The 57671-nt window shown below is 54.0% G+C and carries 42 protein-coding genes (2 of these 42 running past the window's edge); 9 read left to right on the plus strand and 33 right to left on the minus strand.

Annotated elements, in window-relative coordinates; translation table 11 throughout:
* Nucleotides 1–2517 carry the 3' portion of a beta strand repeat-containing protein gene (locus OHL19_RS03390; RefSeq protein ID WP_263356176.1) on the plus strand. The gene continues 2469 nt to the left of window position 1, outside the view, so the window shows 2517 of its 4986 coding nt (coding positions 2470–4986); the start codon falls outside the window, past its left edge; the stop codon is at nt 2515–2517.
* 203 nt (nt 2518–2720) lie between these two features.
* Nucleotides 2721–3587 (plus strand): alpha/beta fold hydrolase, encoded by an 867-nt coding sequence (locus OHL19_RS03395; protein ID WP_263356177.1) that lies wholly within the window; start codon nt 2721–2723, stop codon nt 3585–3587.
* On the opposite strand, the gene OHL19_RS03400 is transcribed toward OHL19_RS03395, so the two are convergent.
* Together OHL19_RS03400 and OHL19_RS03405 are read right to left on the minus strand one after the other, a co-directional pair.
* Nucleotides 3546–4052 (minus strand): methylated-DNA--[protein]-cysteine S-methyltransferase, encoded by a 507-nt coding sequence (locus OHL19_RS03400; RefSeq protein ID WP_263356178.1) that lies wholly within the window; start codon nt 4050–4052, stop codon nt 3546–3548. The two genes, OHL19_RS03395 and OHL19_RS03400, sit on opposite strands and share 42 nt — an antisense overlap.
* Nucleotides 4053–4101: 49 nt before the next feature.
* Nucleotides 4102–5592, minus strand: a complete 1491-nt coding sequence (locus OHL19_RS03405; RefSeq protein ID WP_263356179.1) for an AlkA N-terminal domain-containing protein — start codon at nt 5590–5592, stop codon at nt 4102–4104.
* Between the two features lie 282 nt (nt 5593–5874).
* Here OHL19_RS03405 and OHL19_RS03410 point away from each other — a divergent pair, with 282 nt between their 5' ends.
* Nucleotides 5875–6444, plus strand: a complete 570-nt coding sequence (locus OHL19_RS03410; RefSeq protein ID WP_263356180.1) for a pyridoxamine 5'-phosphate oxidase family protein — start codon at nt 5875–5877, stop codon at nt 6442–6444.
* A gap of 41 nt (nt 6445–6485) precedes the next feature.
* Here the strand turns inward: OHL19_RS03410 and OHL19_RS03415 are convergent, their stop codons facing one another.
* The 18 genes from OHL19_RS03415 to OHL19_RS03500 form a co-directional block, all read right to left on the minus strand.
* The gene (locus OHL19_RS03415; protein ID WP_263356181.1) at nt 6486–6869 is read right to left on the minus strand and encodes an MGMT family protein; all 384 of its coding nucleotides are present in this window, start codon (nt 6867–6869) and stop codon (nt 6486–6488) included.
* Between the two features lie 73 nt (nt 6870–6942).
* Complete coding sequence (locus tag OHL19_RS03420; RefSeq protein ID WP_263356182.1) at nt 6943–7677, minus strand: hypothetical protein; 735 nt, start codon at nt 7675–7677, stop codon at nt 6943–6945.
* Nucleotides 7674–9242, minus strand: coding sequence for a hypothetical protein (locus OHL19_RS03425; protein WP_263356183.1), 1569 nt, complete (start codon nt 9240–9242; stop codon nt 7674–7676). Before OHL19_RS03425 ends, OHL19_RS03420 begins: the two co-directional genes overlap by 4 nt.
* Nucleotides 9243–9282: 40 nt before the next feature.
* The gene (locus OHL19_RS03430) at nt 9283–11097 is read right to left on the minus strand and encodes an ATP-binding protein (RefSeq protein ID WP_263356184.1); all 1815 of its coding nucleotides are present in this window, start codon (nt 11095–11097) and stop codon (nt 9283–9285) included.
* Nucleotides 11098–11146: 49 nt separating this feature from the next.
* On the minus strand, nt 11147–11887 hold the full coding sequence (locus tag OHL19_RS03435) for a response regulator transcription factor (RefSeq protein ID WP_317890537.1): 741 nt from the start codon (nt 11885–11887) through the stop codon (nt 11147–11149).
* Nucleotides 11888–12036: 149 nt separating this feature from the next.
* Nucleotides 12037–12507: a c-type cytochrome gene (locus OHL19_RS03440; RefSeq protein ID WP_263356185.1), complete on the minus strand. Its 471-nt coding sequence runs from the start codon at nt 12505–12507 to the stop codon at nt 12037–12039.
* A 2-nt stretch (nt 12508–12509) separates the two neighbouring features.
* Entirely contained in the window at nt 12510–12872 is a 363-nt protein-coding gene (locus OHL19_RS03445; protein ID WP_263356186.1) for a cupredoxin domain-containing protein, read from the minus strand.
* Nucleotides 12873–13157: 285 nt separating this feature from the next.
* Nucleotides 13158–13613 carry a DUF2147 domain-containing protein gene (locus OHL19_RS03450; RefSeq protein WP_263356187.1) on the minus strand — a complete coding sequence of 152 codons (456 nt, stop codon included), beginning with the start codon at nt 13611–13613 and terminating at the stop codon, nt 13158–13160.
* A gap of 29 nt (nt 13614–13642) precedes the next feature.
* Nucleotides 13643–14827: an NAD(P)/FAD-dependent oxidoreductase gene (locus tag OHL19_RS03455; RefSeq protein ID WP_263356188.1), complete on the minus strand. Its 1185-nt coding sequence runs from the start codon at nt 14825–14827 to the stop codon at nt 13643–13645.
* Complete coding sequence (locus tag OHL19_RS03460) at nt 14824–15588, minus strand: methyltransferase domain-containing protein (RefSeq protein WP_263356189.1); 765 nt, start codon at nt 15586–15588, stop codon at nt 14824–14826. The genes OHL19_RS03455 and OHL19_RS03460 overlap by 4 nt, the downstream gene beginning before the upstream one ends.
* On the minus strand, nt 15578–16639 hold the full coding sequence (locus tag OHL19_RS03465) for a type III polyketide synthase (RefSeq protein ID WP_263356190.1): 1062 nt from the start codon (nt 16637–16639) through the stop codon (nt 15578–15580). Before OHL19_RS03465 ends, OHL19_RS03460 begins: the two co-directional genes overlap by 11 nt.
* Nucleotides 16636–17463, minus strand: a complete 828-nt coding sequence (locus OHL19_RS03470; RefSeq protein WP_263356191.1) for a WecB/TagA/CpsF family glycosyltransferase — start codon at nt 17461–17463, stop codon at nt 16636–16638. The genes OHL19_RS03465 and OHL19_RS03470 overlap by 4 nt, the downstream gene beginning before the upstream one ends.
* On the minus strand, nt 17460–18677 hold the full coding sequence (locus tag OHL19_RS03475) for a glycosyltransferase family 4 protein (protein ID WP_263356192.1): 1218 nt from the start codon (nt 18675–18677) through the stop codon (nt 17460–17462). Before OHL19_RS03475 ends, OHL19_RS03470 begins: the two co-directional genes overlap by 4 nt.
* A 17-nt stretch (nt 18678–18694) precedes the next feature.
* Nucleotides 18695–19534 carry a glycosyltransferase family 2 protein gene (locus OHL19_RS03480; RefSeq protein WP_263356193.1) on the minus strand — a complete coding sequence of 280 codons (840 nt, stop codon included), beginning with the start codon at nt 19532–19534 and terminating at the stop codon, nt 18695–18697.
* Nucleotides 19531–20781: an O-antigen ligase family protein gene (locus OHL19_RS03485; protein ID WP_263356194.1), complete on the minus strand. Its 1251-nt coding sequence runs from the start codon at nt 20779–20781 to the stop codon at nt 19531–19533. Before OHL19_RS03485 ends, OHL19_RS03480 begins: the two co-directional genes overlap by 4 nt.
* Nucleotides 20778–22112 (minus strand): oligosaccharide flippase family protein, encoded by a 1335-nt coding sequence (locus OHL19_RS03490; RefSeq protein ID WP_263356195.1) that lies wholly within the window; start codon nt 22110–22112, stop codon nt 20778–20780. Before OHL19_RS03490 ends, OHL19_RS03485 begins: the two co-directional genes overlap by 4 nt.
* The gene (locus tag OHL19_RS03495) at nt 22109–23386 is read right to left on the minus strand and encodes a GumC family protein (protein WP_263356196.1); all 1278 of its coding nucleotides are present in this window, start codon (nt 23384–23386) and stop codon (nt 22109–22111) included. Before OHL19_RS03495 ends, OHL19_RS03490 begins: the two co-directional genes overlap by 4 nt.
* A gap of 75 nt (nt 23387–23461) precedes the next feature.
* A complete protein-coding gene (locus OHL19_RS03500; protein WP_263356197.1) occupies nt 23462–26539 on the minus strand; it encodes an SLBB domain-containing protein in 3078 nt (1025 codons plus the stop codon).
* Nucleotides 26540–26864: 325 nt separating this feature from the next.
* On the opposite strand from OHL19_RS03500, the gene OHL19_RS03505 reads away from it, so the two are divergent.
* On the plus strand, nt 26865–27512 hold the full coding sequence (locus OHL19_RS03505) for a class I SAM-dependent methyltransferase (RefSeq protein WP_263356198.1): 648 nt from the start codon (nt 26865–26867) through the stop codon (nt 27510–27512).
* Between the two features lie 7 nt (nt 27513–27519).
* Here the strand turns inward: OHL19_RS03505 and OHL19_RS03510 are convergent, their stop codons facing one another.
* A complete protein-coding gene (locus OHL19_RS03510) occupies nt 27520–28830 on the minus strand; it encodes a nucleotidyltransferase family protein (protein WP_263356199.1) in 1311 nt (436 codons plus the stop codon).
* A gap of 135 nt (nt 28831–28965) precedes the next feature.
* Here OHL19_RS03510 and OHL19_RS03515 point away from each other — a divergent pair, with 135 nt between their 5' ends.
* Nucleotides 28966–30027, plus strand: a complete 1062-nt coding sequence (locus OHL19_RS03515) for a hypothetical protein (protein ID WP_263356200.1) — start codon at nt 28966–28968, stop codon at nt 30025–30027.
* Between the two features lie 2 nt (nt 30028–30029).
* On the plus strand, nt 30030–30350 hold the full coding sequence (locus tag OHL19_RS03520) for a c-type cytochrome (protein ID WP_263356201.1): 321 nt from the start codon (nt 30030–30032) through the stop codon (nt 30348–30350).
* 249 nt (nt 30351–30599) lie between these two features.
* Here the strand turns inward: OHL19_RS03520 and OHL19_RS03525 are convergent, their stop codons facing one another.
* The 7 genes from OHL19_RS03525 to OHL19_RS03555 all read right to left on the minus strand — a co-directional run bounded on the left by OHL19_RS03525 (nt 30600) and on the right by OHL19_RS03555 (nt 45063).
* Nucleotides 30600–32360, minus strand: a complete 1761-nt coding sequence (locus OHL19_RS03525) for a glycerophosphodiester phosphodiesterase family protein (RefSeq protein WP_263356202.1) — start codon at nt 32358–32360, stop codon at nt 30600–30602.
* Between the two features lie 16 nt (nt 32361–32376).
* The gene (locus tag OHL19_RS03530) at nt 32377–33699 is read right to left on the minus strand and encodes an MFS transporter (protein WP_263356203.1); all 1323 of its coding nucleotides are present in this window, start codon (nt 33697–33699) and stop codon (nt 32377–32379) included.
* Nucleotides 33699–34706, minus strand: coding sequence for an aldolase (locus OHL19_RS03535; protein ID WP_263356204.1), 1008 nt, complete (start codon nt 34704–34706; stop codon nt 33699–33701). The genes OHL19_RS03530 and OHL19_RS03535 overlap by 1 nt, the downstream gene beginning before the upstream one ends.
* An 84-nt stretch (nt 34707–34790) precedes the next feature.
* A complete protein-coding gene (locus tag OHL19_RS03540) occupies nt 34791–38336 on the minus strand; it encodes a carboxypeptidase-like regulatory domain-containing protein (RefSeq protein ID WP_263356205.1) in 3546 nt (1181 codons plus the stop codon).
* Nucleotides 38337–38424: 88 nt separating this feature from the next.
* Complete coding sequence (locus tag OHL19_RS03545; RefSeq protein WP_263356206.1) at nt 38425–40209, minus strand: ABC transporter ATP-binding protein; 1785 nt, start codon at nt 40207–40209, stop codon at nt 38425–38427.
* 108 nt (nt 40210–40317) lie between these two features.
* Nucleotides 40318–41463, minus strand: a complete 1146-nt coding sequence (locus OHL19_RS03550; RefSeq protein WP_263356207.1) for a pyridoxal phosphate-dependent aminotransferase — start codon at nt 41461–41463, stop codon at nt 40318–40320.
* Nucleotides 41464–41553: 90 nt separating this feature from the next.
* Nucleotides 41554–45063, minus strand: coding sequence for a carboxypeptidase regulatory-like domain-containing protein (locus OHL19_RS03555; RefSeq protein ID WP_263356208.1), 3510 nt, complete (start codon nt 45061–45063; stop codon nt 41554–41556).
* A 547-nt stretch (nt 45064–45610) separates the two neighbouring features.
* Between OHL19_RS03555 and OHL19_RS23215 the strand changes: the two genes are divergently transcribed.
* The 3 genes from OHL19_RS23215 (at nt 45611) to OHL19_RS03565 (ending at nt 51912) form a co-directional block, all read left to right on the plus strand.
* Entirely contained in the window at nt 45611–46087 is a 477-nt protein-coding gene (locus OHL19_RS23215) for a hypothetical protein (RefSeq protein WP_449701827.1), read from the plus strand.
* A gap of 146 nt (nt 46088–46233) precedes the next feature.
* Nucleotides 46234–50616: a glycoside hydrolase family 38 N-terminal domain-containing protein gene (locus OHL19_RS03560; RefSeq protein WP_263356209.1), complete on the plus strand. Its 4383-nt coding sequence runs from the start codon at nt 46234–46236 to the stop codon at nt 50614–50616.
* Between the two features lie 129 nt (nt 50617–50745).
* On the plus strand, nt 50746–51912 hold the full coding sequence (locus OHL19_RS03565; protein ID WP_263356210.1) for a glycoside hydrolase family 76 protein: 1167 nt from the start codon (nt 50746–50748) through the stop codon (nt 51910–51912).
* 110 nt (nt 51913–52022) lie between these two features.
* Here OHL19_RS03565 and OHL19_RS03570 read toward each other — a convergent pair whose 3' ends face one another.
* The 5 genes from OHL19_RS03570 to OHL19_RS03590 all read right to left on the minus strand — a co-directional run.
* Entirely contained in the window at nt 52023–52202 is a 180-nt protein-coding gene (locus tag OHL19_RS03570; protein ID WP_263356211.1) for a CsbD family protein, read from the minus strand.
* Between the two features lie 249 nt (nt 52203–52451).
* On the minus strand, nt 52452–54722 hold the full coding sequence (locus tag OHL19_RS03575) for a PKD domain-containing protein (RefSeq protein ID WP_263356212.1): 2271 nt from the start codon (nt 54720–54722) through the stop codon (nt 52452–52454).
* Between the two features lie 186 nt (nt 54723–54908).
* Nucleotides 54909–55682 carry a serine O-acetyltransferase gene (cysE, locus tag OHL19_RS03580; RefSeq protein WP_396126620.1) on the minus strand — a complete coding sequence of 258 codons (774 nt, stop codon included), beginning with the start codon at nt 55680–55682 and terminating at the stop codon, nt 54909–54911.
* Nucleotides 55683–55754: 72 nt separating this feature from the next.
* A complete protein-coding gene (cysK, locus tag OHL19_RS03585) occupies nt 55755–56726 on the minus strand; it encodes a cysteine synthase A (RefSeq protein ID WP_263356213.1) in 972 nt (323 codons plus the stop codon).
* 249 nt (nt 56727–56975) lie between these two features.
* A protein-coding gene (locus OHL19_RS03590) for a transglutaminase-like domain-containing protein (RefSeq protein WP_263356214.1) crosses the window boundary here: on the minus strand, nt 56976–57671 show its 3' portion. The gene runs 165 nt beyond the window's last position; the window shows 696 of its 861 coding nt (coding positions 166–861); its start codon lies off the right edge, out of view; it ends in the stop codon at nt 56976–56978.

A 57671-nucleotide genomic window follows, 5' to 3' on the forward strand; every position in this document is an offset into this window, starting at 1 on the left:
TATGACGACGAGGATTTCTCGATCAACATTCTTTTGGGAAAAGGGGATGGAACGTTCACCGTTGGCCCGACGTCCCAGGTGCCGGCATCCACATTTGTGGTGTACATGATGGCCGGGGATTTTAATAGCGATGGTAAGACAGACATTCTCTTGCTGACCAGTTTTGATTTGCCCTCCCCCGCAAGTTCCACGATCATTCCACTTCTGGGTAAGGGGGATGGAACATTTACGGCATCGACTGCGAGTGCCGTCGTCCTTCCTCAGCAAAACGGAGGTGATGTGATTGAGCCCTCCATAGCCGTCGCTGATTTTAATGGGGACGGTAAGCTCGATTTGGGCATCGTCGGCAACTATATTTACGGCGGGGTTTCCATCCTTTTAGGAAACGGGGATGGTATGTTTACTGCCACTGCGACAAATCCTGAAGTGAATCGAGGGCTAGGCATGATAGCCGTCGGAGACTTCAATGGCGATAACATCCCTGATCTCATAGTGTCGGATTACTTCGATCCTTCCGCGACCACTGTACTTTTTGGTAAAGGGGACGGAACATTTACCGTCGCAGAAGCGCCCATTTCGACCGACTCTTTTGCAAAATCCGCCGTGGTGAGCGATCTCAACGGAGACGGCATACTCGACTTGGCAGCCGGATCAGATGGGGGCGTGTCCGTGTACCTTGGGAATGGCGACGGAACATTCAACCAGGCAGCGGGCAGCCCATTGTTGGGAGCAGGCTCGCAGCTTCACATCGGGGACTTTAATCATGATGGCAAGCTCGATCTGGCAGGGGTGGCCAGCATTGACCCTACCGTCACATTTTTTCTTGGTGCAGGAGATGGTACATTTACCGTCACTCAGGGCAACGCAGATTCATCAAGCCCTCCATCCTTCTATCTGACTGGCCTCGTAAGCGGGGACTTCAATCAGGATGGCTTCGCAGATTTATCGGTGACGGTTGATAGCGAAAACACTGCGTCCATCTTTTTGACAGAACAATCCGCGATGGCAACTGCAACTGTGAATGGTGTGGCGCCCGTGGGTGCAGGGACGCACAATGTGGATGCACGCTATTCGGGCGACAGCAACTATCCTGCCAGCGTATCCAGTACCGTCGCACTCATTACAGGACTTGACCCGCTGACGTTCTCCCCCGCTGTGGGCTCGTATTCTTCCGCACAGGAAATCACAATTACCGAGTCGGTTCCCGGTGCCACGATCTATTACAGTGCATACGGAGTTGTTAACGCTGGCTTGACGCAGTATACCGGCCCCATTCCACTCAATAAGAACGGCAGTGAAACCATTCAGGCTTATGCCACTAAAGCCGGATATCAACCCTCCGATACCGCACAGGTAACCTATACCCTGAACCTTCAGGGTTCAAATATTACGCCCACCGTTAAAGTTACGCCCTCCGCTTCAACCATCACCACCGCACAGGCACTCACTGTAGCCGTAAGCGTGTCTGCGTTCGCTCCCAGCGGCAATACCACTCCCGCCGGATCGGTTGTCCTTACCAGTGGCACCTATAGCTCTGCCGCCACCATACTCAATGCAGGCGCGGCTACCATCTCGATTCCTGCTAACACGCTGCCTGCCGGAACGGACACCCTCGTTGCCACCTATACGCCCAACAGTACCGATGCGAATATCTACAACGGTGCATCGCAATCGTCGACCGTTGTCGTTACTGTGCCCATAGGTGCATCGAAAGCGGCTGTAACAGTCACTCCCTCCGCAACGACGATCATCAACACGCAAGTGGTTACCATTGCTGTTTCCGTTGCGGGTCCGAGTGGCCAACCTGAGCCGACCGGTACCGTTTCCCTCGCGGTTGCCAATTACACAGCCAATAAAGCCCTGGCCAGTGGAACCGCCACCTTCACCATTTCCGCGAATACGCTCAGCGCAGGAAATAACAACGTCACGGTTTCGTATTCCGGTGACGCGATCTACGCTGCCGCTTCCGGTACGGCCAGCATCGCCGTTCAACAGATGGCGGTCTCGGCGACGCAGCCAGCATCTGTCGCGCCGGGGGGATCTACCTCTTCCACCATCAATTTCAGTGCCAGCAGCACATATACGGGAACCTTGAACCTTGCTTGTGCTCTCACCGCTTCGCCGTCGGGAGCTCGAAGTCTGCCTACCTGCAGCATTAATCCTGCGAGCGTGACTTTGGCTTCCGGCGGCAAAGCCACCGCTACACTCTCCGTGACAACGACGGCTGCAAGTGCGATTGCCCTTTTACACTCAGCCGGAACGCTACGCTGGCTTGGTGGTGGAGGGGCTGCACTCGCCGCGATCTTTGTATGGGGCATCCCAGCACGGCGGCGCAGGTGGATGTCCATGCTTGCCGTGCTGTTGCTCCTGTCTGCTGCTGGAGTCATTGGTTGCGGCGGAGGCGGGCAAACAACGCCAGCCACAACGGCAGGCACTTACACTTTCACCGTAACTGGAACCGATTCGGTGAATTCGCAGATTACAGCCTCAATCAACATGACGGTCGCGGTGCAATAACACTTAGCCCATTACGACTCTGCAACCGGAGCGTACTGGGCTTGCAGATAATTTTGTCGGCACTTCTTACTTTCTCGATCATGGGCTGTTCTGTTACAAAAGCACAGTTCGCTGTAGTCTCTGTTCGGAGTACTTCGTTTCTCTCTTCGCGATGACTGTGGGGAAAGGCTTTTAGCGAGCGAAGTCAATTGATGGAGATAAGAATGAATGTACAGGATGACGAGCTTAGAAGATTTGAGGTTGATGGCGCTGCTCCGTTGCCTGTTGCAAAGGAGCAGGGGTATGTCGAACAGGATGGAGCCAGGATCTGGTATGCGTCTTACGGCTCCGGCGCTCCTGTGATTCTGCTGCATGGTGGTCTCGGCCACAGTGGCAATTGGGGTTATCAGGTTACAGCGCTGATTGAGAATGGCTATCGTGCCATCCTGATAGATAGCCGCGGGCATGGTCGCAGTACGCGGGATGCGCGGCCGTTTTCGTATGAATTGATGGCATCCGATATGCTGGCTGTGATGGATGCGTTGCATCTTGAACGGGCAGTCCTGGTGGGCTGGAGCGATGGAGCGTGTACCGCGTTAGTTCTTGCGGATAAGGCTCCTTCGCGCGTTGCGGGCGTGTTCTTTTTTGCATGCAACATGGACCCGAGTGGCGTTAAGCCGTTTGAAGCTACTCCGACTTTGGACCGATGCTTCGCGCGACATACGAAGGATTATGCCGAGTTATCAGCAACACCGGAGCGCTTCAAAGACTTCGTCGCGGACCTTACCCTGATGCAGCGGACGCAGCCTGATTTTTCTGCGCATGATCTCGCGAAGATCAGTGTGCCGGTCGCGATCGTACAGAGTGAGTTCGATGAATTTATCGAGCGTGGACATGCGGAGTATCTCGCGCGAAATATTCCAAATGCGGAGTTTGTCTTTCTAAGCGGCGTGAGTCATTTCGCGCCGCTGCAAAGGCCAGAGCAGTTCAATATCGAGATGGTTGCGTTTGTCAGAAAGCTCCGCACAAGTGCGGATGGTGGCGCGTTCTCATCGAGGCATCTTCAGCAAGCTGCTGTTTCCGGCCTCTAACTCTAGTAGATGTGCCTTGGTGTCGAGGCCGCCTGCGAATCCTGTTAGTTTGCCCGTGGCTCCGATTACGCGATGGCATGGGACTATGATCGAAATCGGATTTCTGCCATTGGCTGCGCCTACAGCTCGCGAGGCATTGGGAGTTCCCAACTGCTTTGCCAGTTGTCCATAGCTTCTCGTTTCACCGAATGGAATGGCCAGAAGAGCTTCCCAGACGTTGTTTTGAAATGGAGTTCCTCGCATGTCGAGTGAGAGCGAAAACGTCTTTCGTTTTCCTGCGAAGTACTCCTCAAGCTGACGTTCTGTTTCGCGAAGAACGGAATGCTTCTCGTCCTCGACAAGTTCCCCGAGCCGCACTCGGCGCGGGTTGTCATCCTGCCAGAGAATGGCAACGAGACCCTTGTCGCTTGCTACAAGTTTTAGCTTTCCTACGGGAGAGTTCATGAATTTATAGACCAGTTTCATAGTCTTTCCTTTCAGGGGCGATTTTGTTGCTCCGTTGCTGACGGCATTCTCAGATTTGCCGGGGCTGCTTCGCCGGGTCCGCGGCCCAGAGATGTTGTGCTGCGTAAGCGCGCCAGGGACGCCAGGAGCGCGCACGATCCAATAGGTGAGCTGCGGTAAGCTTCTCTCCTTTGATGGCCTCTGCGCTGCGGAGCAGGCCGATGTCCGATGCGGGGAAGGCATCCGATTCGCGAATGGCGCGCAGGGCGATGTACTGTGCTGTCCAATCACCGATTCCGCGAATCATGCGCAGCCTTTCTACTGTTTCTTCGATACTGCCGAGTGGGCGAAATAGATTCGGATCCGCGACTGTAGCTTCGGCTACTGCTTTCAGTGAGGATTGACGGGCTGCAGGCATTCCCAGGCCGAGTGATGCGGCGGAGGCCAGCCGTTGCGGAGTGGGGAAGGCATAGATCAGTTCTGGATGATGCCTTTGCTCCATCGGCAACTCTTTGCCATGCAGTGCAACGAGTTGTCCGGCGAGCCGGCGTGCTGCGGCAACGTTGATCTGCTGGCCGAGCACGGCACGCACCGCGATTTCAAAACCGTCCCATGCGCCGGGGGCGCGTAGTCCGGGGCGCTGCGCTACAAGCGGGGCCAGAAACTGATCGCTCGCGAGGTGAGCGTCAATCGTCTCAATGTCTGCTCCTACATCGAAGAGACGCCGCACCCGCGCGACAATGGCGGGCAGCGATTTCACATTGGGGAAGCGAATCGTGGCGCAGAGACTCTGCCACTTCGGCTGATGTGCAATCTCAACGCTTCCACATAGGCCATCGATGTCGACGGTGCGCAGATAGCGTCCGTTCTCGACTAATTCGACGCCTGGAATTGCCCGCGCCTGGAGAAAGGCGAGGATCGAATCCCAGTCATAGGGAGGGCGATATTGAATCCGCAACGTCACCCCGGTTTCGTTGCCGGTGCGACTTGCGGATGTCTTTCGACGCAGTGCGCCTGGAGGACGATGGTAGAGTTCCTGGAAGGTTTCATTGAACCGTCGCAGGCTGCTGAATCCGGCTGCGGCTGCGACTTCTGTCATGGGCAGTTGCGTTTCGTGGATCAGCTGCTTGGCGAACAGCACTCGGCGCGTTTGGGCCACTGAGATGGGTGCGGCTCCCAGGTGTTGCAGGAAGAGGCGCCGAAGCTGCCGCTCGCCTAGTCCGAGACGCGCTGCAAGTTTTTCAACGCTTGCTCCTGCGCCGTCAAGAGCACCTTCGGCAATGAGAGCGAGTGCGCGTGAAACCGTATTCGAAGTGCCGCGCCAGGAGGCGAGATCCGGGGCGCTTTCGGGACGGCAGCGAAGGCACGGGCGAAAGCCTGCTTCCTGAGCTGCAGCGGCAGAACTGTAAAAATTGCAGTTCTCAAACTTCGGTGTTCGCGCGGGGCAGATGGGGCGGCAATAGATGCCCGTGGATTGAACGCCTACATAGATCAAGCCGTCAAAGCGGGCGTCCCTGCTCTGCAATGCTCGATAACAGACGCTGTTCTCAGGCAATCTCATGGGATGATTGTCCCACCGATCGGCGTACAAAACTCGCGCTTTTCGGACATCATCGTGGAATCGATGAATAAGAGGCAGACTGGCAGGAAGACAGGGTTGATCCATCGTAAATGAGTATTCGAGGTGGGGCGTATAACCTTTTCGCAGGAAAAGGAGTATTACTGAAGGGAAGCTGGTTTCAGTCGATATTGACCACGTCGTGCATAGTCGAATTAGCGGAATAGCCGTTGCTGGAAGGTTCTTTTCGATCTGTAACTAGTCTCTTGCTCTACAGGAGTGGATATGGGACGTCGCTTTGCAGAAGTCGCATTCACGCCGCATGTGAAGAAGCTGCAGGAGCTTCACGGGAGTCGCCGGCAATATCACCGAGTCGAGGAGTTTGGTGAGCCTGGAGATCGTCTTGGGCCATACGAGCGAACTTTTATCAGTGGCAGAGATGGTTTTTACATGGCTACGGTGAGTGAGACGGGCTGGCCTTATATCCAGTTTCGCGGCGGCCCGAAAGGGTTTCTACGTGTGCTGGATGACAAGACGATTGGGTTCGCAGATCTTCGCGGGAATAAGCAGTACATCAGTGTTGGCAACCTCCTGCACGATGATCGGGTTTGTCTTTTTCTGATGGACTACGTGGAGCAGCAGCGCCTCAAGATCTATGGCAGAGCCAGGATTTCCGAGGGAGACGAGGAATCTCAAGCGCTGATTCGCAAGCTGCAGACAGAGGAAAAGAACTCGTTGCCGGAGCGAGCGATGGTGATTCAGATTGAGGCGTTCGATTGGAATTGTCCGCAACATATCACGCCGCGTTTCACGCTGGAAGAGTTGGATGCGCTGGAAAAAGAGGATGCCGGATGACTATTCGCAGTCATCCTACGGGTCTTAGCTATCCCAGGTTCCTAGCTATCCCACGGTCTTAACGCGTGTTCGTACTCTTCCATGTCGACACGTCGGCCGCGAAATTTGACACCCTCCATTTGCAGACGCAGGCGTTGCTCGGCTGCAGCCTCACCGCGTAATTTAATCTCTCCGCCTATGCCTACTACGCGTTGCCACGGCAGGGAGAGAGGCTCGACCCGCAGCAGGCGCGCTACGGCTCGATGATAGAGCGGATAACCTGCTGCCGCGGCAACTCTGCCGTACGTGCTCACCCTGCCTTTAGGAATAGAGCGTATGACTCGACGAAACGCAGCGTCGCGATCGTCGTTCGGCTTTATTCCATCTCTGATGAGCTGCCGCTTCAGCCTGGACCTGGCGCCGGGGTCGTTTTCAGATATAGCCATGGTTTTATCCGTACCAACAGATTCATTGGATGTAATAGAGGATAAGGCCGATCACGAAGCAGGGAGAATGCTTTTAGTGCTCATAGGGGGATTTAGCGTTCGGATCGTAGGCGCTGCCAAACTTGTTTGTATGGGCTGCATTGGCGGCTGGAGCCGTGGTGATAGTCACGGTACCCAGATCGACTGTGCCACGCGAAAGATGCACGGGACGGGTTGAGCTATCCAGAACGGGCTGCGGTATGCCTTCGATCCAAAGATGCAAGTTGTAATCGCCAGGTGGAACATTGCGGATTATGACGGAGTCGTTCGTGTCGGCAACGGTATAAAGAGGCGTTGAGAGAGCCAATACGACCGCGCTCATCTCAGGATGGATGTTGCAAAAAATATAAGAAGCGCCCTCGCGCGTGAAGGTGACGGACTTGCTCGATCCTGCTTCGTAGAGACCGAGATCGAAGCGTTTGCCATCGAAGAGCGAGAAGACATTATGGAAAAAAGGATCTGCGTTGGGGAACTGAACTGACGTGCCGACCGGGATGATTTGCAGGTGCGGGATGAACATGCGGTTCTTTTGCAGCAGTGTGTAGTGTCCATGAGGCACGAAGGCCAGCGCTGGGGTTCCTGCGGTTGGTTCCAGCCAGGCGACAGCAGGAACAGGGCCATGCTTCTCTTTCAGCGGCAAGCCAATGTGCAGGCGTAACTCGGTTACGGGCGCAGCGGGAGGATTGCTCTGCGCGTGTATCACCCCAGACGTCAGGGCGACAGCGACACAGCAAAACAACCAGTTGGCAAAGTGCCTCTTACGTGTCAAAACTTATATCCTGCGCCCAAGCCGATGATGTTGCTTCCGCTCGAGAGACCATTGACAGGAGAACTCTCCAGATGACGATACTCCAGCGAGAAGAGCAGATAAGCGCTGGGGCTATAAATTACATTCCCGGTATAAGTCCGGTTTCTGGCGAGGTTCTGATAGACCGTTCCACCTGGGACAGCATAACGCCGCAATTCCCTGGCCGTTACGTTGTCGAGTCCAAGAGCAGCGTTGAACTCCACTCGCTCGTTGACCTTTTCTTTCAGTTGCGCCCATCCGCCTACATCGTCGAGGGGGTGGAAGTAGTAGCCGCCTGCATCCATATTGACACGGTAGACGACATCCTTGAAAGCTCCGCCTCCGAGACCACCCAGCGCCTGTCCGCGGTAAAAACTCCCGGTAAATTCGAAATTGGCGGGCAGAAGCCAGCGAGTATCGACAGTACCGGCCCATGAATCGAAGTGACGGCCGACGGGGCTGAGATGCGGTGCGAAGTATCCGCCGAAACCGAGATGGTTTCCTTCATCCGCCTTGGACCCGATCACGGCAATTCGAGCTTCCGTTCCCGGCTTGCGACTTTGTTCCGATGAGCTGGGGGGCGCCGCTGTTGCGTTGGTAGACGAGGTCAGGGGCAACAGGTATCCATCGCCCACGTCGATCAATGCAGCCTGCAGGCGAAGATTGCTTGAACCAACGAACTTGAGATCCTGCGTCACACCGCCCTGTGGATTCCATGTCCACAGGTTGCCGGACCAGGCAAGCGCAGGCATGGCAACGGCTGTCAATGACGTCGGTGTATTGGGGCTGAAGATTGGCCGATCCAATGAGAAATAGGCAGTGGTCTTGCGCCATTGCAGACCTGCGTGGACCGTGCGGAGCCGCAGGAACGAGGCATTCGTGCTGTAGTTGCCGGAGTACACTGCGGGCGAAGTCGCGGACTGCGATGTCCCGTCGAAATCCACACTCAAATCGGCATAGCTGCGAGCGCCGAACAGATGTGGGCCACGTAGATCGATACCGAGGATCGTCTGTCGCACGGATGCCCCGGTGCTGCCTGAGCCCGGAATCGATACAGTCGGTGTCGCCGCCATATCGACCTGGCCGGAATTGGCGAATCCGTTTAGCAGGAGCAGTCCGGTTATCTTTACCGGATACTTCGATTCGCTTTCGACCTTCGTTTGTTCGTGGGTTGCGATTTGAGCCTGTTGCATGGCCAACTGTTCGCGCAGATCGTCAATCGCGGCTGCGGTGGCTGGAGGGATGGTTTCAGGTGCTGATGCCGGAGTTGCATTGGGGATGGCTGAAGTTGTTGCTGTCGATCCGGCCTGTGACCCGGTTTGCGGCCCGGTTTGCGCCATCTGACGTTGCAGGGCAAGCAACTGCTGGCGCATCTCGTCCAGTTGGCGCTGCGACTGCTCAAGTTGAGCCTGCGTTCGCGTCATGGATTCGGTCAGCTTCTGGATTTGCTCGGAGATATTTTCGGGGTTCGTGGTCTGCGGATTTCCCGTCTGCGCATGAACCAGGTGAAACGATAGTCCTGAAAAGATCATAAGCAGGGGCAACACGCGCCATGGGTTTCCAAGAGGAACCCCACGGCGCATAAATCTACTGTAAATTCTCATGTGCGATGACCTTATCGTGACTGTCTGCCTCAGCTAAAACCGGAGCATCCCACGGCTGGAGTTCGCGCGCTATTTTCATTTGAAATATCGTTTCACCGGGATGACTACTGAAGAGAACGACCTCTCCTCCGTGTTCAACCGCAATGCAATGAGCCAATGTAAGGCCAAGACCGGTTCCCTTCTGTTTTCCTTCGCTCACGAAAGGCTCAAGAAGGTTGTTGCGAATGTTTCCTGGAACGCCGTTTCCATTATCGACGACGCTCACTATCATATCCTTTTCTCGTGTATCCAGAGTCAATGAGACCTTGGCCGGTCTTCCGGTATCCCGGGCGGCCTGGCAGGCATTGAGCAGTAGATTGCAGATGGCGCGTTCGATCTGTTTTCCGTCGACAACAGCCGCGGTCTCCACGGGATTGCCGTAATGCGTGATCAGAGAGACTCCCTCTGCATCCGGATGCGCGCGGACAAGCGTCATTGCGCGTTCGAGTAGAGTCGCCATCAATTCAGGCGCCCTTCTCATACTGGCGCCGCCAGTACGGCTGAAGATCAGCAATGACTCGATCATATCGGTCGTGCCATGAACAGCGGAGCGGATGTCGATGAAAATCTCCGCGCGTTCCTTTTCGGAGAGGCGATGCGATGCGAGAAACTCCGAGTTGGCATAAATTGCGGCGAGATAGTGGCGCAGATCGTGAGAGACAGAACTTGCCATTCGGCCGATAGTAGCCAGCCGCTCAGATTCAAGCAATGCCCGATTGGCCTGCTGAATCTCTTTACGCATGCCGGCAAAGGCCGTACTTAGCTGCCGTACCTCCTGCGTACCGTACCGCGGAATACGATATTTCCCATCTCCCACGCCAAACGCAATCACGCTTTGGGAGAGCTCTTCGAGTGGACGAGTCACGAGCCGAGAGAGCGTGATCATCAATATGGTGCCGGACAATAACGCGAGGAGGCCTGCGCTCAAGACCATCCGGTCAATGCGGTTGATCGAGTGCTCCGCTGGTTCAAAGGACTTCAGGACGACCAGTTGCAGCGAAGATGTAGCAACTGCAGAGAGATCTTCCGTTGCGGCAAGAAATCTGGTGCCTGCAAACTTCACCGTGGACGGCGCCTGGGGTGTTCCCGAGAGCAACCGCGGCTGAGTGGCCAGACCAGCCTGGCCTGAGGGGCTGAGCGTGCTGGCTACAACGCGCCCTCCGCTAAGGAAGGTAGCTTCTACGCCAGTGGGCTGACTTATCTGCCGTACGGTGCGTTCCGTCGAAACGCCGCTGATGACATATCCAAGCAGCGTGCCGTCTTTATCGTTGCCAAAGTAAAGCGGGCGCAGGGAGCAAATATAGAGCCCTTGGCGGTCAATCAGATAATGCTTGTCCGGAGACGCCAGCAGGGTCTTCAGGCCTTGTCGAAGATCCGCGTCCGGAGTTGCACCTTTTGTATAGACCGCTACGACACGTCCGTTCAGATCCACGAGGGCAAACAGATCGTTTCCGCTTAGCTGCCAGAACTCAATCGCACCGTCCTGAATGGTGAGGTCATCGCCACTGGTCATCAGCGCTTTGAGGGTAGGCAGTTCGGCGAGCAGGGAGTTTTCGCGATCCAGTGCTCCTACACGCTCCGCCTGCAGATTTTCAAAGGTGATGACGGAATGATTGAGATCTTGAGACAGATCATCTGTAACCTGCGCAAGCAGGCGATGACGGATAAGCAACAGGCACATGCCGGTAACAATTGCGATTACCAGTGCCATGGCGACAACGAGCAGAACATATGTTCGGACGCCTTGCTTTTCGGGCATGTTTGTTACTTCCACAGCGCTTTCGTCTGACCGCTGGGTGAGGTGAGAATCATGGGACAAATTTATACCCTGCGCCGTAAATTGTGAGCAGATATCTAGGATTTGCCGGATCAGGCTCCAATTTCTGACGCAATTTCAGAATCTGGTTATCGACAGTTCGTGTTGTTGGATAGGAGTTGTATCCCCATACTTCGTTAAGCAGGAGCTCCCGAGTAAGTACGCGATCCGCGTTGTCGGTAAAAAATTTCAGCAACTTAAACTCGTGAGCAGTCAGGACCACGGGAACGCCGCCCCGGCGTGCGCTCATGCTCTTGAAGTCGATCTCGCAATCCGCAAAGCGAAAAACGCTTGACGGAATCGGTTTGCGTTGCCTGCGAATCGCCGCTTGAACGCGCGCTGTCAGCTCGCGGGGGCTAAACGGTTTGGTAACGTAGTCGTCTGCGCCTAACTCGAGGAGCAATACTTTGTCGACGACTTCGCTGATAGCACTGAGCACAACGATCGGTGTTTCATTCGAGAGGTTTTTAAACGTCTGGCAGAGCTCGCGTCCGGATATCCGCGGAAGAATCAGATCCAGGACGACGGCGAGTGGATGCTCGCTCTTGAACAGTTCGAGTCCGGTTTGGCCATCGCCGGCAACGACGACAGCATAATGCTCCTCTGCGAAAATTCTGCGGAGCACCTTCTGCATGCGAGGATCGTCTTCGATGACCAGTATTGTGCCTAGATTTGCCACCGGGGGAGTATCGAATTCTGCCCCTTCATCCATCAAATCCGTATCTGTGATCATGATTTCGCGCCTCAATTTGCTGGTTTGGTTGATCCGATCTCTTAATTGTTCTACCAATGTCCAAAAAATACAATCGGATAACAATTTTGAGCGGACTTATGAATTCGTCCTTCTGTTCCAGATAAGTCTGATGAAACAGACGGACTAACTCAATGGTTGTACATATCCGGAGTTCCGAGACTGCCTGCTGGAGGTAAATGACGCAGGAAAGCTACGATCGACCAGAGCTCGTCGTCACTCAGAATTCCCTTGGAGCCCGGCATGCCGGAAGGACTGATTCCGTTATCGAGAATCCATTTCAATTGCCCATCGGTGTATCGCTGTACGTCTGCAGACGCCAGGGATGGAATCGGCGGCGAGATGTGATCGGCAAAAGGAACGCCTGTATTCTGACCGTCCATGCCGTGGCAGGCAACACAGTAATGAGAGAATGCTTCCTTGCCGTCGGCACGAGTTTCTGCGGTATCCGGCAGCGGATTCTTCTGCTTTTTGTTCCCCACAAGAACGTCATGCTTGGCCGAAGTCATAATCTTCGTTTCCAGCTTGCCGGGCTGGCTGGCTTTGCAGCCCGCCAGCCCGGTAAGAGTGATTGCGGCGATCGTAACGATGAGCAGACGCATTGCTAGTCCACCACGTGCAACGTCAATGCCATTGAGCCGTGACCGGAGCCACAGAATACAGAGCAATGACCGATAAAATCGCCTGTCTTATCGGCGGTGAACTTCAACTCTGAAGTTCCGCCTTTGGGTACCTTGATGTCCAGGTTGAGTTCACGAAAACGCAGTCCATGCGCGACGTCTGTGCTTTTGAGGACGAGTACGACAGGCTCTCCCTTTTTCACGGTGATCTCGCCGGGTTCAAATGTAAATCGCTTGCTCGTGACTTCAATTCTTCGCGGTGCGGCTTGAGCCTTGAGGAAATGGGGGGTGAACGCAGCCGTGGCTATGATGCCGCCCAGCAAAATCATTGACATGAACTTCTTCATAAACTCTCCTTTAGATAGGAACGATTGCGGGGGCCGTAGATCTGCTCTGCAAGGGAGCGGACTGCTGGCGCCGTGGATGTCGATCGTATCCAACGGCTATATTCACCCTAGCGATTCGCTGGGAGGGAGTTGTCATGCGGTGGTTAGTTAATTGTCACTATTTTGTCTTGCCTGTTTTGCCTTGTCTTTTTTGCCTTTTCTCTGAGGCGGAGCGAGCTTTCAATACAAAATATTTATCGACTGTCCCTACTCTCAATGGAGCTAATTAAAGTACGAATAAATAGGTCAGCGGGTTGTTGAACTGCGACACGGTGCGACGCTGCCTGACACGCGTTGCCAGCTCTCTGTTTTGCCAAAAACAGGCAATCCCACATAACCACGCAGCATTAAAGTGTTATCCATAACAGTCATTGTGCCGCGATAAGTTTTACCGGACTTCGGATCGTATAGCGTGCCTTCGGAAGCGTGGGTTGCGTCGTTGAGTTGAAAGCGACTTCCGATTACAAGATCGCAGAGAGAGCGATTGCGTTGAGCTGCATCCGGATTGTGTACATCCACAGTAGCGGGAGCCTTAGGGCTGAGCAGCACCAATCGCAGGCAGAGGCCACTTGCGCATTGTTCGACATGGATAACGGACCCAGTAGGCTCACGCCAATTGCCCAGCAACGGCGATGTCTGCGCGCGGGAGGATGGAGGTAAGAGCATAACTGCAATTAAAAAGATGGCTGAGAATATTCGCATACGGAGATTCATACCTGTCGATAGTGTTGTTAGTGGCTTGCGGCATGGATCACACTTCCAGGTAGCCGTGTTGCGGTGAAGATTTCAGTCAACGCGGAGGGCCATAGCCGAGCTACCTGCGCTATCGCTGGCATTGCGATCATCAAACGGGAAAGCATGGTTGTGTAGTAAAGGCGGTGCTTGAATTCGCGGCGAGCTTCGGCATGAAACGCCGCTGAGGTCGAACCACTTAGATAGAGTTCAGCAGCGCGTTCAGCGGTATAGAGTGCGATGCCCATTCCATCGCCGCAAAAAGAAGGGATAACTGCAGCCTGATCTCCGAGCCGCCAGGGAGAAGGTTCATCGATTGCCGGTCCAACGCAGTAACCATATGGAATCGCAGAGAGAGCAAGCGGACGGTCTAGCACCTGCCTTGCGCCACTCAGACGGCGAGCCAGGTGGGGAGAGTGATGCTGCATATGTTCGAGCAGTCGATCCCAGCGGCCATCGAGAGAACGCAACTTGTCACGCGTAATCAGTGCGCAAAGATTCACCATGCCAGACTCTACCGGTTGCAGCCCTGCATACCCATCTGAATAGAGAATGAGCTCAACGTGCCCAGCTATTTTTGCCTGCTGTTCCGGCGAAAGAACGAAGTACATTTTCAGCGCCACCAGATTGTCCTGAGTGCCGCGTGCTTCGCGTTGCCAGCCGCGAAGATCGTGCTTGCCGGTTGCGAGAAATGCATCCTGACCATGAATGGAAATCGAAGAGTGAGAGGTGTCTTTGATCTGGGCGTGCCATAAACCCGATGCCACTCCGCTTCCATGATTCGTCCTGTACTGAGCACCATCTCTTGACAGATGCTCCACCGTATAGCCACGCAGCAGGCTCACTCCGGCATGTTGTGCGGATAGAAGAAGACTCTCATCCAGCGTTCGCCGGGTAAGTGAAAGTGCTGGAGATGGCAGCTCTACTTCAGTAATGACATCCCGCCCAGCTACGCGCATGGAGTGAATCGTTTGTGCGCCTAGTTCTTCAGGATGAATGCCGATGCGGCGAAGATACGGCAGGCTTTCAGGACTGAGAAATTCGCCACAAACCTTATGCTGCGCGCTCTTGCTCTTTTCAATAAGAACAGCATGGCGGCCAGCGCGAGCCAGCGCAATCGCAAGGGTGCATCCCGCTGGTCCGCCACCGACGATCAGTGCGTCATGACAAAGAGTCAGAATCATAGCTTGCTCCGCGAGACGGAAAGACGACCGGGCCAGTGTGTTTCGATGCGAATAGAGTTTAGCGATAATCCGGATGCGTACGCATACTGAGGCCACTCAGCCGGTCGAAGAGCACGGCAAATCGAGACGGGTCCATCGTGACGAACGAAGGGGTGCCAGCGCGCAACCCTGGCAAGCATCTCGAAGCCACGATATGCAGCCTTGCTTCTGCATAGATCAGAGATGAACCAGCCGCGCTGTGCCACGCTCTCCATCCACTGGAGAAATTGCATGATCTCTTCGTCAGACAGGTGATGTGTAAAGAGAGAGCTGATGACGAGATCGACTGGTTCCTTTGTGGTGTTAAACGAATCAGATTTGCCTGTGAACCAGCGGATGCGGCTATTCGCCGGCGTGAACTCCTGCGCGGCGCGAATAGCATTGGGATTCATATCAATGCCGGTAAGGCGAATTGAAGTTTTTTTACGGAGAGCCCAGCGCTCGATGTGACGCAACATATCGCCTCCGCCACAACCGACATCGACAATATGAAGAGGCCGGTTGTGGGGCGAGGGCTGCATGAACTGCTCCAACCACTGGAGCGTGGGACGATATGCAGACAAAACACGATTGACCTGCGCAAGATCGCGAAGGCAGTCGCGCAGATCTTCATACGAACAGGGCTCGTCCATCAGCTCAGAGAGATACGCACGTTGCGAGAAGTCGAGCGTGTACTCGGGAGGATGCTTCTTCATCGCGAGGGCATCCGTATTAAAGGACATGGAAGTTCATCGTCTCTGCGGTGAGGCCAGGTCCAAAAGACATGGCGCATCCACGTTGACCGGATTGAGCTGTACGCATGAGTTCTTCAAGCACAAACATAACCGTTGCCGAACTCATGTTGCCGAAGCGTCGCAGAATTGAACGCGATGCCGCCAGCGTGTCAGGCGCTAACTCCATGCTGGACTCTACAGCATCGAGAATCGAACGCCCACCTGGGTGGACTGCCCACAAATCAATATTCTTTTCCGGATTAATTTCATCCACTTTCAAGCTGAGCGTTTTCCGTATTTCACCGGGAACTTTCCCTGACAAATCCATATCAAAGCCGCTATCGCCGACGCGCCAGCGAATCAGATCGCGTGCCTCAGGAATTGTGTATGCTCTGAAGTTATCAAGTGCAAATCCCTGGTCGCTCGCGCGAATCAGACTTACAGCGCAGCCATCCCCGAAGAGCAGAAAGGCGAGAATTTTCTCAAGCTCCTGAGTCTTCTGAAAATGGAGAGAACAGAGTTCCAGGTTGATCATCAGCACGCTGGCAGTGGGTTCGGAGCGCACAATATGGCGGGCCAGCTTCAGGCCATTGATGGCCGCATAGCAGCCCATAAAGCCGACCATCGTGCGATCAGTTCCAGGATCGAGTTGCAGGTAGTCGATTGCAGCGAAGTCCAGTCCGGGCGCGAATAATCCGGTACAGCACGTAACAATGACATGACGAATACTCTGGCGCTCCTCCTCGTTGAGAGCGAGCCGATCAAGCGCGGAATGCAGCAACTGAGGCGAAAAAGTTTCAAATATCTCCATCCGTTTTGCTGTCGCGGGAAAGCTGCCTTCATGATAGAAGGCTTCGCCATTAAACGTTCCCTGGGTATTATTTCTTTCTGCCTTAACGAATGAGTAGCGATGATCGATGCCGGATCGCTTCGCCATGTGATTTAACAAAGCGCGCTTACGCTGATCGAGCAACATACTGGACGCATAATCGAGAAATCCAGCATGCACGTCGTGCGGCGGAGTCGCGGTTGCAATTCGACTAATACAGACAGGCATCATGAGCGCACCTCAACATTACGTTGTGTTTCTGGTTTATGTATATCTGAGCGGAGCGGCTCTCGCCGCATTCTCAATATTTGTAATCCTATGAGCAACACGAAGCGAGGATTGTTGCGAAGATAGCGCCACCACAATCGTTTGGGATCCTGTACTAATCTGTGCAGCCATTGTAGACCTGCCGACTTGACCCATTCAGCGCAGTCGCGAATACGTCCGGTGTGATAATCAAACGCCGCTCCTACTCCGAACATCAGCTTTGTTTCAAGCATCGGAAGGTAGCGTGCCATAAAGATTTCCTGCTTGGGGCAGCTTATGCCGACCCAGATGATATCAGGCTTCAGTTCCTTGATTGTTGAGACAAACTGCTTCTGTTCAGAATCGGAGAGTTCACGAAAGGGCGGTGTGTATGTGCCGACGATCTTTACCCAGGGAAACCGTTCTTTCAATTTATCGCGCAGCTCTTCTGCTATCCCTTCATCTCCGCCATAGATGAAGTGCGTGACGTGAGCGAACTCGCTGCGACGAAATATCTCAAGCATCAGATCTGGTCCAGTGACACGCTGCATCTTTGCATGCCCCTGCATGCGTCCGACCCACACTAAAGGCATGCCATCCGGGATAGTCATTTCGGATGCGGAGTAGACCTCCAGTAGTTGTGAGTTGCGCTGTGCTTCCATGACACCGTGTACTCCAGCCACGCACACATAACCTTTGCGAGAGCCCTGCAATACAGTGGCGACACGTCCCAATGCTCCTTGCATATCGATAGCATCGACGTCTATTCCGAGGACGTGGGCTACGGGGTGGCTACCTGTTGCTTTCATAGTGAATGCCTTTCTGATGCTGACGTCTGGATTGAAGCTGACAGCAGGCCAGACGTTTGATGGGCAGCGGATAAAGGCTGCAATACGTTTGTACGTTTACCTAGTAAGAGACTGGAATACAAAGCCAGATACATGGCGGCTGCTTGTTGCGGTTCGAGTCCAACAGGCGAGATTGCGGTACTACGCGGGGTCGTAATCGCCTTTTGTAATGCGGTCAAAAGCGATTCGCCGCTGTTGTCTTCCGGATCAAAAAATGTGCATCGCGTAGCCCCGATGGAACGAAACGCGGGAATATCTGAACAGACCACATTGCTTCCGGCAGTCAACGCCTCTGCCACCGGCAATCCAAATCCCTCAAGCAGCGATGGAGCGATGACGAGGTCGCAATTGGCATAGAGAGATGCGAGACGTGCATCGGATATGCCACGTAGAAATAAGACTCGGCTATCGAGGTGGTACTGGGTGATGATTCGATGAAGGCGCTGTGTTTCCGGTCCTTCTTTACCAACCACAACCAGCTTGGAGTCCGCCGGTATTACACCGCGATCGAGAGCAAGGTAAAACGATCGCAACAGCAGAGGGAGATTCTTATTCGCACGATGTTGCGCTACGCACAGAAAGAACGGGCAGTCACGGACTGCACCTGGCAGAGAGGCGTAACGAAGCTCAGACGGAAGATAGATTGAGTTAGGTATGGTGACTGTCTTGCCCGAACTCCTCACAGGAAAGAGCTCATGCACGCGAGCACTTGTCTCTTCGGAGACGCAAGCGATCGCGTCTGCATTTTGCAGGCAGAACTTAAGCGCGGCGCGATTGAGCCACGCTTTTTTCCCGAAGTTCTGGGGAATATCGAATGGGTACAGATCGTGAAGGCTCACAACGACAGGTGGGCCTCCTGCGGATTGCAGAACAGGCATCGGATACGCGAGATGAATAATATCTGCGCCATATTGCCGGGCTGCTGCGGGAAGTCCACGCAGGTACCAGAGATTGCGCGCCAAGGACCGATTGCTTATTGAGACGTGCCGAATCTCCAGCCTCTCATCTTTGAGGTCGAAGGCATTGCAGAAGTAATCCGATTGCCACTCTCCAGTGAGCATCGTTACTTTTTTCACAGCAGGGAGTGCGAGCATCCCGCGTGCAATATTTGCAGCGTGGCGGCATACCCCGGCAGGAGATGTTGCAGATGATACGGAAGCAAGCAGTACATGCATGGAACAACCTCTTGGTCTTAACGAATCGGGCGCTCGCGTCCGATGATGCTATCGGGCAGGTAGTAGCCGCGGAGTAATTTTTCGGTGTAACGTGCGAATGGAGCGGCAATCTGCATTGCGTAAAGGCAAATGTCGCGTAGCGTCTTATTCTTGACGCGGGTTGCTACAGGCGAATACTTGTGCATTGTCATGCGCGTTTCAGCGAGCTGTCTCGCGCCTGTTGCGCAGGTCTTGCTTGTAGGGTGAAGACGAAAGTCAGCGAGCAATGCATGGATATGCTTGAAGCGATAACCCTTGTTCACAAGCCGGACAAAGAACTCGTAGTCCATTGCAAATTGCAGAGACTCGTCAAAGAAGTTGCCCTCGTCGAAAATCCTGCGACGAAAAAAAGTGGCCGTCGATGGAATCGGAGAGATGCGATGGTAAAAAAGCACGAGGCGGCTGAATTCAATTTCACGACGAACGCGCAGATGCGTGCCATGCTCGTTCATGAAGGTGAAGTCGCCGTAGATCACATCGATATCCGGATTTTGCTCGAATATTTTCGCGACGAGTTCCAGGCATCCAGGCCGGTAGCGATCGTCGGAGTTAAGCCAGCCGATGATATCTCCTGTAGCGAGGCGGATGCCTTTGTTCAAAGCCTGTGTGCAGCCGCCATCGCGCTCCGATACCCAGCTCATGTGCTGCCATTCAGGCCCGGTTTTAGCCAGCAGCAGTGCTACGGATCCGTCCGTGGAAACGCCATCAAGCACAAGGTGTTCTACGTTCGCATAATTTTGTATGCGAATACTTTCGAGGGTTTCGCCGAGGTAGGCACACTGATTGAGCGAGGGAGTGATGATAGAAATTTTGTTCATGATGTACCTGCCTTCGATGACGATTGCTCAAGCACGATTGCGAGTGCAGCAAAAAGCCATAGAGGGATGGAGAGTCCAAAGTTTACAGATTCGGTGAGTCCATGAATGATCGCGAACAGTATGACAACAGTGGCGAGCTTCCCATAAGGGCGCGATGTGTTCGATGCAGCGACCAGCATTTTTGCAGTAAATCGTTTCGCTGCAGAGATCAGCGAAAGGTAGATGCCGATGGTCACTACGACACCGAGCAGTCCATATTCAAAGAACTCCTGTAAGAGCTCATTGTGTGCATGCCAAGGCTCGAAGCTGCCGAACGCTGGGATGAGGGCGCGGAAAGAATAGAAGCCATGTCCGAGCAATGGCTTCTCAATCGCCATGAAGAAGGCTGTCGCCCAGATCGCCGTGCGGCCAGTAAGAGTCTCAGCCTGGTTAACGCCGCCGCTCGTGGTGTAGATCTCAAGATACGATTCCATCAGCGTTGCAAAAACCGCAAAAACGATAAGAGCTACTGCGGCGATCTGAATCTTTACGCGGCGACGGATGTGTTTGTCGCGCAGCAGATAGAATGACTCCGCGATGAAAAAGGCGATGATGGAAGTCTTGCTGATACTGCGCAGCATGGTGATGCCGAGTGCAAGGCAGGCCCATCTCCACATGCGTTCTTCAAGTGCTAGATGTTGCGCGAGGAAAAATGCAAGCGCGGAGTACATACCGATAATGTTGGGATGTAGAAAGTCGTAATCTCCGATTCGGAGATCGGGTAAGGTTGGTCCCATCCACGCTACGGCTCCTACGAACAACATGCCCAGTACAAAACCTTTGAGAAGCGCATCGACTCCGACTGCTACGTTCGGCCGCTTCACGATCAACAGTACGGTCGCGACCTCCATCACCATTCCGGTCCATAAGCCGCCGGCATCCATGATGGATTCAGCGCCTGTCCAAAGCAGACTAAGGCCGGACATCCCCAGGTAAGCCAGCAGCCACCACACAGTGCGGCCGGTGAAGAGAAAGCGTATGGAAAAGTTTTCGTCTCCCACGGTGTAAAGAATGGAGGCGGTGAGAATGAGAGCACTGCACGCGAGAGTTGTTATGGAGCCCGCGCGCGGGTCCGATTGAAACCCCAGATAAATGAGAGCGAATCTGTAAGCGAAGAAGAACCCTGCGAGCAATTGCAGCGGCGTGCGAAAGGAGCTCTTGCTGCCCGCGTCCGCTTTGGCTTGAGGAATGTGGTTGGCCGATATCATAGAGCCCCCTGCATGGAAGCCTGGGTCGGAACGCCCTGCGTGATATGCAGCGCCTTACGCAGAGGGATGTAGATGAGGCAGATGATTGGGCCATAAATGAGACGTCCTGCGGCAGCGCCCACGATGCCGAAGCGAGGAGCGAGAATTGCGATGGCCGCGAGCATGGCCGCTGCTCCTGCAACATTGACAAGGGCAAGCAGCTTGATACGGCCCATTGCCATGAGCATGTAGAAGCCTGTTACGTTCAGTCCCAGCAATGCGAATCCACACGCGGTTATGGAGAGAGCAACGTACGCGTGGGATGAGAAATCTTCACCCATCCAAAGACGGAGAATGTATCGGCTACCAAAGATCACTGGTGCGGCCAGGGCTGCAACCAATACGACGTTGACCGCAAAAGCAGTGGCAAACTTTTGCCGCATGGCAGAGGCGCTTAGCAATCCGAGCCGTGCAGCGAGATACGGAAAGAGCACCTGCAGGCCAGCAGCCACGATACCGTGAATAGGCAGTGCAGCCTGCACGCAGATGCTGTAGTAAGCGATCGCATGCATGCCGAGAAGATAGCCGACTAGAAAGCGATCCGCTTGCCCAGTCAAAAGCCCGACTGCTCCCTGTATCCAACTGAAGGCGCCGAAGCCGAAGAGCTCTCTGACGGATGCGCGATTCAGACTTGGCAATAGGCTATGCATCGCAAGCCGGCGCCAGACTGCAAATGCCTGCAAGCTCGCGCTGATGATAGCAATCAGCAGAGTTGAAAGCATGATGGTGACGGTTCCTCGCCCAAAGGCGGCGATCGCAACCGCTGCACCTATGGTTGCAACCCGTGTTGCGATTGTGAATCGAGCCGCAACATCATAGCGCTCATAGGCGCGCTGTGCGCAGATGAAGACACTCTCCACCGCTTTTACCACGAGCAGGATGCAGCCGATGGCAAGTGCGCGTTGATAGCTGATCCGCAACGCTGCGCTTACATTGGGCAAATGCGAAACCAGGAAGGGGATCAATAGCCCTACCAGGATCGCAATCGTAGTGCCAAGAGCGAGGTTGATTCCAAGGAGCGTGCGGATGATGCGTTCCACGCCAACATGATCGTTGCTGCCTCGGTACGCTGCGATAAACTTCAACGCGGCATCGCCAAAGCCTGCCGAGAGAAGAATGCCGCTGGTCACGGCTGCGCTTGCGAGTACCCAGATCGCATACTGTTCAACTCCAAGCCGATGGAGTAAGAACGGTGCGGAGCAAAGCATAAGCGCAGGCAGCGAAACATAATCCGCAATGCCATAAGTGGCATTGGAGATATGTACGCTGCGCAGTTTGGCGGTGAAGCTCATACATGCGCCCCATCAGAGTGTGACGTGGCATTACGAGACTTGAATATACGGACTAGCTTTTTGAGATCATCGCTTTCATCCAACTCGTGCCAGTTCCGGAGATACAACATTACGAATGACGCAAACAGGAGTACGATCAGCGTTCCCGCGAGCATGAAGATGAGGCGTGGAGGGAAGGACTTCTTCTCTGGCCAGCCTGCGGAATCAATGGTGCTGACGGTCGGAATCTCTTTCGCTTCCTGAATGCGAGCCGTCTCGTACTCAGCCGAGAGGAGTTCGTAGACAGTCTCTTGAACTTTTACGCGGCGAAACAGGTTCGCATAGCGTACGCCGAGTTCCGGCAGACGCCTAAGAGGCGGGTAGAGTTCATCCTTCGAGAGTGCAAGGGGAGCGTTGGTGGTATCTGAGGAACCGCCGATCTTGCCGAGCTCACGCTGCAGAACACCGATGCGTTCGCTTGCTGCTTTCACGCGTACGTTGTTGTCCCCGTATATCTGCTTCAGGGATTCGAGCTCAGACTCGCCAAAGATCATCTGTGCCTGCAGCTTCGCTCCCGCGTCGACTGTGGCCCTGGTTTGTTCGCGGATGTCGATTGTCGAAGTGCTGCTTGAGAACTGGCTTAACTGTTCTTCGGCATCGTCGAGTTCCTTCAGAACTGCGGCTTGACGCTGTTCTACAAATTGCCGTTCGCGACGTGCAGACGAAGTGCTGACTCGCGCCAGGACTTTGTTTAATTCTTCAACATAGCCACGAGCGAGATCCTGCGCGCGTTGACGATCAGTATCCGTAACAACGATTGTGATGACGCCGCTCTTCTTACTCTCGGTGATTTGAGTGTTTGAGCTGAGCTTCTTCAGCGTGTCCTTCATGTACCTTTTTTTGTAGATTTGCTGCAGGTGAAAGCGTTCAGCAAGGGATCCTGTAACTGTTCCGCTGCGCAGGAGATCGATGTACAGATCGCCGTTGCCCTTTGCTCCGAGCAGCCCGCTGGCGAGCATGCCCAGACTGCCTGCTCCACCGCCGGCGCGTCCGGCGAGAGCGGCCAGTAACGCTGTTCCGCTACCTTGCTGCTCTGGAGGCATGATGTTTGTGGTCGACTTATAACGCTTCGGGATAGTGAACGCGATCACTGTGCTGAGAATGAATGCTACGATTCCGATCCGCAGCAGCGTCTTGCGACGCTGCCACAGATACAGAAGGTTCCTTGCCCACGCAGCGCTTGGGGGAGCGTCTGCCACTACGGGATCGTTCTTGTGCGAGATAAAGTTTTCCATGGCAGCTGTTATATTCCTGCGATCACGTTGCATTGTTGTGCGGTGATGTTGAGCATTGTTGTAAGCATGGTGCGTCTAGATGGACGCAACTGCTGCAGTGATTGCGATCGACGAAGCAAGCTGCGCAGTCGTCAACAGGTTCTTCCAGAAGAGAGAGGATCCGAGGATTTTCTGTGGAACGACTACTACGTCTCCTGGATCGAGCTTGGTCGCAAGTACACCCGCGGCGAACTTTCCATTCGAGTGACGACCTATGACAGAGCCATTGGCACGGATGACGAAAATCTCTTTGCGATTGGCCGTGGTATTTGTTCCACCCGCATGACTCAGATACCATCCTGCGGTTTTGCCTGGCGTAAAGGTAAGTGCGGTGGAGTTGTAGACCTGACCAGTTACCAGTACAAAGCTAGGCCGCTTCGGGATTGTCAAAACGTCACCGCGGCGCAATTCGATATCTGCGGATGTGTTAGCCCAGCTATCAATATCTGCGCTGATATGAACAACCAGGCGTCCAGTAGGAGGAGTGCTCTTTAGCTGTGATAGCACGTCATCCTGTTGCGCCTTGATTAGTTGCAGCGTTCCACCTGAATCTCCTCCTCCGAGATTCGGAGCGAGCCGCGCGGCCGAAGAGTTCGTCTCGATCTGCCGGATAAGTTCCTGTCTGCTCTTCTCTTCAAGATCACGTACCTGTTCGCGTGTCAGTACTGCACCTTCGGGGTAGGCTGTATCGCGAAACGAGCCGGCGCGTCGGAGAACGGAACTGAGGTGCTCACCTTCCTGGAAGCCGTAGGTCCCGGGGAACTTGACCTGACCCTCAATCGTCAACGATTCACCGATGTCATCCCATCCCGTGATCCGGTGAATGGTTAGAATGTCGCCGGGCTTGAGCACTACATCCGCATTCGGATCGGCTCCGGAGACAGCGGCTCCAATATGTATTGTTGCGAGGCTTCCAGCGATTTGATTGCCGTTCAATATGCCATAGCTGGTCAGGTCTGCACTGTCGAGCAGAGCGTCGCGCTTGAATCCGCCAGCCATGCGTACGAGTTGCGCGGCTGTCATATCTTTCGATAGCGGATACATGGCAGGACGCAGCACCTCACCTTGAATAGAGACCTTAGGCGCATCAACCTCATAACGCCCGAGGATGCGTATCGTGTCGAATGGCTGGAGATCGAGATTTGCATTCCCGATCAATACATCGGTCACATTGAAGTCGATAGTCTCTGCGTGAAGATCGGGTGGAACAAGACGGATAACTTCGCCGTGAGTAGATGGCTCAGGCAGCATGTCCTGGTAGCTATGCAATACATCGCTCAGACGCATGCCGTCCGTGTAAGGAAATCGACCAGGGCGTACTACATGCCCCATAAGATAGATGGCGCGTTGACTGTATGGGAGGATCGGAGCAATGCGGATACGATCTCCGTCTTTTACCTGGAAGGCTGCGATGGCATCAAGATCCGCCTGAGAGTTCTGCTCGCCTGTAGTTTTCACTGTGATGGTTTCGCGCTGATGAGTGGCATCGATACGTTCGACCGTGATGTGGCCAAGAGAGGCTGCTGCAGTAACGCCACCGGCCTGATCGATCACGGCATTGAGCGTTGATTCACCGGCCTTGAGTTCATAGATAGCAGGCCGCTTGACCGCTCCAGAGATCGCCACCTGTGCTCCCGCAGGAGGCACAAGCAAGGTGTCGCCACCTTCAAAATGTGTACTGCCGTTGCGAACTCCGTGAAGCAGAAAGTCATAGAGATCAACATCTTCGATCAACTGCTTGCCGCGGTAGTGACGTGCGATGCGGAGCGAACCGACCGATGTCGGACCTCCTGCCGCATACAGAGCACTTAATGGAGTAGCGAGCGAGCTGATGTCGTAGCCGCCAGGACGTTGAACATCTCCTACGACGTATACGCGTACCGAACGCAGATGCGAGACAGTGACCGAGACCTGCACATTTCGGAACTGTTGTTTGAGCGCGCCCTCGATCATGCTTTGCGCCTGCTGTAGCGGAAGGCCAGCTACCTCAAGAGATCCTGCCTCGGGCAAGAGAATGCGACCATCGCGGTCAACGACGCGGGAGGTGCTCTGAGTCATGCCGCCCCACATGTTGATTGTGAGCGTATCGCCTGCGCCTACGACATAATCCGGACCGAGCGGCACATCCAGCGGAGTGTCGCGTCCAGAGTTTCCACGTGCCATTGCAGAGATGGTCCGATTGATGAAGACTTCAGATCCGAATCGCTTCAGTGACGCAGTTCGCTCGGGTATCTGCGTGTAAAGATCACGCATGGATTGGAGATTGTAAGGTGCTGGCTTCCGAAGTACTTTCGGCAAATCGGTCGATGCGTTTGACTGTTCGTGCCCGCGCTTTTGCACGCTGCTCTGGGTGTTGGTCGTAGGGCTCATGGATTGAGCTGACAGAGCGGAAAGGCCGCTTGCATCCGTGGGAGATAATCCCGAGTTGATGCCAGAACCAGAAGCTGAAGCGAGCCCTGACGAACCTAGACCGCTCGATAACGCAAGTGCTCGTTGCCCAGAGGACAAATCGTCGCTGGTAAGGTCATCGGAGCCGGTGGATCCAACAGACTGGAGATCATCCGAGGAGACATAGCCGCGCGCTCGCAGATAGGTGGTAATGCTCCCACGCAGGCTGGCATTCGTCGCGATCTGGCTATAGAGCATCTCGTCCGAGATATCATTTGCATCAACCTGCGTACCCTGCTGTTGCAGGCGATCAGCCACCTGGGATTTTACTTCCACGACCAGATCCGGGCTTTGCTGCAGAATGCGAATGATTTGATCCGAGGTGAGAGCGGTCGAATTCGCCAGACCCGTGCCGGTCAGGATTCCCGTGCTGGTCGAGGAGTTGCTATCGTCCGATGAAGTGTCACTATCCGCGGACGATGTTATCGCTCCAGCTCCAGTGGTGGAGTCGTCCGCCGAAGACGGGGACGTACCCTGGGATGAGGATGGGGATGACCCAAGTGGGATCTGTCCATAAGCCGTAGATCCTAAGGCGAAAACAAACGCCAAAGCGGCTGTAGATAGAATCGAAACCAACCGCGGAATGCGATCGAAATTGGTGCGTGTGTGCGATTGGCGACTGCGATTCATCTGGATGACACCTGCGAAAGTTGGGAATTGCGACATAGGCTTTTACTCTTCGTCTTTCACCGTAAAGAACCGGATCAGTGGGGGTGTCATGCGTTCGTCAGTGAATTGTCATTCTTTTGTTGCCTGTGATAGAGGCGGATTTTCGAGAGTTGGGATGGTTCAAAAGATTTCTCGGCCCCGGCCATGACAGCTGATCAGGGCCGCTGAAAGGGGTATTTTCTTTCAAATTTGTGACAGTTCTCTGACAATTCAAAAGCCAGTAATCGCTATGGTTTAAGAGAAAATCGATTCGGATGCGAGGCTGTGTTGTCGACATCCATTGGAATCGCCCTTGAATATTCAGGAGAAGAAGACGAGAAATATGCAGCTGCTCACCATTCATCAGAAGGTGTTTATTGTCTTCCGGCGGCGGCGGATGAAGAAGTTCTACGCTATGTTTCGGCCCTCTGCGCAGACACCGCTGCTCGACATTGGCGGCGCCCCGAATACCTGGATTACGGAGTCGCAATACGACTTCAAATTTCCAGTCGTGTTGGTGAACCTGATATTTCCAGACCCAGCCGTACTAAGTGATAGCCGCTTTACGGCAGTCGTGGGCGATGCGACCAATTTGCCATTTGCGGATGCGAGTTTCGATATCGCGTATTCAAACTCTGTTATCGAGCACATGACGACCTGGGAACGGCAACAGGCATTCGCAGCGGAGGCTCGACGTGCGGGAAAGAGGCTTTGGATACAGACACCCGCCCGCAGTTTTCCGCTAGAGTCGCACCTGCTTGCCCCGTTCTTTCAGTACCTTCCCCGAAGCCTGCAGACCCGCATGGCGCGGCATTTTACCCTCTGGGGTCTACTGACGAAGCCGAGCGTGGCTCAGGTGGAGGAGATGCTGTCTGACATCCGACTGCTGACTTACAAGGAGATGAAGCAGTTGTTTCCCGACTGCCTTATCCTCAAGGAGCGGGTGCTTGGCCTGACAAAGAGTTATGTCGCAGTTCGCGGATTCAACTAACGAATTACTATCCTTCGAATTCACTCGTGTACCGCCGCCAACGGCGCAACTCGTATGCATAGCGCAGCCCCTCTACGGCGTGAAAACGTAGGCGGGAAAAGACAAAACGAAGCTGCATATGATGGCGATGGATAAGCGCTGTCAATGTCTCATTCTCTGGCGCGTGCGCGATAACAGGCGGTAAAGCCAAAGGCACAAGTGCTTTTATAAGAGAACGTTTTGCAGGAACACCAACGACCTCAAGCTCCCTTAGTAACAGCAGGTAGAGCTTGCTTCCCGGAACGCTGGCTAAGACCGTGCGATGTCCATATCGCTCCACCCAGAGTCGAGCGAAAGCTGGAAGAGTATCAACGGTCCAGCTTGAAAACGCCACAGGTGCAAAATCGCCCATGACCTGTGTGATCAGCAGCGTAACCACTCCAAGCGAGAAGGATGCTCGCGGATTGTCCTGCGCTCTCAATCGAACTTCACTCCAGAAAGCGTCATCATCGCGGCGCGCGATCACATGCCGACGAAACTCAATCAGGTGTGCGGTGCGCGAAAATTCGCTGCACACATGTTTGTACATGTGCAATCCCTGGCCTAGAAACAGATCGGCGGGTGAAAGTACCGGCACGCGCACGCGGTGAAAGTCGAGATTCTCGGTGCGTTCGAGCAAAAGCGGGCGGCCTTGATTCGCCGCCTCCAGGTGCAACTCTACGCAACGAAAAGGGACAGTCTTGTATAGATCTTTCAGTGAGCCACCAGGAGTGAAGTTTGTCTTGAACTCCCAGCTTCGGCCACTGATGGCGTGAAGGTGATAGCCCCTGCTCTCGAGGATCTGTCGTGCCTGGGGAGCATCTTTCGCTGCTATCAGGAAATCAATATCGAGCTGCGAACGAAGCCACGGTTTAGGTACAGAATGAGGCCAGAGGGAAAATCCCTTTAATATCGCATAGGAGAATTGTGCATCCTGAAACTCACGATGGATAGCATTCGATTCATCGATCATCCCCTGGGTGCGTTCGGTGTTGTCGACTAGATTCTCTTGCAGTCGCGCAAGCACGGCGGGGGGAAATACTTCGCGGAGCTGTAACTCCGTCATGCGATCGAGAAAGTACAGCGCCAGACCACTCGTGTCCAACCAATACAACAGCCTTCTCCAGTCCCTGCCGGAGAGGCGTCGAAGCAGCGAGCATTGCTCTGGTAAAGGATCGCAAAAGCTCAACAGTACAGCCTCACGTATCCGCTGTTCTCTGCGGAGACGGACTGGCATCGCATTGGAATTAAGTATTGGCACCCCGTTCACTCTATCCAGCCTGAGATGGAGGATTGTCATGTGCCTGTAAGCCGATTGTCATTGTATTGTTGGTCATTCTTTGCGGTCGAGAGGCAATCGCAAATGACAATCAATTGACAAAGGCCAGACTATCCGGAGACACATCGTGCGGAGAGTACCGCTACAGTCACTACTATGCCGCGTCCACGAAACTCCCTCTATCTCTTACGATTGGCACGACCAACGAGGCTTATTGTCTTCATTTTGGCCATGCTCTGCGCCGTGCGGTACGGAACGGCACAAAACACACCACTGATCTCAGGAGGTGTCGGATTTTTTTCGACCACCAATGCCGGTAGTACCAGCTATTTGCCTATCATTGAGCCGCTTCTATCTGCACCAATCGGTAATCATTTCCTCGTCGAATCCCGAGCAGCATTGCTTGAGACCTTCGCTCCCAATGGCCCTGGTGATCCTGGTTACAATCATTCTCACTTCATTGGCCTGACTTATCTTCAGGGGGATTACATTGCTTCGCCACATGCCACCGTGGTCATAGGCAGCTTCCTGACTCCCTTCGGAACTTACAATGAACGTCTCTCTCCTATCTGGATCGGAAACTTTCAGGATGGGCCACTGATCAGCGGCCTCGGTGTCATGTCCACTGGCACTGGTCTCGGTGGAATGTTACGTGGGTCTGCAATCTCCAGGCACAATTACTCCATTGACTACACCGCCTATTACTCCACGCGCAGCGCAAACGTGCAATTTAGTTCCGAACGTTCCTCAGGTGGTCGTGCGAGCCTTTTCCTGCCCAATAGCGGACTGGAAGTCGGTCTCTCTTATGGTCGCTCTCTGCAGGGAATCCAGGAAAACTTCTACGGCACGCATGTCTGGTGGGAGCCCAAAGATACGGCCTTCCGACTACGCTCTGAGTTTGCGCGCGGCCATCATGCCCAGGGCTACTGGGTTGAAGCCGACTATCGCACCCAGGCATTCGGTGGCCTCGACAGTTGGATTGGTCGCTTCGAGCCTTTGTTCCGCATCCAGCAGACCTTTCGCCGCGATACGGCAGCCAGCGACAGTGTTCCACTTGTGAACACGCAGCGCGCAGACTTCGGACTCGATTACAACCTGCCGCACAACACCAGGATACTTACCAGCTACGCGCGGCAGTTCTCGTCCACCGGTAACACCAATGTATGGGAGACTGGAATTGTCTATCGCTTCCTGTTTCCAGCCTGGAAAGGAAAATAGCCATGAGCCATAAACATCTCTTCGCCTGTACTCTTGCTGTCGGAGCGCTCCTAACACCATTGGTTGCTGTCGTACACGCTCAGCCACAGTCCGCACCACAAGCTACTACTCACGCGGATAAGAAGAACACCGCAGCACCAAAGAAACCAGGACGCGTGCAGAGTGAAGGCGAACGCATCTTCGCACAGAACTGCTCTCGTTGCCACACGGCTCCGGATGGTTTCTCTCCCAGCATCTCGGGGACAGTTGTACGTCACATGCGTGTACGTGCATCGCTTAGCCAGCATGATGAGCAAGAGCTGCTTCGCTTCCTGAATCCATAATGCATCGGTAAATTAGTTAGAGATCTACTTCGATCAAGCCTCCACACTCAGGTGTGGGGGCTTTTCTCTGGCATGAAACAGGCTGCTGTATTGGTGATTAAAGATGCCAAGGGTGTGTGACGTATTCATCGGATTGGATCGGGATGGAAGAGCTCGCCGCCGGCGCCTCCACGAATGGAGGCGCCAAGTTCTTTTGAGCGGACGAGTGTTGCAGTGTATCTAATTTATTGAATTTATCTATGATTGTATTTATGAATGAAGGTTTTCAATTGTCGTAATAGCCCATGAAGATAGCTCTGCGTCTGGTCCGCCTGTGGCGTGAATTGCCCGCAGCTTATCGAGGGACTTGGTATCTCCCTGCCAGGCCACGATGTGAATTGCTCGTCGACGGACCGCGGAGTTATCGCTGTCAAGTGCTTTGCGTACTTCGGGCAATACCATCGGCCCGGCTTTCACTAACATCCACTCTGCGCGGTCTGCTGCTTCTCCATCGCTCGATCCCAATGCTTGTATGGCAGGCTCTACATCTGCTCCGATGCGATCCCACAACTGGAATGCTGCGATGATTTTGTTGAACTCTGAAAAATCTTCTCCCACTCGAAAAGCCTGGGCTTCCAGTTCGCGTGTAGCAGCGTCGTTCTTCACCAGTGAGATCGCATGCACCATCTGGATCTGGCAGCGGAATGAAGACATGATTACGTCGGTCTCTGCCTGTGTCAGCTTGGGTTTACCGCGCTTTATATAATCGTCGTAAATTACCCGCTCGTCTTTCATCTCAATGCGAAGCTGTGTTGGGATGGCCTTCGCTGCAACCTCGGGTTGATGCTGTGCCAGCGCTATGGAAGCGGCTCCACGCACGGCGGGATCGGCATTGGATAACAAGGGCAACAGTGTCTCGGAGCTTATTTCTCCGGGTATGCGAGCCAGGGATAGCAGCGTCTGCTGAAGAACGAGCGAATCGTTGTCCTTGAGCAGTGGAAGCAACATCGATGCAGGAGCCTGCAGCATGCCCAGAGCCCACGCAGCATTTGCCCGTGCGCTCGAATGCTCCGACACGAGTGCTGCGGAGAAAACAGCAGGCGCTGTTCGAGGACGCGCCGTTACCAATGCCTGAGCTGCAGTCCGCGAGACATGATCGTCTGCATCGAGTAGCCAACGCGCAAAATCATCCTGCAAAGGAAATCCACTATAGCGGGACAGTTCCAGAATTGCAGCAACTCGCGAGTCGCTTTCACCTGCATCGGCCTTGAGAATCAGCTCATGCAGCTTGCGCTCTACGGGCCTGCCTACTGCATCCGCGCCCAGTCGAGGATAGTCCACATTGATGGCGTCTACACCTGCAGCCACTGCAGCTTTCATCCCGGCCAAATCCAGATCATGTTTATTGGCAGAGAAGTTGACGATCACTGCGTTGCCCTCATGGTGATACGCCGCCACTTGTGCAGGTGTTACTCCCGGCTGTACCCATACGGCGGTGTCGCCTGCACCTCTCGCGCCTGGGTATAACTTCTTTACATCGTCCCATTCACCATTGAACTGAACATGCTCCAGCATGCCCTCGCGTTGCAGTATCTGTAAGACTTCCGGGCCCATGCCCTTGGTCTTCATATCTACAACGAGTCGAATGTCCATTTTTCGCGCTACGCGCAGAGCATCTTCAAACAGCACCATGTGCATGCCTGTGAATCTTTCGCCCATCCAGGCACCGGCATCTCGTAGTTGCAGATCGCCGTAGTAGCTCTTCTCAGCTTCGCCTATGCCATCTGTAAGCCGCTCGAGAATGCCGTCATGGTTGAGGACTATCTTGCCGTCCAGAGTGCGTCGCAGATCGAGCTCGACTACGTTGCATCCCAGTAATGCTGCCTGTTCTACGCTCTCCAGCGTGTTCTCCGGTATGTCTTCATTCGCGGTACGATGGCAGAGCAATTGAGGCCCAGGCAGTACAGCAGCGGCGTGTGCCGTTGTGGCCGCGACTGACACAAAAAACATCGAGACAAAGATACGCTTCATTGCGGACTCCTCGTGATTACGGAACAAGTTGTGCGACCTCCTGCGATTGTCTTGTTGTGGAGCGCTCTTTCCCGAGTAGCACCCGGAAGAGAATTGCGATCACTGCTGCGATACAAGCGATCCCGGCCAGAACATGCGGATATCCCAATCGGGTATACAAAGTTCCCGCTATTGCTGTTGAGGCTGCACCAGCCAGGGCATTGCAGAACATCATCGTCGCCGATGCCATGCTGAGATCTTTATCGGGGGTTTCATTCGTCAGCAAACTATTGAGCCCAGGAAAGCTCATCCATTGGATAGCGCAGAAAGTCAGATAGAACCCTATCGCCAAATTTCCATTGCCCGCTGCTGCCATCGCGCCAAGTGCAAGAGCAATGGCTACCTGTATGGTGACAATGCCATTTATCAATCCGAGAAGACGGAAAACTACCGGCGCCAATAATCCCATGCAAAGCTGTAGTACTTGCGCGGCTGAAAAGATGAGTCCGATTCGTGTCAGAGGAATGTGTAGCTGGCGCGATAGATAGACATTGGAGAATGGAGTAAAGGCAGCTTCGATTGTGGCCCATAGCGCCATAACCGGCAGAAAGCGCAGAAGGAACGAGTGACCTTTGAGCCTCTGGAGCAGATGGCCGCCTACCGGTCTGATCTCCGCCTCTTCTTTCGCTTCAGACGGAGCCGGTAGTTGCAGCTTCATCATCGGAATGATTCCGAGCAGAACGATACCGCAGGAAGCCATCAGGATCAGCCGTTTGATCTCTGTAGCCTGCAGATTAAATCCGGCCATGGCTAGCCATTTAGGCAGATAGCCACACACCAGGCCACCCAATGCGCCGGTACCGATACCCACTGCAAAAAGCAGACTGAAAGCGGAAGGGCGATTCTTTTCAGTTGTAAGCCGCGCAACCGCTGGAATGAAACAAACTCCCCATGAAGACATCAGCGCGCCTGCGAGAAAAGCCATGACGATCTGCGCAGGTTCCCATATCCATACTGCGCGCAACTCAAAGAGCAGCGGCGGTGCGATAAGAGAAAAGAAGAGGAGCGGACGCAGGCCAATCCTTCGTGCCAATATGCCTGAAGGCAATGTTCCGGCCAGCGAGCCGAGCGTCATTGCTCCACCTATCAGACCTATCTGGCGTTCATTGAAATGAAAATCGAGCAGGTAGAGATTAAAGAGGAAAAGATATACCGAGAAGCCCGCAGTAAAAAAGAATGCAACCGCAAAGAATTGCCAGAAGCCGTTACCCAGCTCCTTTTGTCTAAGCCAACCGACAGGATTTTTCCAAAAAGAAAAAGTATCCTCGATAGCAAGTCCAGGTTGGGGCTCTAACTCCACTATCGTCCTTCCTGCACGAGTGTTCGCAGTCGTTCGATAGCCCAATCAAGATCGGTATAGCGAAGCTCCAGGATATCCACTGCCAGCAAGCGCTCAACTGCTTGAGAGTGCTTCAGCAGCGTCTCTCCCGTTCCAGAAATATAGCTTCGCAAAAAGGTACGTGCGGCGTCTTTGGAATAAGGCACAAGTTCGTGCGGCCCATCACTGTGCCGATTCAGAAAGACCATATAGCGCACCTCTTCCATGTGGGAGGGAACGATATCCGGCAGGTCTGTCGTGGGTAATTCGATTGACGGCTTGCCGCCTGCGCGATCCGTAAGCTCCTTGCCCGCGACCTCAGGAAAGAGAGATGCAGCGCTTGGGCGGAAGCGTACTCGATAGCAATTGCCAGTCACCAGATTGCGCTCCTCGTTATGCAGCAGAAACGAGCAGTCGTCCGTAACATACTTCCATCCGGATCGTGCGCAGGCATAGGTCAAAGTCGACTTGCCGGCACCGGAGTCGCCACACAGAAGCACTCCGGTTCCTTCGAGCGATACGAACCCGGCATGCAGGGCAGTCGCATACGAAGTTCCAAGGTGAACGCCTGCTATCGACTCCATGAAGAAAAATCTCAGATATGGTTCGTGCTGCATCGCTGCGCTCGATAGCGTCATATAGGATCTTCTGGTTGGAAAGTGGAGGATGAGGTAATTGTCCTTGTCCGCCACGGCTGTGAATATCGGATAGGTCTGCCGATAGGCCGGTGGAGGCGGGCACTCATTTGACTCTGTTTCAACGACGCGAATCTCAGCGCGAATGGGTTCTACATCAAAGCACTTTTCAAAAGCTCCCAGCATATCGGTCAAGAGAGCGATGATCTCGGCCGAGTTGGTCTTCACTTCCATGGGAAATCCGTACGGATATAACTTGCATTGCAGCAAGAGCTCCTGCTCTTCGAGACCCTGTGGGCGGGGCTCTGCCAATTGCAACTGAGCCGCTGCTACTTCTATCTCCTCGGTCGTCACATCATCTCCTTTTCAAAGTCGTAGAGTGCGAAGTCGTAGAGCGCGAAGCGGAAAGTATTCAGCCTTCCGCTTCGCTGACTCTGCTTAGAACACGTACTTCGCTGCGAACTGAATGATGCGCGGGTGCGGGCCGCCCTGTTCCCCTGAGATCTGACCAAACCCAGAGCTGGCCACGGGATTTGGAAGTGTTGCAACTCCATAGCCCAGGCTGGTGTTCGGGTTGCCGAACTGCGGCGTGTTTGTCACGTTAAAGAATTCAGCACGGAACCGGAAGCTGCTCCAGCTCTTTACTGGAAACACTCGTTCCACGGCCATATCGAGATTGTGTTGCCCAGGGCCGCGCACGATGCCTACGCTGCTGTTGCCAAAATTCTGGTCTGCCAGGCTTGTTCCATTGGGTGCTTCGGGCGCACGCGTGAATGCGGTTGCGTCCAGGTAGCGGCCGCTTCCAACTACGCGCGAGAAGAGCGATCCGTGCGTTGAAGGACTACTTCCAGTAGCCTGTGCGCGATTGTTGAAGTTTCCATAGACAGAGCCAGCGTTGCCGTCAAAGATACTCAGTGCAGCGCCAGACTGTATTACTCCGATGCCTGAGAATTCCCAATTCGTAAGCACGTGACGCGGCAGCGTTGGAAGCGAAGTAAACTTCGGTGCTGTCCATGTGAAGTTTGCCACGATTCGTTGATCCCGATCGTCACCCGCAAGTCCGTATGAAGACTGCCGCAGATTGTGTTGATCATTGGTCGGGAGCTGGGTTTCGAAAGTATCGTTCCCGCCCTCTCCATTGAGCTCGTCCAGATTCTTCGACCAGACATAGCTTGCCTGAACCTGGAAGCCATGCGTCATCCGTTTCGTAACGCTGATCTGCAGAGAATTGTAGTTACCAACGAAGACCGATTCTGCGAAGAGCGATCCTTGAGGTACGCCCTGGAATGGTTGCCGGGCAGCGACATTGTTGACCGAGTTTGTCGTCTCCCCGTTCACTGGACTTTCAGGACTGGCCAACAGCGACTGATTGAACTCGATCTGACCAGGCCGATGCACAGAACGCGTTCCTACGTAGCCCACTTCGAGGAGATAGTCACGACCAAGCGCATACTGCACATTCAGGTTGTACTCCTGGGTCCTGCCGTCCTTGATGTTCGGGTCAGATCCCTGAGTAAAGGGAAGAGGGGTAGCTGTACTGCGTGTTATGAAGATTGGATAACTGGAGTTAGGCAGCACCAATGGGTCATACGGGCTCTGCAAGGTCGCTCGTCCGTTGGCAGCTCCCTGGATGATATTTCCCGTGGAATATGGAGGCTGCGATAATCCCGACTCCACGATGCCAGCCGAATGCTGGTCATAGTAAATGCCATATCCGCCACGCAGTACCAGCACGGGCTTTTCTGTCATCTGCCACACAAAACCAAGCCGTGGCGACACGTCCGCGTGTGGGGTCTTCCATAGTCCTGCATACGATGTCCGGACTATGCCCGCAGGTATCGTGCCCTCAAAGTTGGATGGCACCGTAAATCCGCTGAATGTTCCCGAGGCTGGCAGAAGCCCTTGCTGGGCAATGTTCGCGTCGAAGTTCGCCAGCCGTCCATTCGCCTCTGTCGGAGCGCCGAAAATCTCGTATCGCAGACCGGCATTGATTGTCAGACGCCGGGTCAGCTTGACGTCATCCTGTGCGAAGATCGCGAGATCCGAATAGCGTATATCCCTGCGGAAAATACCTCCACCCGATTGCGTGGTCCCCACATTGCTGAATCCAAATGGACTGCCGTTCTGCGCCGCGCTCTGCCCCAGCAGAAAGTCGTCGAAGCTGGGAAGTTGCAGTAAACCGTCGGTTTCGTTCGGGGAGTTTATATCGGCCTGATGCCGTCTAAACTCGGCTCCGTAGCGCATGTTGTGACGGCCCTTGGTCAGTGCGATCGTGTCCTGGTAGATGAAGGAGTTTGTCACCTGCCACTCAGACGGTGTGCCTGCGTCGCCGATTGTAAGTCCAGCGACCATCAACCCCGGTGCGCTCAGCGTAGGTCCTACTGCGCCCGTTGGTGTGCCGATCCCAATTGCCTGTGCCGTGATCGGGCTCTGTACCCTCGATAGTCCATCGAACCGGGTGTAACCAAGCCGGGCGATGTTCAGCAAGTTTGAAGTGAAGACATGCGTATCCGCCAGTACAAACATGGTGTTGCGGCTCAGATCGTTGGTGGGCCATCCCGGAACATTCGCTGCTCCGTTCGGCGAAAATGCCAGCGTCTCCGGTGCGCGTGCGTAAAAGAACCGCCCGGACAAAGTATTTTTCTGGTTCAGTATCTGGTCGAGATCAACCGTAAACTGGTCTTCCCGATAATGTGCCGGAATCGCGTACGTCGATGCTCCCAAAGGCAACTGATCGGTAGGGTCACTGCCGCTGTTCGGGACAGCAGTCTGAGGACTTGGTACCGCCAACTGACCATTCGGCAGCTTGGCGTTCAGGATAGCCAGCGCCGTGGGATTAATGTTTGATCCATCGCAAGCTACCTGAGTTCCGCCAGCCAATGTCAGATATCCTGTCGCCGGCTGGCCCATCGCATTCAGATGTCCAGCAGGGCAAAACTGCGCTCCAAGCCCAGCCGCCGAACGGTCAGCGGTCAGCAGTGGGTAGACATCATTCTGTTCATCACCCAGGCCATTCACCTCGGTCGATCCCTGATAGGCCCCAAAGAAGAACGTCCTGTCGTGCCTGATCGGTCCACCGATGGACGCGCCAAACTGATTCTGCTTCAGATCCGCACGCGGCTGTCCATGCAGCTTAGAGAAGAAGTCATTTGCATTGAAGATGTTATTCCGCAGAAATTCCCATGCGCTTCCGTGGAATTTATTCGTACCGCTCTTACTTACCAGGTCTACATTTGCGCCTGTACCACGTCCGTATGCAGCATCGAAGTTAGCCGTCTGTACCCGAAATTCTTCGATTGTGTCCGGTGCCGGAATGGCCGTACCCACGATAGAGCTTTCGGCATTGGATGCTGAGTTTTCGTATATGTTGTTGGCATCGACGCCGTTGAATTGAATATTGTTATTCGTCGCAGTAGCACCGTTCGATGCTACATTCTGCGTTCCATTTCCAAGCGCTGTAGCGGTCGGCAGGTCGACGACCACACCAGGAGCCAGTCCCAGGATCTGCGTATAATTTCGGCTCGACAGGGGCAATGCGCGAATCGCGGTTTCATCTACCAGGCCTCCGAGCGTCGAGCTTTCAAGCTTCGATACTTCAGCACTTCCGCCTGTAACCTGCACACTGGTACTAGCCGCTGCAATCGCCAGTTTTACGTTCAACGACGTCGTTGCGCTCACTGTTACTTCAATCGAGTGGGAAGTGTTTCCTGAAAATCCTGTTGCGATAACTGTGACTGTATACATGCCCGGTGGCAGTAGAGGAACGCGAAATACTCCCTCAGAGGTGGTCGTCACCGATCGTGAGACATGAGTTGCCTCATTCACTGCAAGTATCTGAGCGTTCGACACCACACGGTCCGCAGGGTCGCTAACGACGCCTGAAATCGCACCCGTACCTGGAGTTTGCCCAAAGGCCGTTCCGATAAATAAAAGGAAAATTGCTGCAACTGATGCGATATGGATTCGCAGTGAATCTGTTTTCATACACTTACCTCTCACAATGGCTTCCTTATGGTTCATCTTTCCTTGGCTGAGTATGAAGAGATGGATACTGCAAGTTGTTATTGATTTGTCACTTCTTTGTCCCGATGTATGCATGTTCCGGGGACAACTCTGAGACAGGCTCTTCGATCAGGCGGCCCTGTTGCAGCCTGAATACGCGCTGAGCGTAAGCTCGCCTATGAGCACGATGCGTTACAAGCAGCACCGCCATTCCAGAAGTACTCAGGCTCTCAAGAATTCGTGATTCGTTCTCTTCGTCCAGTGCCGAAGTCGCTTCATCGAGTAACAACAACCTGGAGCCGCGAAGGATAGCTCGAGCGAGCCCCAGCCTCTGCCGCTGGCCTCCACTAAATAAAGCTCCGTTGTCGCCTACACCAGTATCCAGACCTTGAGGTTGTGCAGCGACGAACTCGTCCAGCCGAGCAATAGCTAACGCGCTCATTAACTCCGCATCGCTCTTTGCCGCCAACCCGAACAGCAGGTTATTGCGTATCGAATCATCCAGCAGGGCGATGTCCTGAGGCACGTAGGCGATGTTCGCGCGATCGACTCGAACATCGCCTGAATTCGGTTGTAACACGCCTGCGACGATGTTTAGAAGGGAACTTTTTCCGCTCCCGGAAACGCCATGAAGCACAACCGTTTCGCCTCTGCGCATATATAAGGACACATTCCGAAGAATCGGAACATCCTCATGAAACGAAAAACTAACACGGTCGATTTCTATAACTAAGTCTTCATCCGGTAGCTGCATCGTGGGTGCAACCATGCGATGCAGCATGCAATCGTTGAATTCATAAGCGACAACCTGAACATTCTTATAGGAGCTTTCCATCTGCCCGGCCATGAATGATATCTGGCTTATGAGAGGCAGCAGGCGTCGAGAGAGTACGAAATAAAAGACCAACAGGGATAGTAGCTGACGCGTATCTCCGTTGCGCAGTTGCACCGCGACAACAATGAAGAGAAAGAGCAGCACCACACCTTGATCGGCCAGAATCCTTGCAATCTGAGGAAGAAGGACGACCTGCAAATGCCCCGCAGCTACATCGCGCGCCTGCTTGCCGATCCGGTTCTGAAAGAAGCTTTCGATCCCGTAACTGCGTATTTCTTTCCCCGAAGAAAACATGTCCGCGAGACTTCTTTGCAAAACTCGCAGAGACTGTTCGCGCTCCGACACTGCCTTTTGTAGTTTCGTGCGAATGAAAAATCTGTGTATGACATAAAACAACAACACGGCAACGCCAAGGCCGCAAGCAGCCGCAGGGTTCTGATAGACGAGCGCTACGGTCATGACCAGCACGACAACAATGGACGTTATCATCTCGATGACAAGATGATAGAAATTCGCTGCCTCTCGTGCCGAATACATCGCATGGTTCAGAAGTTCACTGCGATTGCGCTCTACAAACCGGCTCCACTGCATCTCGTTATAGCCAGTTGTCAGGCGTAGCAGGATTTCTGTATAGAGACGTTGAATATGGCTGACAACAGCGCGAGTTGAAGAGATATCCATCAGGGTTCGAAGAACGACCAGGGCGGATGTGGTCAGGGCCGCTGATAGCGTCGTCTTCGGTGTCCACCAGAGATGATGTGTCGGCGGAGCGCCTTGCAGCAATAAGAATAAGAAGTACATCGAGCCGGCAAGCAATAGATCGCAAATGCCAACCGCGACTCTCGCTACAATTAACCACGCGAAGGTAAAGCGCTGTCGATTGCCGACGAGATGAAGCGCTGATCGAAGACTCTCGGCAACGCGAAAGGGCCGCTTTGCACCAGCAGGAAGATCCGACAGATTCGTCTGCTTCAACGGATCTGCCGACTCGACTGGATGCCCTTGCGATTGTCTGCCCATAGAGCGAAGCTATCAATCAACGGACCCGGTGTTGTCAGAGGTCCGTCGCTCAAATGTCAGCGAATTGTAATTAGGGCAATTGAGGGTGCAAGAAACCGATAGAACTTTTTATCGAAGTATCTGCCGAAGCGCCGATTGAGCACGAAGATTTTCTTCCGGCAGCCCGATGGTGATGCGCGCCCAGTTTGTGTATGGAGGATGTGCGCGCCCAATATCGATGCCATGCGCACGCATTGCCGCTGCAAGCTTTGGCTGGGGCTGACCGGTATCGAAGAACACAAAGTTGGTATAAGTGTCGGTGTGCGGCAGGTTAAGATCTCGCAGCACAGATACCCACTGTTCGCGTTCTTTCGCTACCGTTGTACGAGTACGTGTTATTTGCGCAGTATCACTCAATGCGGCCCCGGCGGCTGCAATGTTGAGACGCCCCAATCCCTCTGCATCCCCTGCACCCTGCTTTCGCAACGCATCGGCGAGTGAGCGAGGCGCCAGCACATATCCAATAGGCAAGCCTGCCAGCCCATGAATCTTATCGAAGGTGCGAAAGACCATAACATTCGCTCCGTCTCGTACCAGTGAAGCTGCGGAGCGCTCTTCGAAATCATCTGTATATTCCAGATATGCTTCATCCACGATCGCGACAGCGTGTTGTGAACTCTCCCGCAGGAACTGCTTGAATACATGGCTATCTTCGACTGTCCCCGTAGGATTGTGAGGGTTGACCAGATAAATGCCACGAGTCCTGGGCGTGATCTTCTTCGCGAGAGTTACAAGATCGTTGTGATACTGCTCGTTAAGTGGAACAGGGACGCCGACTCCTCCAACGTGCGCGGCCGCATCAATGAGGGCAAGATAGCCTGGCGTGGAGTAGAGAAACTCAGAGCCAGGGCCGCCCTCGCTGCCGAGATAAAGGCCGAGAACATTAAGGATTTCGCCCAGCACTACCTGCTCGACTGGAATACGTTCGTACGCTGCAATTTGCTCGGCTAGCTGTTGCGCTGCCGTCGCATCCGCATATCGATTCAACCGCGTAAATTCACGTCGGATTGCTTCAGCGACCAGCGGCGATGGGCCGTATGGATTCTCATTCAGAGACAAGCGCGTGAGAGTTTTTGCATTTGCCGTAGCGTCCGCTGAGGCATCTATGGCCTGTGCGGGACGCAAAGAAAGCACACTTGCTCCCAGCGCGAATCCAGAGGCTTTCAATACATTGCGTCGGCTGAGCCTCGTTGAACTTATCGGATACATCGACATTCAATTCGTTCCTTTCAAAGCTGTTGCATAAAACGAAAACTCCGTTACGGCACTCCTGCGAGTGCCGTAACGGCGCGATTCAAATCAAAGCTAGAACCCGACGCGCAATCCGAGTTGCAGGTAGCGCGGGAAGTTCGCCTGCGATGTAATGGCGCCGAAGTTAGAACTGCCAAAGGATGTATTTGGTCCAGAAAATTGCGGAGTATTAAAGGCGTTGAAACTCTCCGCGCGAAACTGAACGTTGAAGCGATCATGGATCAATACATTCTTGAATAGCGCGAGATCCCAGTTTTCAAAACCTGGTCCACGCAGCGAAAGCGTACGCGGGGCATTGCCGAAAGTGAGCACAGAAGAAGTGCTGAAGGCAGTGGGATTGATGTAGCCGCCAAGCCTGCCATACACGCTTCCGTGAGTTCCAAGAGAAATGCCTGGGTTCAGATTTGGCCGCTGCACACCATTACCCACAATCGAACTGTTCGGATTGCTGCTCTGGCTAATTGTGACAGGGAAACCAGCCTGGAAGGTTGGAACCACATTAAGCTGCCAGTTGCCGACGATCAAATCAGCAATGCTCGATCCAGTAGAGAATCGTTGACCGTGCCCGACTGGCAGATCATAAGTAACTCCGGCAGAGAAGCGATAAGGAACATTGTTGACAGCGAGCCCGTACTCGGCCTTCAAGTCATAGATGTTTTGAGGCGCGCTCGCCGCAGGTGCTTGAATACTGTTTGTTGTTGCGAAAGAAGCATCCCGATTGCGCGACCATGTAAAGGAAGAGATCAAGTTTAGCCCGCGCCCCACACGGCGCTCAGCCTTGACGAGCAACGCGTTGTAGTCGGCATGGCTGGATGAATCCAGTAGGTTGACTGAGCTGAACTGGGGATACGGTAGCAGTAGCTGCGACTGTGCAACTGTTGCGCTACCAATTATCCCGGTACCGCCATTTCCGAAGTAGGGGTTTGCCACCGAGTTACTCAATGCAGCGTAGCCAAGGCCAAAGTTGGATGGGTTGAGCTGGTTGTAATTGATTGGAGTAGCGCCCGTGGAACCGGGTGAAAGATTCGTCGAACGCGAACCGATGTAGTCTACTTCGAGAGCAATGCCGCCAGGTAACTCACGCTCTATGCCCGCAGAGAATTGTTGTACACGAGGTGCGCGGAAATGCTGATCGTACGTGGTGACGGAGCTTCCAATCCCGGTCAACAAACCTGCGGAGTTACCCGCGGGCTTTTCAATTCCACTCGGGAATGGATTGTCCAACACGTTGGCGGGCGTTTGATCATTGTCATTACTGGCCACGTAGGGCGTGTACTGCGTATAACCAGGGGCGAGAGCTGCGCTGGGATCATATCGTATCGGCGCATACAGGATGCCATAGCCGCCGCGTAATACAGTCTTTGAATCAAGCGCATACGAAGCGCCAAGACGCGGAGCAAATTTCAATCGGGAGAGATCTCCGATGTCGCGTGGATTGCCGTTCACGCCTGCGAACAGAACTCCGCCTGTCACCTTTGTGTTGGGAGCAAGTGACGTAGTCGCAGTCGGATCAAATCCAACAGCCAATTGGTTATGGTCTTCCTTCAAGCCGGTTTCGCTTTCGTAACGCAATCCGAGGTTCAGCGTAAGCTTCCGGGTGAGACGCAGATCGTCCTGCGCAAAGATGCCGAAGTAGTCGAGATACGTGTTCAATTGCGTTGAAGTTTCCACCTTGCCGCTAACAGGATGCCCCAGCAATAGATCGGCCATATCGGAGCCGCTGCCGTCCCCGGATACACCTGGAAATGCCTGCGTGAATGCACCGCTGAACGTGTAGGTTCCAGGGGCATCCCCGAGATCGATGAAGTTCATGCGGATGCGGCGATACTCCGCGCCAAAGGAGAGGTTGTGTTTGCCTTCACTCCGAGTAAGAGTACCGCTCAAAGTCTGCGATTTCCAATTGTCCAGCGAGCTCGTGTCCTGACCAAGTTGTGAAAAGTTGCGCAAGAAGATAGTCGGAAAGAAATTAGCTTGAAACTGGCTTGTCAGAGAGGTAGGAAAACCGAGCGAAGATGGATTGAATCCCTCGCTAACTTCAGCGATAAGGTTAGGGAAGCGGTTGTTGCCGTAACGTGCGGTGAAAACTGTTTTGGGATTGAGGATCCAGGTACTATTCAATTGTGTCGCATCTACCTGTCGATGATAGGTATAGGAATAACTTCCCGGAAGAGTTCCCAGAGGATTACCCAGTGGCTGAAGAGCTTCATAGAAGATATACGAACCACTGATATTCCACCACGGACGGATCTGCTGATCCAGCTTAACTGTTACTTCCTGTGCATGGTCGCGCACATTATCCGTGCCGGTGAAGTTAGTCTGTCCTGTAGGTGCGGCTAACTGGGGAAGCGGATAGTAAGACGCGATGTTCTTACCTACATTGCTCAAGCGATTTTGAGGGATGATGTTGCCTTCAAAAGGAGTGCGATGGATGACGCCTGCCGTATCCGTATATGTCTTAGTGGGGTCATAAATCACGTTGAGTGAACCATCTGTGTTGTGACTGCTCGAGAAATCGCCTGTGCGCTCCTGCGCCGTAGGTACTGCGAAGCTCTCAGTGTAAGGCGATGTCTGAATATAACCTTCCGATGCTATAAAAAAGAACGTCTTATTGTGTCCATCGTAGACATGCGGAACGAAGACAAATCCACCAAGCGATGCGCCCCAGTTGTAATAAGGGCTGTCAGGCCGTGGGATTCCAGAGCGGTTGGCAAAAAAATCATTGGCCAGCCATTCTGTTTGCCGCGTAGCTCCAAAGACCGATCCGTGATAAACATTGGATCCCGAGCGCAGCAGGGTATTGAATACAGCGCCGCCTGTGCGGCCTACCTGCGCATCGTAAGTGTTTGCCTGCACTTTCACATCTTGAATAGCTTCGATTGTAGGAATAGCAATCGGCCGATTATTCGTATCCGTGATTGGAACGCCATCGATCAGATATTGGTTCGAGCCGATAGGTCCACCTGCAACGGATGTTTGTGTCGTTCCATTTTGATCGGCAAAACGGACGAACTGCGGGCTGCCCGTGTTGACGAATAAGCCTGAGACTTTAACCGTCATGTATGGGTTGCGACCAAGGATGGGTAAGTTCACAAGCTGTTGCTGGCTTAAGTCCGTACTTACCGAGGCTGTCGAAGGATCAACGAGTGCAGCCTCCGCATTTACCTGCACCACATCCGTAGCCTTGCCCACCGTCAGAGGGACGTCAAGGGTGAGAAAGTCCTGTGTGGCAAGCAGAATGTGTATACGATCGGTCGCACTGAATCCGGCGTCATCGATATGAAGGGTATATGCGGAGGGACGAAGCTCACTGAATGCATAGGCGCCGATGTTATCCGTGATAACTGTGCGTATCTGGTGTGTTGCTTCATCCGTGAGAGTTACCTTTGCACCCGGTAACGCGGCCCCATTGGAGTCTGTGATAGTCCCGCGCAACCCGCTATTGAAGGTTTGTGCTATGGAGGATACAGGCATGCCAGCAAGAAGAAATGCGGCGAATAACGCCGTTAAAAATGTGAATTGAGAAAATAAAGGCCAAAAACTGCGGTGAAATATGGATTGTGTCACGTGATCTCCTAAAGGTTGCAGTGAGAATATCCGCGCCAGGAAAGAGGAAAGAATCACATAACTCCATGCCAGGAATCTGGTCTTTTGGAGTTTCGATTCCTGACGCAATTTTGATTTCTGCTGGGATGCATAGCAGAAATCCTTGCTAAGAGGATTCCTTAGTTACGGGATAGGAAAAAGAGAGTCGTCAGAGGACTATCGACAACTCTGCGCGGCGAGCACATAGCTCAACTGTGCAGGGCAAACCTGCCAGGAGCAACAACAACTATGCTTTTGGGCCAAACGCATGTCAGGATTTTAGATAAGCACTAAACGTCTGTCAAATCAGTACCCGGCAAGTATTACCCCAATAAAGATAGTTGCACCCCGATCTTTGAGATTTAGCCACCAATGTTAGTCGATCGAGAGGTCGCCGGCAGTACAAAGTCGGGCGGTCAAGGTAGTGCAAAATTCAGTAATCAAGAAAAATCTTGACATCCCAAAGGATACGCAAGCACAATTTTCAAATCAATGGAATCGTTACCACAAAGAATGGAAACCTTCCCACGTGTGGAATCTTTCCCTTGGAAAGGGATCTTTGGTACTCTCGAATCCAAACCGGGCCATCGGGACGATTGTTAACGATTGGACTCACAGCACCGTATCTGTATACCAGAGTGGAACGCCAGTAGGCATCAATACCGGCTATTTCTACACTTGCAATACGAGCTGCTGGCAGAATATCCCAACGAGGGGATTGTACGATCTCGCAGAGACAATCAACCAGATAAGTACCCAAACCATTGCAAACATAGATTTGTCGCTGCAAAAGGGAGTTTGGATCCGCGACAACATTTGCTTCCGTCTTCGTTTGGACACCTTCAACGCTCTCAATACCGTGCTATTTCCAGGGCCCAATACGAATCCTGGAGATTGCTGCGCCCACTTTATTACCGGGTCAGGCTGGACCGGCTTTTGGACTGTGCCGGAAATCCAGCAGAACTTCCCAAGAGCCCTGCAAGTCTCCGGGAAGACTACATTCTGATCAACGCTATGGTGAGGATTCAGGTAAGTACGCATGCCCGAGTCCTCGTCATATAACCTTCAGTTATTGCGATAGATTGTTTACGGCACTGGTTTTTCGTCCAGTGTCATATCTGTTTGTTGGAACAAGGCATATTGGGAGTCAAGATGCGAAAACTTTACATCACTTTAATGGCCGTCTCATTGGGCTTTAGCCCATTGCTTGGTGTTGCCCAGGTGCAAACGTCGGAAAAGCCCGACCTTACAAAACAGCCAACGCTTTATGTGGTTGGATACGCGCATCTCGACACAGAGTGGCGGTGGGAATATCCCCAGGTCATCGATGAATACATTCGCAAGACGATGGAAGACAACTTCAAACTGTTCGATAAATATCCCCATTATGTCTTCAATTTCAGCGGCGCCAATCGTTATCGCTTCATGAAGGAGTACTTCCCTGCGGATTACGCAAGGTTGAAGACGTATGTCGATCAGGGACGTTGGTTCCCTGCCGGTTCGTCGATGGAAGAAGGCGATGTGAATGCGCCCAACGCTGAAGCCATCATCCGGCAAATTCTCTACGGCAATAACTGGTTTCGCAAGGAGTTTGGCAAGGCCAGCAATGAATACATGCTGCCGGACTGCTTCGGCTTTCCTGCCTCGCTGCCGACAATTCTGGCGCACTCCGGTGTAAAGGGTTTCTCGACGCAAAAGCTTGTCTGGGGATCTTCTGCCGATGCAGGCGGCCCGGAATCGCTTGAGAAAACACCCGAAGGAACTCCATTCAACGTAGGCATCTGGGTCGGACCTGACGGCGAAAGCGTACTCGCCGGCCTCAATCCTGGTTCTTACAGCGGCGGCATCTACAGCGACCTCAGCAAGCCGTTGCCTGAGGAACCCATAAGCCCCGTATCTATTGAACTGGAAAAGAAAATCGGTGATTTGCAGCAGAAGATACAGCAGGCTCAGCAGAAAAAAGAGAAGCCTGATGAGAAGGATCTGCAGCAGTTGTTCGGCCTGCGGTCTGAACAGGCTGCGCTGGCCCAGGGACGGCATGATCGGGATGAGCAGCGATACCAGGGTGACTGGGCTGCGCGCGTCGTGCAAAACGGTAAGGTAACCGGCCTCTTCGCCGACTATCACTATTACGGCACCGGCGATATCGGTGGCTCGCCCAGCGAAGAGTCCGTGAAGCTGCTGGAAGCGATCGTCACGCAAGGCGACGCCACCCTACCGCAGGGAAGATTCTCCAGGGGACAGAGCCATTCCGAGGCGCCTAGCCAGAAGGTTGGCGATGGTCCAGTGCATGTGATCTCTGCGACCGCCGATCAGATGTTCCTCAACATCACTCCAGCCGAAACAGCCACACTGCCTCGTTACACCGGCGAGATGGAGCTCACGAATCACTCCGCTGCCTCGCTGACCTCGCAGGCCTATCAGAAGCGTTGGATTCGCCAGCAGGAACTGCTTGCCGACGCTGCCGAGAAGTCGTCGATTGCAGCCGAGTGGCTTGGCGCGCGGACCTATCCGCTTGATCGCCTCAACGATGCGTGGACACTCGCCATGGGCGCGCACTTCCACGATATCGCCGCAGGAACCGCTACTCCAAGAAGCTACGAGTTTGCATGGAACGACGATGTCATCGCGATGAACCAGTTCGCAGGCGTATTTACCAACGCCAGCGAAGCAGTTGCCGCGAGCCTCGATACGCAAGCCAAAGGCGTTCCCCTCGTTGTATTCAACCCACTCAACATCGCGCGCGAAGACCTGGTGCAGGCCAAGGTCAACTTCCCTGGTGGCACCCCGAAGGCCGTGCGCGTTACCGCTCCAGATGGCAAAGAAGTGCCGGCACAGATTGCGGATGGTAAAGTCCTCTTCCTCGCAAATGTGCCGTCGGTTGGCTACGCCGTCTATGACGTAGAGCCCACCTCAGGCTCTGCTTCCTCTTCGACGCTGCAAGTCTCCAGGCAAGGCATGGAGAATGAGTATTACCGCGTAAAGCTGAACGAAGATGGAGATGTCTCCAGCATCTACGACAAGCAGGCAGAAAAAGAATTGCTCGCTGCGCCTGCACGTCTGGCTATCTCCTATGACAACCCGCAACAGTGGCCCGCATGGAATATGGATTGGGATCAGGAACAAGCCGCTCCCAAGGCCTACGTCTCCGGTCCTGCGCAGATCAAGGTAGTCGAAGACGGTCCAGTTCGCGTTGCGATTGAAGTATCGCGCGAGACTGCTGGTTCCCGCTTCGTTCAGACGATCAGCCTTACGGCAGGCGATGGCGGAAAGCGTGTTGAGTTCGGCAACGTTATCGATTGGAATACGCGCGAAGCCAATCTCAAGGCAACCTTCCCCCTCACCGCGTCGAACCAGATGGCTACCTATAACTGGGACATCGGCACCATCCAACGCCCCTCGGCACAACCGAAGAAGTTTGAAGTCCCGTCGCATCAGTGGATCGATCTGACCGATGCCAGTGGCAAGTTCGGCGCGACGGTACTCACCGATGCCAAGAACGGATCGGATAAGCCAAATGACAACACGATTCGTCTGACACTTCTCGTTACGCCGGGCACTGCTGGCGGCTATGCCGACCAGGCCACGCAGGACATTGGCCATCACGAATTCATCTACGGCATCGCAGGTCACTCCAACGGATGGCGCGATGCTCAAACCGATTGGCAGGGGCAGCGTTTGAATGCTCCGCTGATTGCCTTTGAAACGTCAAAGCATGACGGCTCGCAGGGCCGTATCTTCTCTCTTCTGAAGGTCAGCAACCCGCGTGTACGTGTGATGGCTGTCAAGAAGGCAGAGCAGGGAGACGAAGTTATCGTGCGTCTCGTCGAGCTCGATGGCAAGCCGCAACCGGATGTGCATGTTTCCTTCGCTGCACCAATTACCGCAGCACGCGAAGTCAATGGCCAGGAGCAGCCGGTTGGACCTGCAACCTTGAATGAAGGCGCTCTGGTTACGTCCTTCGGTGCATATCAACCGCGTACTTTCGCCCTGAAGCTCGCAGCTCCCTCCACCAAACTGGCAGCCGTACAATCCGCTCCTGTTACCTTGCACTACGATCTGGCGACTGCCAGCAACGATGGCGACCACGCTGCTGCCGGGTTCGACGGCAAGGGTAATACGCTACCGGCAGAAATGCTGCCTTCGCAGATCACATTCAATGATGTTCAGTTCAAGCTTGCACCTGCAAAGACTGGCACTCCGAATGCGATCGTTGCCAAGGGACAGAAGATTGATCTTCCCGCCGGCGATTACAACCGCGTCTATCTGCTTGCTGCATCCAGTGACGGCGATCAGAAAGCAACCTTCGACTTGGGCGGCAAAAAGGTCGAGCTTAACATTCAGAACTGGGGCGGCTTCATCGGTCAGTGGGATGATCGGCAATGGAGCTCCGCAGACACCAGCCATGACAACTACGGCGAAATGATCGGGCTGAAACCCGGCTTTATCAAGCGCGCCAATCTCGCCTGGTATTCCAGCCACCATCACAATGCATCGGGCCAGAATGCAACGTATGCGTATTCTTATCTCTTTGGATACGCGATCGATCTCGCACCGGGTACAAAGTCGATTCTGTTGCCAAAGAACGACAAGATCCGAATCCTCGCGATCTCTGTAGCCACTGAAAATCCTGCAGTGGAACCAGCTCGTCCGCTCTACGACGTGCTTCCTTCTCCTAACGCGGGCGCTAGTGATTTCACACTTTCACCATCCTCTGCCAGCATCTCGGTATCTCAAGGAAAGACCGCTACAACGCACGTCCTTGTCATGCCGAGAGGCAGCTTCAGTGGAGCGGTCAACCTCACCGCATCTGGATTGCCCGCAGGAGTAACGGCAGCATTCAGCCCGGCCAGCACTACGGGCTCAAGCGCTCTCACTCTCACCACCACCAAGTCAACCGCTCCGGCCACAGCTCAAGTCACGGTGACAGGAGTGTCCGATGGCGTATCGCACTCTTTCACCACCGATGTGTCAGTTACTCCCGTTCTTGAAGGGACAGTGGCTGTCGATTTGTCATCGGCGTACAACGTCACCGGAATCTATGACGATGGCAAAAAGTTTGAGGCATCGGCCAGCCTCGACGACGGTGGCTATTCTCTATCCAGGCAGGCACTTGGTTCTGAAGCGATCGGCGAAAGCGTCGTCTTCAAGCTCGGTCCGGCCAACGCTCCCGATGTGGTGACAGGCAAAACGATTACTCTTCCGTCAGGCAAGTTCACCAGCCTCAAGATTCTCGCCACGGCAGTCGAAGAGAACCAGAGGCAACAGATCTTCACGGTCAACTACACGGATGGCACCAGCTCTTCGTTTACGCGGACTCTGAGCGACTGGGCCTCCACCGGCAATGTCAAAGGTGAGACTGCTGCAGCCGATATGCCCTATCGTCTCATTGCGGATGGTTCGAAGGATGGCAACCCGTTTTATCTCCATGCTTACTCTTTGAATCTTGATACAAACAAAACCGTCCAAAGCATCACACTGCCGAGCAACAGAAATGTTCTGGTCTTCGGCATTACCCTGGTGCCGTCGAAATAGTAGATAAGAAGATGACCAGGCAGCATAAGAAAGGGCAGGCGCGAGCCTGCCCTTTCTGCTTAATTTTTCAATGAACCCTGGCGATGCATAAATCAAAAGCATGTAACTAGAAGGGAAGGCGAAGAGTCAATGTCGCTACTGAATTCAAAACGAAACAGGCTTACACTTCGCTGGGCTCTTCTGCCTTTGTTCTTATGTGCAGTGCATAGCCGCAGCCTTAAGGCAGGCGAAACAGGCGCGGCCACACAGGCTGAAAGCACTGCATATGCCCAGCACGCCACGCAGGCGGTTCAGGCTCTTCAGTCCTGGTATGACCTCGACACAGGTCTCTATCGCACCACCGGCTGGTGGAACTCGGCGAACGCGATCACCGTCCTCGCCGATTACGCGCGAGTAACGCAATCAAGAGAATATGATTTTGTTTTCTCGAACACGTTCTCCACCGCGCAGAAGACAGCTCCGGGCTTCATCAACAAGTTCTACGACGATGAAGGCTGGTGGGCGTTGGCATGGATCGATGCCTATGGCATAACGAAAGATCAGCGCTACCTGACAGTAGCAAAATCTATCTTTACCGATATGACGTATGGCTGGGATAACACCTGTTCCGGCGGGATCTGGTGGAGTAAAGATCGCAATTACAAAAATGCGATAGCCAATGAATTATTCCTGTCCGTCGCGGCACAGCTTGCAAATTCGACAAGCGACCCCAGAGAGAAAGCAACCTATCTCGCATGGGCCAGGCGTGAGTGGAGTTGGTTCTCTCACTCCGGCATGATCAACGGAAAAGGCCTGGTGAATGACGGGCTCACAGAGAAGTGCGAGAACAATCGGAAGACGACCTGGACTTATAATCAGGGCGTGATTCTGGGCGGCCTCGTTGCTCTGCATCAGTCTGATCCCAAGTCTGATTCAGGCCCCGCACTCATGCAGGAAGCAAGCCGGATTGCCGATGCCGCCATCGCAGCCCTGGCAGACGCCCAGGGAATTCTTCACGATCCCTGCGAGCCGAATTGCGGCGGTGATGGCACACAATTCAAAGGCATCTTCGTGCGCAATCTCAGCACACTGGAAGACTCAGATTCCAGGCCACAATTCAAGCGCTTCCTGTTGACCAATGCAGACAGTATCTGGAGCCAGGTACACCCGCCTGATTTTCATCTTGGAGAAGTGTGGATCGCGCCCTTCAGTGGATCAAATGCCAGCAGTCAGAGTTCCGCGTTGGATGCACTCGTAGCCGCCGCACACGTCGCAGGAAAACCGCATGAAAGTCACCGATCCTTGACTGACCATTGATGGATCCGGATGGCGTTTACTAAGGGATAAGTATTGAGAAATCAAAAGCAATGGGCTGGCCTTCATTCGAGGCCAGCCCATCGCGTTGAATGCGTTGTAAAAGCAAGAGACTACTTTTCAAATACCTGCTTAACCTGCCCGACCTTCTTTTCGACGGTGCCATCAATGCGCTGAGCTGTACCTTCGTCTTCAAGATTCGGATCATCGGTAGCTCGGCCGATCTTTTCCTTCACCTTGCCGATAACTTCATTCGTTTTTCCGTGAACCTGATCATGTGTGCTGGTTGTCATTTGCAATCCTCCTTGTGCTTCAAACAATTGGATGGATGCTATCCCCGAAAGGTTTGCCGAAACGGCTTACAGACCGCACTTCAGATTTACCGAAAGACACAAACTTGATTGGATCAAAACCCGCCGTTTCATGGGCTATAAGCTAACTCTATGAATTGAATCAGCCGTACTCGGAAAGCTGTACGAAAGCGCTCAAGTTATAACTTCATGGCTTGTAACTTTCTGCGTTGTATTTCATGACTTGCAACTTCACGGCTTGGGTGTAACATCGCCTGTTTTGGCGGCAATCGCTTTTGGTGCGGCTGCAACGACGCTGCCATGACTGAATGCTTTCGCCGGTATATCTGTAAGGCCGATGCCCGGGCCTGCCCATAGCAGCCGGGGTGTTCCCTGGCTTATCGACTGTAGCGTTTTCAGTTGCAATACATGCTTGCCCGCGCGAAGTCCGATGCTTCCCTGCGCATATCGCACGGCGTTGTTATGCGAGCCGCAAACTTCGGCAAAGGGTGGTCCAGTCTGCGCTAATGGAACACCATCAATCGTAAGCTGCGCACCATCGCGTGCCATGAGTGCGAATTGATAGCCACCATCCTGGGGCACGTCGATGAACCCATCGTAGACCGCAGCATAGTGCGTGAAGCCACCAGTATCCGTTGTATCCAGCGTCGCGGTAGTTCCACTCTTCATCGATTTTTCCAGCACAAACGTTGGAAAATCAGGCCACGTTCCGGGATAGATGTTGTAGTTCAAGCCGGGTGCCGTTTGTTTTTTGGCTGCAGCCTCATGCCAATGCGCAACCACGACAACTCCATGCTCTGCCCAATCCTGTACCGGCCGTTTTTCGCCGAGAATGGCCTTGCTCTCAACCTGCAGCAGCACGCGAAAACGCCCTGCTCCCGCAGCATCGGTTGCATTGAGTTCCGTGCCGCGTGCATCTACAAAGCGATGCCGTATCTGCCTGCCACGCGCCGTTGTTCCGTCGCCAAAGAGCCATGTATAACGCGCATGAGGATCGGTAGTTTTATCTGCGGTAAAGGTAGCGTGCGTGCCCGTCTGCACCACCGCAGGGGTCACCTTGAACTGTGCCCTGGCTCGTTTGTCTCCTGCAGCAAATACCGGTTGTTGCGCCCCATCTGATATCGAAAGCGGCAGATGGGCATTCGACGTAATTACGGTTTGCTCATACTTCACATTTTCCAGGCGAATATCCGTTACAGGTCCTCGTACCTCCGACGTTACAAGCGGAGGTTGCTCCAGAGCCCAGATGTTGCGAAAGGTAAATCCATGCAAGCCGGGCTGCTCCTGTTCCATTTGAAAAAGAGAGTACCAATCATCGAGCCACAGATTTTCAAATGTGTAACCGGAGTGGCTACCCGTCGCGCCTTCCGCACCCCAAAAAGTAAACAGCGCAAATGGAGGTCCGCAGGACCCGATGCCACCGTGCAGAATATCCGAGTCCCGCAGCGTGAAGCCGCGCGAGTTGAAGCTCTTCTGCGGCCATCCCGCACGCACGATATTTGAAATGCTTGTAGACAGCACGCTGTGTTCCACAAGGATGTTGGACACATCATGCCCGGGCAGCTTGATCTCATCTTCCGTGTAGCCATCCCAGTTGCCCTGCATCGCAAACACATCGTCCGAAGCGCGAAAGAATGAGTCGCGTACGATCGTGTCGCCGCCGCCAAGCCAGTCCATGCCGTCCTGATTGGCATTGCCAGGATTGCCGCCGATTACGCGCACGTTTTCATACAGCAGGTTGGTCGAGTCCTTCATCTGGATAGACCACGTGCGGCTTCGTACCAGGCATGTAACCCCGTTGATCTCGATGCGATTCGCCTGCATCGCGCCCACGCAATGCCAGTCGGGCTTCTGCATCCAGCCATCGTCATCCTGTGGGTTTTGCGGGCCATCGTAGACGATAACGCCACGCCCCAGAACTTTGACGTCGTGCACCTTCCACAGGTTCAGGCTGCCGAGAATCACGGCGCCGGGAGTCAGATAGTAGGTTTCACCGCTCTTCGGATTCAGGCTTCCTTTGTGAATGCCCGGCGCAATGATGTGAACCGTCGCCGACGCTGCCGGAGCCTTTCCCAGCGGATGCGAAGCGAATAGAAACAGCATGCGTGCATGGTTAAGAAAGTCGTCAGGGCGGGAGATGGAAAGCTTCGCGGGAGTCTTCAGCCGAAAGCGAATTGTGTTCCTGCTTACGGTGGGCCGTATCCCCAGCCGCCAGGGCTGTATATCGACTCCGTGGTCCCAGAATCCATCCTGCGATGAAGTTATGGAGACAGTGACCGCCCCGGTCGTATCGAAATTTACATAATCGTAGTTCGCCGCCGCGTGTGCCACGTCGATCGGTTTGCCGTTGATCTCTACCTTGTACCGGGTCGAACGCAGTTCCTGGGGCACAGGAACAGGAAGCACGCGCGCCTCTGCAACGAGACCGGCGATGAGAACCAAGGCAAGAAAAGGCAAACGGAAGTTACGCAAACGAAACATATCCAGGAAAACAACTTCCATGAAGAATTCTTGCAGTGTACTTGCCCGGATGAAGTTGTGGCATCCCCGGAAAGGGGAATGAGGTCGTTGCAGAGCTGGAGTATGTCTCCTGTCGGTATATTCTGGGCGACTGCCGCTTGCGTGGCTTTTCATCAGAAAAAGCCAACTTCGCGAGTCCGGATGGTGCATTGCAATAGGAGAAATGCTCTAAATCCCTTCACCCATAGATACATAATTGCGCAATCGCTCCAGTTCATCGCGGTAGGCCGCGCGCTCCAATTCTTCCGCCATAAATGTATTCGGGGTTTTATGCGTTCCAGGTGCTTTTTGATCGCCGTTCGATATTTCCAGCCGTGTTTCCATTAGTTCAACCCTTTGCGCCAGTGCAATTAACGCATCCGATAAGGGGTCTTTCACTTCGTGAGGATCAGTAATCAGAACCCGCTGCCCATTGCGGTAAACAATATGCGCGGGCACGCCTACGACGGTGGAGTTAGGCGGAACATCCATCAGCACCACCGATCCCGCGCCTACCCGCGAGTTCTCGCCAATCGTAATATCGCCGAGAATATTCGCGTTGTTGCCGACAAACACTCCGTCGCACAGCGTCGGATGCCGCTTCTTGCGTCCCTTGTCGTTCGCACTGCCAGTGCCGCCGAGAGTTACGCCCTGATACAGTGTCACATCGTTGCCGACAACCGCTGTTTCGCCGATCACCACGCCCATTCCGTGGTCAATCAGCAACCGCCGTCCCAGCGTTGCTCCAGGATGAATCTCGACTCCTGTCCAGAAGCGAGTGGTCTGCGAAAACACCCGCGCAGTCAGCCGCCATCCCCGCAGCCATAGCCAGTGATGAATGGAATGAGCCCAGACCGCATGCAGCCCCGGTGAGCACAGAAATACCTGCACCCCGGATTGCGCCGCCGGATCGCGTTTCATCACCGAACCAATGTCTTCGCGAATCCGCGCCAGCAACGCCATGCAAAACCCTCGGCCCCCAGCTACAGCCGCCAGCCACCAGCAGGAGCTGGTAGCTGGTTGCTGATAGCAGTATTACAAGTTGACAGGTTGTGGCTGTAGCGCCTGCACTTCATTGCGAATGGCTTCAAACAATACGCTCGATAGATAACGTTCGCCAAAGCTGGGGATAATCACCACGATCCGCTTGCCTGCATTTTCAGGCCGTGCTGCCACTTTTAGAGCAGCAGATACCGCCGCGCCCGAAGAGATGCCCACAAACAAGCCTTCTTCCAGAGGAAGCCGTCTCGCCGTCTCGATCGACTCTTCATTGGTAACGGTAATGATTTCATCGATCAGATCCGTCTTCAGAATGGTCGGCACAAACCCCGCACCGATGCCCTGAATTTTATGTGGTCCCGGCTTGCCACCGCTCAGCACCGCGCTGTCGACAGGCTCGACGGCGATGACCTTAAGATTTGGATTCTTCTCTTTAAGAAAACTTGCCGCACCTGTCAGCGTTCCGCCGGTTCCGACCGCGGAGATAAAGAAGTCGACCTTACCGTCGGTATCCGCCCAGATCTCTGGTCCGGTGGTCGCATAGTGGATCGCCGGGTTGGCAGGGTTGTCAAACTGACGCAGGATGTGGCCATTTGGCGTCTGCGCGAGCAACTCATCCGCCTTGGCAATCGCGCCCTTCATTCCATTCGGTCCCGGCGTGAGGATCAGCTCCGCGCCAAGGCTGCGTAGAACAATCCGCCGCTCCATGCTCATCGTCTCGGGCATGGTCAGGATCAGCTTGTAGCCTTTTACCGCCGAGGCAAACGCGAGTCCAATGCCCGTATTGCCACTGGTCGGCTCAATCAGGATGGTTTCGCCGGCCTTGATCTTGCCTTCCTTCTCGGCAGCTTCAATCATTGCCAGGCCGATGCGGTCTTTTACGCTGCCCATCGGGTTCTGGCTCTCCAGCTTGGCCAGTATCTCGCCAGGCAGGCCTTTGGTTACGCGGTTCAGCCGTACCAGCGGAGTCTTGCCAATCAGTTCCGTAACGCTCGCTGCAATGCTCATGGAATATACCTCGTCTTTTTGAACTTGGATTCAGATTTAATTGGGTTTGTTGTGTAGGAGTGGGGTTAAACCCCGGCGCGAATAATGGTGTCAAACTGCATGCGCACGAATTCCTCGGCATAAGCACCAACCGGTACTAACGACATCGAGGCATGGCGAAAGACTACGCCCTCAGACCGCTGGTGCGCAACCGGGCGTAACTCTCAAACTAAAAATCTCACAGTGAAAGTATTTTGATAGCTGTGCGATTTACGGAGTCTGGATTGCAGGAGTGCCGGTAGCCTCAGCTTCCTCTGAAACTACGAAAAAGCTGGTGAGCGTCGAACTTCCAAAGGAAGTCAAAAACGCCACATCGGCCGCATCCCGGCCCGTCGCCATTAGCACCCGTCCAATCCGGGGCATGTTGTTGCGGGCATCGAATGCCCACCACCTGCCATCCAGATACACCTCAAACCACGCGCTGAAATCCATCGGCAACCGCAGCGGCACACCGATATCGCCCAGATATCCCGCCACGTACCGCGCCGGAATATTCATACACCGGCAGAATGTTACCGCCAGATGCTGAAAATCGCGACAAACGCCTACCCGCTCCGTAAATACATCCAGGGCCGTCTTCGTAGGGCGCGTCATTCCGTAATTGAAGGTAACTTTCGCGTTCACCCAGTTGCAGATCGCCTGCACACGGTTCCATCCCGGATCGACTGCGCCAAAAAGCTCGTAGGCCACCGCCGACAGCGAATCCACCTCGCAATACCGGCTGCTCAGCAGAAAGGGAAGCACATTGTCCGGCAGATCCTGCGGCGGAATCTCCCGAGCGCCCCACTCCACCGGGTCCGGCAGTCCGGAGTCATCAATCGACGTCGCGGTCCACACTCTGAGATGCCCCTGTGGAGCATAAAAGCGCGTGCATATATTCCCGTAAGAATCGATATACTCGCTGGT

It is taken from the genome of Acidicapsa ligni, from assembly GCF_025685655.1.
In the GTDB taxonomy this organism is placed as follows: domain Bacteria; phylum Acidobacteriota; class Terriglobia; order Terriglobales; family Acidobacteriaceae; genus Acidicapsa; species Acidicapsa ligni.

What these genes read in the sequence shown, in the direction of transcription:
- OHL19_RS03405 (WP_263356179.1), bottom strand. Translation starts at nt 5,592, where the DNA reads ATGAGATTGCCTGAGAACAGCGTCTGTTATCGAGCATTGCAGAGCAGG.
- OHL19_RS03490 (WP_263356195.1), bottom strand. Translation starts at nt 22,112, where the DNA reads ATGAGCTTCACCGCCAAACTGCGCAGCGTACATATCTCCAATGCCACT.
- OHL19_RS03565 (WP_263356210.1), top strand. Translation starts at nt 50,746, where the DNA reads ATGTCGCTACTGAATTCAAAACGAAACAGGCTTACACTTCGCTGGGCT.
- OHL19_RS03445 (WP_263356186.1), bottom strand. Translation starts at nt 12,872, where the DNA reads ATGAAGAAGTTCATGTCAATGATTTTGCTGGGCGGCATCATAGCCACG.
- OHL19_RS03570 (WP_263356211.1), bottom strand. Translation starts at nt 52,202, where the DNA reads ATGACAACCAGCACACATGATCAGGTTCACGGAAAAACGAATGAAGTT.
- OHL19_RS03435 (WP_317890537.1), bottom strand. Translation starts at nt 11,887, where the DNA reads ATGATCACAGATACGGATTTGATGGATGAAGGGGCAGAATTCGATACT.
- OHL19_RS03470 (WP_263356191.1), bottom strand. Translation starts at nt 17,463, where the DNA reads ATGAAAGCAACAGGTAGCCACCCCGTAGCCCACGTCCTCGGAATAGAC.
- cysE (WP_396126620.1), bottom strand. Translation starts at nt 55,682, where the DNA reads ATGGCGTTGCTGGCGCGGATTCGCGAAGACATTGGTTCGGTGATGAAA.
- OHL19_RS03550 (WP_263356207.1), bottom strand. Translation starts at nt 41,463, where the DNA reads ATGTCGATGTATCCGATAAGTTCAACGAGGCTCAGCCGACGCAATGTA.
- OHL19_RS03410 (WP_263356180.1), top strand. Translation starts at nt 5,875, where the DNA reads ATGGGACGTCGCTTTGCAGAAGTCGCATTCACGCCGCATGTGAAGAAG.
- OHL19_RS03545 (WP_263356206.1), bottom strand. Translation starts at nt 40,209, where the DNA reads ATGGGCAGACAATCGCAAGGGCATCCAGTCGAGTCGGCAGATCCGTTG.
- OHL19_RS03500 (WP_263356197.1), bottom strand. Translation starts at nt 26,539, where the DNA reads ATGTCGCAATTCCCAACTTTCGCAGGTGTCATCCAGATGAATCGCAGT.
- OHL19_RS03540 (WP_263356205.1), bottom strand. Translation starts at nt 38,336, where the DNA reads ATGAAAACAGATTCACTGCGAATCCATATCGCATCAGTTGCAGCAATT.
- OHL19_RS03400 (WP_263356178.1), bottom strand. Translation starts at nt 4,052, where the DNA reads ATGAAACTGGTCTATAAATTCATGAACTCTCCCGTAGGAAAGCTAAAA.
- OHL19_RS03440 (WP_263356185.1), bottom strand. Translation starts at nt 12,507, where the DNA reads ATGCGTCTGCTCATCGTTACGATCGCCGCAATCACTCTTACCGGGCTG.
- OHL19_RS03460 (WP_263356189.1), bottom strand. Translation starts at nt 15,588, where the DNA reads ATGTCCTTTAATACGGATGCCCTCGCGATGAAGAAGCATCCTCCCGAG.
- OHL19_RS03475 (WP_263356192.1), bottom strand. Translation starts at nt 18,677, where the DNA reads ATGCATGTACTGCTTGCTTCCGTATCATCTGCAACATCTCCTGCCGGG.
- OHL19_RS03575 (WP_263356212.1), bottom strand. Translation starts at nt 54,722, where the DNA reads ATGGAAGTTGTTTTCCTGGATATGTTTCGTTTGCGTAACTTCCGTTTG.
- OHL19_RS03510 (WP_263356199.1), bottom strand. Translation starts at nt 28,830, where the DNA reads ATGACAATCCTCCATCTCAGGCTGGATAGAGTGAACGGGGTGCCAATA.
- cysK (WP_263356213.1), bottom strand. Translation starts at nt 56,726, where the DNA reads ATGAGCATTGCAGCGAGCGTTACGGAACTGATTGGCAAGACTCCGCTG.
- OHL19_RS03450 (WP_263356187.1), bottom strand. Translation starts at nt 13,613, where the DNA reads ATGCGAATATTCTCAGCCATCTTTTTAATTGCAGTTATGCTCTTACCT.
- OHL19_RS03515 (WP_263356200.1), top strand. Translation starts at nt 28,966, where the DNA reads ATGCCGCGTCCACGAAACTCCCTCTATCTCTTACGATTGGCACGACCA.
- OHL19_RS03455 (WP_263356188.1), bottom strand. Translation starts at nt 14,827, where the DNA reads ATGATTCTGACTCTTTGTCATGACGCACTGATCGTCGGTGGCGGACCA.
- OHL19_RS03525 (WP_263356202.1), bottom strand. Translation starts at nt 32,360, where the DNA reads ATGAAGCGTATCTTTGTCTCGATGTTTTTTGTGTCAGTCGCGGCCACA.
- OHL19_RS03505 (WP_263356198.1), top strand. Translation starts at nt 26,865, where the DNA reads ATGCAGCTGCTCACCATTCATCAGAAGGTGTTTATTGTCTTCCGGCGG.
- OHL19_RS03395 (WP_263356177.1), top strand. Translation starts at nt 2,721, where the DNA reads ATGAATGTACAGGATGACGAGCTTAGAAGATTTGAGGTTGATGGCGCT.
- OHL19_RS03560 (WP_263356209.1), top strand. Translation starts at nt 46,234, where the DNA reads ATGCGAAAACTTTACATCACTTTAATGGCCGTCTCATTGGGCTTTAGC.
- OHL19_RS03495 (WP_263356196.1), bottom strand. Translation starts at nt 23,386, where the DNA reads ATGGAAAACTTTATCTCGCACAAGAACGATCCCGTAGTGGCAGACGCT.
- OHL19_RS03520 (WP_263356201.1), top strand. Translation starts at nt 30,030, where the DNA reads ATGAGCCATAAACATCTCTTCGCCTGTACTCTTGCTGTCGGAGCGCTC.
- OHL19_RS03465 (WP_263356190.1), bottom strand. Translation starts at nt 16,639, where the DNA reads ATGATGCCTGTCTGTATTAGTCGAATTGCAACCGCGACTCCGCCGCAC.
- OHL19_RS03485 (WP_263356194.1), bottom strand. Translation starts at nt 20,781, where the DNA reads ATGATATCGGCCAACCACATTCCTCAAGCCAAAGCGGACGCGGGCAGC.
- OHL19_RS03480 (WP_263356193.1), bottom strand. Translation starts at nt 19,534, where the DNA reads ATGAACAAAATTTCTATCATCACTCCCTCGCTCAATCAGTGTGCCTAC.
- OHL19_RS03430 (WP_263356184.1), bottom strand. Translation starts at nt 11,097, where the DNA reads ATGCCCGAAAAGCAAGGCGTCCGAACATATGTTCTGCTCGTTGTCGCC.
- OHL19_RS03415 (WP_263356181.1), bottom strand. Translation starts at nt 6,869, where the DNA reads ATGGCTATATCTGAAAACGACCCCGGCGCCAGGTCCAGGCTGAAGCGG.